Annotated in this window: 49 protein-coding genes (2 of these 49 cut by a window edge); 19 read left to right on the top strand and 30 right to left on the bottom strand. The window is 65.7% G+C overall.

The genetic code is table 11. From position 1 onward, the window contains the following. Nucleotides 1-1,152: the 3' portion of a M20 family metallopeptidase gene (locus tag CEY09_RS06915; RefSeq protein WP_088588032.1), read on the top strand. It extends 78 nt beyond the left edge of the window; only the last 1,152 of its 1,230 coding nucleotides appear in the window; the start codon falls outside the window, past its left edge; its stop codon occupies nt 1,150-1,152. A 66-nt stretch (nt 1,153-1,218) separates the two neighbouring features. Here the strand turns inward: CEY09_RS06915 and CEY09_RS06910 are convergent, their stop codons facing one another. Then, the gene (locus CEY09_RS06910) at nt 1,219-3,273 is read right to left on the bottom strand and encodes an OPT family oligopeptide transporter (protein WP_088588031.1); all 2,055 of its coding nucleotides are present in this window, start codon (nt 3,271-3,273) and stop codon (nt 1,219-1,221) included. Between the two features lie 220 nt (nt 3,274-3,493). Here CEY09_RS06910 and mdeB point away from each other — a divergent pair, with 220 nt between their 5' ends. Both mdeB and CEY09_RS06900 read left to right on the top strand, forming a co-directional pair. After that, entirely contained in the window at nt 3,494-6,181 is a 2,688-nt protein-coding gene (mdeB, locus tag CEY09_RS06905; RefSeq protein WP_088588030.1) for an alpha-ketoglutarate dehydrogenase, read from the top strand. Between the two features lie 152 nt (nt 6,182-6,333). After that, nucleotides 6,334-8,631, top strand: coding sequence for an NADP-dependent malic enzyme (locus CEY09_RS06900; RefSeq protein ID WP_088588029.1), 2,298 nt, complete (start codon nt 6,334-6,336; stop codon nt 8,629-8,631). Between the two features lie 156 nt (nt 8,632-8,787). On the opposite strand, the gene CEY09_RS06895 is transcribed toward CEY09_RS06900, so the two are convergent. From CEY09_RS06895 to CEY09_RS06865, 7 genes are all read right to left on the bottom strand, one after another. Further along, nucleotides 8,788-10,092: an NtaA/DmoA family FMN-dependent monooxygenase gene (locus CEY09_RS06895; protein WP_088588028.1), complete on the bottom strand. Its 1,305-nt coding sequence runs from the start codon at nt 10,090-10,092 to the stop codon at nt 8,788-8,790. Nucleotides 10,093-10,118: 26 nt separating this feature from the next. Then, on the bottom strand, nt 10,119-10,940 hold the full coding sequence (locus tag CEY09_RS06890) for an ABC transporter ATP-binding protein (RefSeq protein ID WP_088588027.1): 822 nt from the start codon (nt 10,938-10,940) through the stop codon (nt 10,119-10,121). Between the two features lie 25 nt (nt 10,941-10,965). Next, on the bottom strand, nt 10,966-11,991 hold the full coding sequence (locus CEY09_RS06885; RefSeq protein WP_088588026.1) for a FecCD family ABC transporter permease: 1,026 nt from the start codon (nt 11,989-11,991) through the stop codon (nt 10,966-10,968). 1 nt (nt 11,992) lies between these two features. Then, a complete protein-coding gene (locus CEY09_RS06880; RefSeq protein WP_088588025.1) occupies nt 11,993-13,015 on the bottom strand; it encodes a FecCD family ABC transporter permease in 1,023 nt (340 codons plus the stop codon). Next, nucleotides 13,012-13,950 (bottom strand): Fe2+-enterobactin ABC transporter substrate-binding protein, encoded by a 939-nt coding sequence (gene fepB, locus CEY09_RS06875; RefSeq protein ID WP_234818237.1) that lies wholly within the window; start codon nt 13,948-13,950, stop codon nt 13,012-13,014. Before fepB ends, CEY09_RS06880 begins: the two co-directional genes overlap by 4 nt. After that, the gene (locus tag CEY09_RS06870) at nt 13,947-16,166 is read right to left on the bottom strand and encodes a TonB-dependent siderophore receptor (RefSeq protein WP_234818236.1); all 2,220 of its coding nucleotides are present in this window, start codon (nt 16,164-16,166) and stop codon (nt 13,947-13,949) included. The genes fepB and CEY09_RS06870 overlap by 4 nt, the downstream gene beginning before the upstream one ends. 127 nt (nt 16,167-16,293) lie before the next feature. Next, nucleotides 16,294-17,181: a helix-turn-helix domain-containing protein gene (locus CEY09_RS06865; protein ID WP_158218656.1), complete on the bottom strand. Its 888-nt coding sequence runs from the start codon at nt 17,179-17,181 to the stop codon at nt 16,294-16,296. A gap of 248 nt (nt 17,182-17,429) precedes the next feature. Between CEY09_RS06865 and CEY09_RS06860 the strand changes: the two genes are divergently transcribed. Next, the gene (locus CEY09_RS06860) at nt 17,430-17,882 is read left to right on the top strand and encodes a DUF2214 family protein (RefSeq protein WP_006223910.1); all 453 of its coding nucleotides are present in this window, start codon (nt 17,430-17,432) and stop codon (nt 17,880-17,882) included. Here the strand turns inward: CEY09_RS06860 and CEY09_RS06855 are convergent. The 9 genes from CEY09_RS06855 to CEY09_RS06815 all read right to left on the bottom strand — a co-directional run bounded on the left by CEY09_RS06855 (nt 17,872) and on the right by CEY09_RS06815 (nt 25,931). Next, the gene (locus CEY09_RS06855; RefSeq protein ID WP_088588023.1) at nt 17,872-18,768 is read right to left on the bottom strand and encodes a LysR family transcriptional regulator; all 897 of its coding nucleotides are present in this window, start codon (nt 18,766-18,768) and stop codon (nt 17,872-17,874) included. The genes CEY09_RS06860 and CEY09_RS06855 overlap by 11 nt on opposite strands. Before the next feature lie 110 nt (nt 18,769-18,878). Further along, entirely contained in the window at nt 18,879-20,015 is a 1,137-nt protein-coding gene (locus CEY09_RS06850) for a hypothetical protein (protein ID WP_088588022.1), read from the bottom strand. A gap of 68 nt (nt 20,016-20,083) precedes the next feature. Next, nucleotides 20,084-21,394, bottom strand: a complete 1,311-nt coding sequence (locus CEY09_RS06845) for a citrate synthase (protein ID WP_006223907.1) — start codon at nt 21,392-21,394, stop codon at nt 20,084-20,086. Nucleotides 21,395-21,414: 20 nt separating this feature from the next. After that, on the bottom strand, nt 21,415-21,675 hold the full coding sequence (locus CEY09_RS06840) for a succinate dehydrogenase assembly factor 2 (protein WP_088588021.1): 261 nt from the start codon (nt 21,673-21,675) through the stop codon (nt 21,415-21,417). 37 nt (nt 21,676-21,712) lie between these two features. Beyond that, on the bottom strand, nt 21,713-22,429 hold the full coding sequence (locus tag CEY09_RS06835) for a succinate dehydrogenase iron-sulfur subunit (RefSeq protein WP_006218127.1): 717 nt from the start codon (nt 22,427-22,429) through the stop codon (nt 21,713-21,715). 18 nt (nt 22,430-22,447) lie between these two features. Continuing rightward, nucleotides 22,448-24,226, bottom strand: a complete 1,779-nt coding sequence (gene sdhA, locus CEY09_RS06830; protein ID WP_088588020.1) for a succinate dehydrogenase flavoprotein subunit — start codon at nt 24,224-24,226, stop codon at nt 22,448-22,450. A gap of 3 nt (nt 24,227-24,229) precedes the next feature. Further along, nucleotides 24,230-24,613: a succinate dehydrogenase, hydrophobic membrane anchor protein gene (gene sdhD / locus CEY09_RS06825; RefSeq protein WP_006223905.1), complete on the bottom strand. Its 384-nt coding sequence runs from the start codon at nt 24,611-24,613 to the stop codon at nt 24,230-24,232. Continuing rightward, nucleotides 24,614-25,030: a succinate dehydrogenase, cytochrome b556 subunit gene (gene sdhC, locus CEY09_RS06820; protein WP_006223904.1), complete on the bottom strand. Its 417-nt coding sequence runs from the start codon at nt 25,028-25,030 to the stop codon at nt 24,614-24,616. It abuts the gene before it with no gap. 121 nt (nt 25,031-25,151) lie between these two features. Next, entirely contained in the window at nt 25,152-25,931 is a 780-nt protein-coding gene (locus tag CEY09_RS06815; protein ID WP_006223903.1) for a GntR family transcriptional regulator, read from the bottom strand. Nucleotides 25,932-26,358: 427 nt separating this feature from the next. On the opposite strand from CEY09_RS06815, the gene CEY09_RS06810 reads away from it, so the two are divergent. The 14 genes from CEY09_RS06810 (at nt 26,359) to CEY09_RS06745 (ending at nt 41,653) form a co-directional block, all read left to right on the top strand. Then, nucleotides 26,359-27,348 carry a malate dehydrogenase gene (locus CEY09_RS06810; RefSeq protein ID WP_006223902.1) on the top strand — a complete coding sequence of 330 codons (990 nt, stop codon included), beginning with the start codon at nt 26,359-26,361 and terminating at the stop codon, nt 27,346-27,348. Between the two features lie 188 nt (nt 27,349-27,536). Beyond that, nucleotides 27,537-28,427: a methylisocitrate lyase gene (prpB, locus tag CEY09_RS06805; RefSeq protein ID WP_006218121.1), complete on the top strand. Its 891-nt coding sequence runs from the start codon at nt 27,537-27,539 to the stop codon at nt 28,425-28,427. 94 nt (nt 28,428-28,521) lie between these two features. Next, on the top strand, nt 28,522-29,715 hold the full coding sequence (gene prpC, locus CEY09_RS06800; RefSeq protein WP_006223901.1) for a bifunctional 2-methylcitrate synthase/citrate synthase: 1,194 nt from the start codon (nt 28,522-28,524) through the stop codon (nt 29,713-29,715). Nucleotides 29,716-29,787: 72 nt separating this feature from the next. Further along, complete coding sequence (locus CEY09_RS06795) at nt 29,788-31,239, top strand: bifunctional 2-methylcitrate dehydratase/aconitate hydratase (RefSeq protein WP_088588019.1); 1,452 nt, start codon at nt 29,788-29,790, stop codon at nt 31,237-31,239. Between the two features lie 390 nt (nt 31,240-31,629). Next, complete coding sequence (locus CEY09_RS06790; protein ID WP_175216749.1) at nt 31,630-32,058, top strand: CopD family protein; 429 nt, start codon at nt 31,630-31,632, stop codon at nt 32,056-32,058. A 490-nt stretch (nt 32,059-32,548) separates the two neighbouring features. Next, entirely contained in the window at nt 32,549-33,922 is a 1,374-nt protein-coding gene (locus CEY09_RS32265; protein WP_377785526.1) for a THUMP domain-containing class I SAM-dependent RNA methyltransferase, read from the top strand. 258 nt (nt 33,923-34,180) lie between these two features. Further along, complete coding sequence (locus tag CEY09_RS06780; RefSeq protein WP_035212795.1) at nt 34,181-34,369, top strand: hypothetical protein; 189 nt, start codon at nt 34,181-34,183, stop codon at nt 34,367-34,369. 496 nt (nt 34,370-34,865) lie between these two features. After that, nucleotides 34,866-35,384, top strand: coding sequence for an RDD family protein (locus CEY09_RS06775; RefSeq protein ID WP_035212794.1), 519 nt, complete (start codon nt 34,866-34,868; stop codon nt 35,382-35,384). A 130-nt stretch (nt 35,385-35,514) separates the two neighbouring features. Continuing rightward, on the top strand, nt 35,515-36,423 hold the full coding sequence (locus CEY09_RS06770) for a DUF2167 domain-containing protein (protein ID WP_088588018.1): 909 nt from the start codon (nt 35,515-35,517) through the stop codon (nt 36,421-36,423). Nucleotides 36,424-36,526: 103 nt separating this feature from the next. Beyond that, nucleotides 36,527-37,399 carry a UDP-2,3-diacylglucosamine diphosphatase gene (locus tag CEY09_RS06765; RefSeq protein WP_088588017.1) on the top strand — a complete coding sequence of 291 codons (873 nt, stop codon included), beginning with the start codon at nt 36,527-36,529 and terminating at the stop codon, nt 37,397-37,399. A gap of 129 nt (nt 37,400-37,528) precedes the next feature. Continuing rightward, complete coding sequence (locus CEY09_RS06760) at nt 37,529-39,295, top strand: acetate--CoA ligase (protein WP_088588016.1); 1,767 nt, start codon at nt 37,529-37,531, stop codon at nt 39,293-39,295. Nucleotides 39,296-39,299: 4 nt separating this feature from the next. Further along, the gene (locus tag CEY09_RS06755) at nt 39,300-39,821 is read left to right on the top strand and encodes a gamma carbonic anhydrase family protein (protein ID WP_006223892.1); all 522 of its coding nucleotides are present in this window, start codon (nt 39,300-39,302) and stop codon (nt 39,819-39,821) included. 73 nt (nt 39,822-39,894) lie between these two features. Continuing rightward, complete coding sequence (gene hslO, locus CEY09_RS06750) at nt 39,895-40,824, top strand: Hsp33 family molecular chaperone HslO (RefSeq protein WP_088588015.1); 930 nt, start codon at nt 39,895-39,897, stop codon at nt 40,822-40,824. A gap of 88 nt (nt 40,825-40,912) precedes the next feature. Beyond that, complete coding sequence (locus CEY09_RS06745; protein WP_088588014.1) at nt 40,913-41,653, top strand: TadE/TadG family type IV pilus assembly protein; 741 nt, start codon at nt 40,913-40,915, stop codon at nt 41,651-41,653. A gap of 9 nt (nt 41,654-41,662) precedes the next feature. On the opposite strand, the gene ftsB is transcribed toward CEY09_RS06745, so the two are convergent. From ftsB to CEY09_RS06720, 4 genes are all read right to left on the bottom strand, one after another. Continuing rightward, on the bottom strand, nt 41,663-42,115 hold the full coding sequence (gene ftsB / locus CEY09_RS06740) for a cell division protein FtsB (protein WP_088588013.1): 453 nt from the start codon (nt 42,113-42,115) through the stop codon (nt 41,663-41,665). A gap of 71 nt (nt 42,116-42,186) precedes the next feature. Beyond that, the gene (eno, locus tag CEY09_RS06735; RefSeq protein ID WP_006218107.1) at nt 42,187-43,473 is read right to left on the bottom strand and encodes a phosphopyruvate hydratase; all 1,287 of its coding nucleotides are present in this window, start codon (nt 43,471-43,473) and stop codon (nt 42,187-42,189) included. Between the two features lie 4 nt (nt 43,474-43,477). Further along, the gene (locus tag CEY09_RS06730; RefSeq protein ID WP_088588012.1) at nt 43,478-43,759 is read right to left on the bottom strand and encodes a DUF1330 domain-containing protein; all 282 of its coding nucleotides are present in this window, start codon (nt 43,757-43,759) and stop codon (nt 43,478-43,480) included. A gap of 216 nt (nt 43,760-43,975) precedes the next feature. Beyond that, nucleotides 43,976-45,628: a CTP synthase gene (locus CEY09_RS06720; RefSeq protein WP_088588010.1), complete on the bottom strand. Its 1,653-nt coding sequence runs from the start codon at nt 45,626-45,628 to the stop codon at nt 43,976-43,978. A gap of 222 nt (nt 45,629-45,850) precedes the next feature. Between CEY09_RS06720 and CEY09_RS06715 the strand changes: the two genes are divergently transcribed. Further along, nucleotides 45,851-46,849, top strand: coding sequence for a hypothetical protein (locus CEY09_RS06715; protein WP_088588009.1), 999 nt, complete (start codon nt 45,851-45,853; stop codon nt 46,847-46,849). An 84-nt stretch (nt 46,850-46,933) separates the two neighbouring features. Here the strand turns inward: CEY09_RS06715 and CEY09_RS06710 are convergent, their stop codons facing one another. From CEY09_RS06710 to CEY09_RS06670, 9 genes are all read right to left on the bottom strand, one after another. Then, nucleotides 46,934-48,724 carry an aminopeptidase P family protein gene (locus CEY09_RS06710; RefSeq protein ID WP_088588008.1) on the bottom strand — a complete coding sequence of 597 codons (1,791 nt, stop codon included), beginning with the start codon at nt 48,722-48,724 and terminating at the stop codon, nt 46,934-46,936. 14 nt (nt 48,725-48,738) lie between these two features. Beyond that, the gene (locus CEY09_RS06705; protein WP_006223883.1) at nt 48,739-49,563 is read right to left on the bottom strand and encodes a M55 family metallopeptidase; all 825 of its coding nucleotides are present in this window, start codon (nt 49,561-49,563) and stop codon (nt 48,739-48,741) included. Nucleotides 49,564-49,583: 20 nt separating this feature from the next. Then, complete coding sequence (locus CEY09_RS06700) at nt 49,584-50,678, bottom strand: DmpA family aminopeptidase (protein WP_088588007.1); 1,095 nt, start codon at nt 50,676-50,678, stop codon at nt 49,584-49,586. Nucleotides 50,679-50,861: 183 nt separating this feature from the next. Further along, complete coding sequence (gene gsiD, locus CEY09_RS06695) at nt 50,862-51,761, bottom strand: glutathione ABC transporter permease GsiD (protein WP_006223881.1); 900 nt, start codon at nt 51,759-51,761, stop codon at nt 50,862-50,864. 7 nt (nt 51,762-51,768) lie between these two features. Then, on the bottom strand, nt 51,769-52,689 hold the full coding sequence (gene gsiC, locus CEY09_RS06690; RefSeq protein ID WP_006223880.1) for a glutathione ABC transporter permease GsiC: 921 nt from the start codon (nt 52,687-52,689) through the stop codon (nt 51,769-51,771). 89 nt (nt 52,690-52,778) lie between these two features. Then, nucleotides 52,779-54,332: a glutathione ABC transporter substrate-binding protein GsiB gene (gsiB, locus tag CEY09_RS06685; protein ID WP_088588006.1), complete on the bottom strand. Its 1,554-nt coding sequence runs from the start codon at nt 54,330-54,332 to the stop codon at nt 52,779-52,781. Nucleotides 54,333-54,398: 66 nt separating this feature from the next. Continuing rightward, on the bottom strand, nt 54,399-56,285 hold the full coding sequence (locus CEY09_RS06680) for a dipeptide ABC transporter ATP-binding protein (protein WP_088588005.1): 1,887 nt from the start codon (nt 56,283-56,285) through the stop codon (nt 54,399-54,401). 44 nt (nt 56,286-56,329) lie between these two features. Continuing rightward, nucleotides 56,330-57,310: an isoaspartyl peptidase/L-asparaginase family protein gene (locus CEY09_RS06675; protein WP_088588004.1), complete on the bottom strand. Its 981-nt coding sequence runs from the start codon at nt 57,308-57,310 to the stop codon at nt 56,330-56,332. Beyond that, nucleotides 57,307-57,435: the 3' end of a MurR/RpiR family transcriptional regulator gene (locus tag CEY09_RS06670; RefSeq protein WP_006223876.1), read on the bottom strand. 747 nt of this gene lie beyond the right edge of the window; only the last 129 of its 876 coding nucleotides appear in the window; its start codon lies beyond the right edge, outside the window — the gene reads right to left on this strand; its stop codon occupies nt 57,307-57,309. The genes CEY09_RS06675 and CEY09_RS06670 overlap by 4 nt, the downstream gene beginning before the upstream one ends.

The following is a 57,435-nucleotide window of genomic DNA, read 5'->3' as shown; positions in this document are numbered from 1 at the left end:
CGCGTCCCCACCGACACGCCGCCCGGCAACAATGCGCCGCACGCGGCGCGCACCGCCGAACTGCTACAAGACTTTGGCTTTGACGCCGAAGCGCATCCGGTACCGGCGGACGCGGTGCAGGACTACGGCCTGGAATCCATCACCAACCTGATCGTGCGGCGCGAGTACGGCCCCGGCCGCCGCATCGCGCTCAATGCCCATGGCGACGTGGTGCCCCCGGGCGACGGCTGGCAGCACGACCCTTATGGCGGCGAAATCGAAGACGGCAGCCTCTACGGCCGCGCATCGGCCGTCAGCAAGAGCGACTTCGCCAGCTTCACGTTCGCGGTGCGCGCGCTGGAAGCCGTGGCCAAGCCCAGCCATGGCGCGGTCGAGCTGCACTTCACGTATGACGAAGAGTTCGGCGGGCTGCTCGGGCCGGGCTGGCTGCTGGCCCAGGGCCTCACCAAGCCCGACCTGCTGATCGCCGCGGGCTTCAGCTACGAAGTGGTGACGGCGCACAACGGCTGCCTGCAAATGGAAGTGACCGTGCACGGCAAGATGGCGCATGCCGCCATTCCGGCCAGCGGCGTGGACGCGCTGCAAGGCGCGGTCAAGATCCTGAACGCGTTGTATGCGCAGAACGCGCGGTACCAGCAAGTGACATCCGACGTTCCGGGCATCACGCACCCCTATCTGAATGTCGGACGCATCGAAGGCGGCACCAACACCAACGTGGTGCCCGGCAAGGTCAGCTTCAAGCTGGACCGCCGCATGATCCCGGAAGAAAACGCCGCCGAAGTCGAGGCAGACATCCGCCGGATCATCCAGGAAGCCGCGGCCTCATACCCAGGCATCACGGTCGAGATCAAGCGCTTGTTGCTGGCCAGCTCGATGCGCCCCCTGCCCGGCAATGAACCGCTGGTCAGCGCCATCCAGAAGCACGGGGAAGCCCTCTTCGGCGAACCCATCCCTGCCATGGGCACCCCGTTGTACACCGACGTGCGCCTGTATGCCGAAGCCGGCATTCCTGGCGTGATCTACGGCGCCGGCCCGCGCACGGTGCTGGAATCGCACGCCAAGCGCAATGATGAACGCGTGGTGCTGGAAGATCTGCGCCGCGCGACGAAAGTCATTGCGCGCACGCTGTCCGATCTGCTCAAGCCGGCCTGATCCGCCTGCACGCATCAGTCCGGGACGGCAGGCGGTCGATGACCGCCCGGCCGCCCCGGGCCAGCACTAAGCCAGGCGCATCACCCGGCGCCAGAACAGCACGGCCACCAGCACGAACGCGGCCAGCCCCAGGTAGGAGGCGATCTCCGCGAAGCCCGGGCCGGTAAGCGCCAACGGCGCGTCCGAACCGCTGGCGCCAATCACCGCGGCCATCAGCACGCCCACCAAGCTTTCGCCCACGATCAGGCCAGACGCAATCAGCACGCCGCGCCGATTGGGCGCATCCGCGAATTGCTCATAGGGCTTGCCGGCGGCTGCGGCGCGGCGCCGCAACGCCCGTTCCAGCAGCCATGCCAGCACGGCGCCGGCCACGATGGGCGCGGCCACCGTCGGCGGCAGATAGATGCCGATCCCCACCGCCAGCACCGGAATCCGGGCCACACGGCACGTGCGCTTGAAGATCTCGTCCACCACGATCAGGCCCACGCCCACGGCCATGCCGATCAGGATCATGGTCCAGTTCAACTGATGGGTGAAGATGCCACGTGCAATCGCCAGCATCAGCGTGGCCTGCGGGGCGGACAGCGCCTGGGCCGGGTCCATGCCGTCGCGCGGCATCGCATCCGCGAAACCGTAGGCGTTGTACAAGAGTTCCAGCACCGGCGAGATCACCGCCGCGCCTACCACGCAGCCGATCAATAGCGCCACCTGCTGGCGCCACGGCGTGGCACCCACCAGCCAGCCCGTCTTCAGATCCTGCAGGTTGTCGTTCGAGATCGACGCCACGGCCACCACCGCCGACGTGCTGAAGATCGACAGCGCGATCGCCATCTGCACGCCGTTCTGCACGCCCAGCAATTCCCCGCCCAAGGCCAGCATCAGCAGCGACACCAGCACGATGGCCACGATGCCCACGCCCGAGATCGGGCTGGTCGACGAGCCCACCAGGCCCGCCATGTAGCCGCAGGCCGCCGCCACCAGAAAGCCGAACACGAAGGCAAACAGCACGGCGTAGGCCACCAGTTTCCAGATGGCGCCGGCCGACAGCGGCGCGCCCGACAGGAACACCTGGAAGGTGATCACCAGGATCGCCACCAGCACCAGCGTCACGACCGAAATCCAGCCGGCCGACAGGTCGCGCTCGGTACGCGGCGCCTGGCCGGCCCGGGCGGCGCCCGCCTTCGTCAATGCCGAAAACGACGCCTTGACACCGCGCGCCATCGGCATGAACAGGGTCGCCAGCGTCCAGATTGCGCCCACGCCGATCACGCCGGCCCCGATGAAACGCACCTGCGACGACCACAGCCCGGTGGCGTATTGCGCCAGCGTCTGCCCGGCGGGCATGTCGCCCATGGCCGTCAGGACAGGAACCGCGATGCCCCACGAAATGATCAGGCCCGTCAACATGGCCAGGCCCGCGACGATGCCGATGAGGTAACCCGCACCCAGGAGCGCCAGCGAAAAGCCCATCGGCAGGCGGAACACCGCGCCGCCCAGGGCGAACCAGCCGCTCACGCCGTCGCCCAGCACGCGCAGGCCGCTGGCGGCAAAGCTGACCACTGCGGCCACGACGCCGCCGGTCACGATGTCGCCCATGCCGGTTGCAGCAGGCTTGGCATCGGACTTCCCCGACGACTCGTCGGCGGCGTCTTGCGCGCGTTCGGCGCTGCCCACCCGCAGGATCTCGGCCGCCGCCACGCCTTCGGGGTACGGCAGGTCGCTTTGCACCACCATCACGTGGCGCAGCGGGATGGTGAACATCACGCCCAGCATGCCGCCGGCCGCGCAGATGCCCAGCGTCTGCCAGAACGGGAAGCCTTGCCAATGCCCCATCATGACCAGCGCGGGCAGGATGAAGATGATGGAAGACAGCGTGCCGGCCGCCGAGGCCTGCGTCTGCACCATGTTGTTTTCAAGGATGTTGGCGTCCTTGAACAGGCGCAGCACCGACATCGAAATCACCGCGGCGGGAATGGCGGACGAGAACGTCAGGCCGACCTTCAGCCCCAGGAAGACGTTGGAGGCCGTGAAGATCACGGTGATCAGGGCGCCGAGCAAGACGCCGCGGAACGTCAGTTCCGGAAGGGTGACGTTTGCCGGGACGCTGACGGGTTGTGTCATTGAAGTCTCCCGATGGGAATTTCGCTAAACCGCGCATTCTAGCGCCTCGGCGTCCACCCAGTGGTCACCACGCGTAAACGCCGCCTGGCGGCAGATGCTGCCGGCAATACATACGCCCGCAAAAGATTATGCTGAAAGCTGGCACATTGGCCCTGGAATTTGATGACTCATGCCTGCCACACAGGTCTAGCATTGAGCGATAACAGGAGACATCACGACCATGCGCGACGCCAGCCACCCTATCGCCGGGCAAGACGACCGGCACGACGCCGACCCTTCGGAAACCGCCGAGTGGCGTGACGCCCTGCAGTCGCTGGTCGAGGCCGGCGGCGCAAGCCGCGCCGGCTACGTGCTGGACAGCCTGCTGGGGCACGCTGCGACGCTGGGCCTGCGCGCCAACAGCCAGACCCGCACCGCCTACCTGAACACCATTCCCGCCGACCAGGAGCCGCCCTTCCCCGGCAACCTGGCCGTTGAAGAACGCATCGCCCGCATCAACCGCTGGAACGCGCTGGCCATGGTGGTGCGCGCCAACCAGGCGCATGGCGAGCTGGGCGGCCATATCGCCAGCTATGCGTCGGCCGCCGACCTGTTCGAGGTCGGTTTCAACCACTTCTTCCGCGCGCAGTCCGCCGACGGCCCGGGCGACCTGGTCTACATGCAGCCCCATTCGGCGCCCGGCGTGTATGCCCGCGCCTACCTCGAGGGCTTCCTCGGCGAAGACGACCTGGCGCACTTCCGCCAGGAAATCACCGCCACGGCGAACGGCCTGCGCGGGCTGTCGTCCTATCCCCACCCGTGGCTGATGCCGGACTTCTGGCAGTTCCCCACCGGCTCCATGGGCATCGGCCCCATCAACGCCATCTACCAGGCGCGCTTCATGCGCTATCTGGAACACCGCTCGCTCGTGCCCGGCGGCGACCGCAAGGTCTGGGGCATCTTTGGCGACGGCGAAATGGACGAACCCGAATCCATCGCCGCGCTGACCTTGGCGGCGCGTGAAAAGCTCGACAACCTGGTCTTCGTCGTCAACTGCAACCTGCAGCGCCTGGACGGACCGGTGCGCGGCAATGGCCGCATCATCGACGAACTGGAAACGCTGTACGCGGGCGCGGGCTGGAACGTGATCAAGCTCGTCTGGGGCAGCGACTGGGACGCCCTGCTGCGCCGGGACACCAATGGGGCCCTGGCCCGCGCCTTCGCCAACACGGTGGACGGCCAGTTCCAGACCTTCGCCGCCAACGACGGCGCTTTCAACCGCGCCCACTTCTTCAACCAGAACCCGGAGCTGGCCGCACTGGTGGCCGACTGGACGGACGAGGCCATCGACCGCCTGCACCGTGGCGGCCACGACATGGTGAAGATCCATGCTGCCTACCACCGGGCGGCGCAACACCGCGGCCAACCCACCGTGATCCTGGCGCAGACCAAGAAAGGCTTTGGCATGGGTTCGGCCGGCCAGGGCAAGATGACGACGCACCAGCAGAAGAAACTGGACGACGAGGCCTTGCTGGCCTTCCGCGACCGCTTCGCGCTGCCGATCTCGGACGCCGACTGCCTGGCGCTCAAGTTCTACCGCCCGGCCGAAGACAGCGCCGAACTGCGCCACCTGCAAGCACGCCGGGCGGCGCTGGGCGGCCACATTCCCCGCCGCCGCACGCAGGCCCCGCGCCTGATGCCGCCCGATGCCGAACACTGGGCACGCTTTGCGCTGGCCGCCGACGGCAAGGAAATGTCGTCGACCATGGCCATCGTGCGCATGCTGACCGCGCTGCTCAAGGACGCCACCGTGGGCTCGCGCATCGTGCCGATCGTCGCGGACGAAGCGCGCACGTTCGGCATGGCCAACCTGTTCCGCCAGATCGGCATCTATTCGGCGCAAGGCCAGCTGTACGAGCCCGAAGACATAGGCTCGGTGCTGTACTACCGCGAAGCGCGCGACGGCCAGATCCTGGAGGAAGGCATCACCGAGGCGGGCGCGATCTCGTCCTGGACCGCGGCCGGCACCAGCTATTCGGTCAACGGCCTGCCGATGCTGCCGTTCTATATCTATTACTCGATGTTCGGCTTCCAGCGCATCGGCGACCTGATCTGGGCCGCCGCCGACCAGCGCACGCGCGGCTTCCTGATCGGCGCCACGTCCGGGCGCACCACGTTGGGCGGCGAAGGCCTGCAGCACCAGGACGGCTCCAGCCACATCATGGCCGCCGCCGTGCCCAACTGCCGCGCCTACGACCCGGCCTACGCGTTCGAAGTCGCCGTCCTTGTCGAATACGGCATGCGCCGCATGCTGGACGAGCAGCGCGATGAATTCTTCTACCTGACGGTCACGAACGAAAACCTGGCGCAGCCCGACATGCCGGCGCACGCCGGCGTGCGCGAGGGCATCCTGCGCGGGATGTACCGGCTGCGTCCGGCGCACGGGCAAGCCCAGGTGCGTCTGTTGGGCGCAGGCCCGATGCTGCGCGAAGCCGAAATGGCAGCCGACCGCCTGCGCGAACGCTATGGCGTGGACGCCGAGGTCTGGAGCGTCACCAGCTTTTCCGAGCTGGCCCGCGACGGCCGCGAGGCCGAGCGCGCCCGGGTGCTGGGGCTTGATGCCGGGGGCAGCGTGGACTGGGTCCGCCAGTGCCTGGGAACCAGCGACGCGCCCGTCATCGCGGCCACCGACTACGTGCGCGCCGTTCCCGAACAGATCCGCGCCTGGGTGCCCGCCCCCTACCGGACCTTGGGCACGGACGGCTTCGGCCGCAGCGACACCCGCGCCCAGTTGCGCGACTTCTTCGAAGTCAGCGCCGACTGGATCGTGCTTTATGCGCTGGACAGCCTGGGTCGCCAGGCCGACGCCGACATGCTGCGCCAGTCCTTGAACTCGCGCGCGCGGCAGACGCCGCCCTGGGAGCTGTAGCCGCTTCGCTGCACTGCAACAACCAAGCACCCGCGCTTTCTGGTGAAATACGGGTGTTCCCTAAGCATTTCGCAAAGAAACCGGCGGGCCGCGAGCCCGCCTTTTGTCATCCCGTTTTCTTTTTCAGTTAGTGCCTCAGAGGCCCCGATCCCATGGACGAAACTCTTACCAAAATGGCGTTGGATTACCACGCCTATCCCACCCCCGGCAAAATCTCGGTCGTCCCGACCAAGACGTTGGCCAACCAGGACGACTTGTCCCTGGCCTACTCCCCCGGCGTGGCCGCCGCTTGCATGGCCATCTTCGACCAGGGCGATGACGCCGCGTCGAAGTACACCTCGCGCGGCAACCTGGTGGGTGTGATCACCAACGGCACCGCCGTCTTGGGTCTGGGCAACATCGGCCCGCTGGCCGCCAAGCCGGTCATGGAAGGCAAGGGCTGCCTGTTCAAGAAATTCGCCGGCATCGACGTGTTCGACATCGAACTGGCCGAGAACGACCCCGACAAGCTGGTCGACATCATCGCGGCGCTGGAACCCACGCTGGGCGGCGTCAACCTGGAAGACATCAAGGCGCCCGAATGCTTCTACATCGAGAAGAAGCTGCGCGAGCGCATGAAGATCCCCGTCTTCCATGACGACCAGCATGGCACCGCCATCATCTCGTCGGCCGCCATCCTGAACGGCCTGAAGGTCGTGAACAAGGACATCGGCTCGGTCAAGCTCGCCTGCTCGGGCGCCGGCGCCGCCGCGATCGCCTGCCTGGACCTGCTGGTCCACCTGGGCGTCAAGCGCGAGAACATCTACGTGGTGGACTCCCGCGGCGTGATCTGGGATGGCCGCGATGAAAACATGGAAGCCAACAAGAAGCGCTACGCGCAGAAGACCGACGCGCGCACGCTGGCCGACGTGGTCAACGGCGCCGACGTGTTCCTGGGCTGCTCGACCGCTGGCGTTCTGACCGGCGACATGGTCAAGACCATGGCCGACCGCCCGCTGATCCTGGCGCTGGCCAACCCGGAACCGGAAATCCGCCCGGAAGTCGCCAAGGCCGCGCGCCCCGACTGCATCATCGCCACCGGCCGTTCGGATTACCCGAATCAGGTCAACAACGTGCTGTGCTTCCCCTTCATCTTCCGCGGCGCCATGGATGCCGGCGCTTCGCGCATCACGGAAGAAATGAAGCTGGCTTGCGTGAAGGCCATTGCCGAACTGGCGCAAGCCGAGCAGAACGATGAAGTGGCCCGCGCCTACGCCGGCCAGGAACTGTCGTTCGGCCCCGACTACATCATCCCGAAGCCGTTCGACCCGCGCCTGATCGTCCAGATCGCGCCGGCCGTGGCGCAAGCCGCTGCCGACTCCGGCGTGGCCGCCCGCCCGATCGAAGACATCGAAGCCTATCGCCAGAAGCTGATGGGCTTCGTGTACCACTCGGGCCAGCTGATGCGTCCGCTGTTCGCCCAGGCCAAGAAGGCGCCCAAGCGCGTCATCTACGCCGACGGCGAAGACGAACGCGTCCTGCGCGCGGTGCAGACCGTGGCCGACGAGAAGCTGGCATTCCCGATCCTGATCGGCCGACCGGCCGTCATCGAGATGCGCATCGAGAAGGCCGGCCTGCGCCTGAAGGCCGGCGAACACTTCGAGATCGTGGATCCGGAAGACGACAACCGCTTCAACGAAACCTGGAACGCGTACTACCAGCTGAAGGGCCGCGAAGGCGTGACGCCGGCCATCGCCAAGGCGATGATCCGCAAGCACAACACGCTGATCGGCGCCATGCTGCTGCGTCGCGGCGACGCCGACGCCCTGCTCTGCGGCGTGGCCAGCAAGTACGACAACCAGTTGAAGTACATCGACGAAATCATCGGCAAGAAGGAAGGCCAGACGTACGCTGCCCTGAACGTGCTGATGCTGCCGGACCAGACGCTGTTCGTCACCGACACCCACGTCAACGAAAACCCGACGTCGGAAGAAGTGGCCAACATCACCATCCAGGCCGCCGACGAAATGCTGCGCTTTGGCGTGGTGCCGAAGATCGCCCTGCTGTCGCACTCGAACTTCGGCAGCCGCGTGACGGAATCGTCGCGCAAGATGGCTGCTGCCAGCAAGCTGGTGCAAGAGCGCGCGCCCGACCTGGAAGTGGACGGCGAAATGCACGCCGACGCCGCTCTGTCGGAAAAGATCCGTGTGCTGGCCTACCCGGACAGCACGCTCAAGGGTCGCGCCAACCTGCTGGTCATGCCGAACCTGGACACCGGCAACATCACGTACAACATGCTGAAGATGACGGGCAGCAATGGCGTCGCGATGGGTCCGATCCTGCTGGGCGCCGCACGCCCCGTGCACATCCTGACGACCAGCGCCACCGTGCGCCGCATCGTCAACATGACGGCGCTCGCCGTCGTGGATGCGCAGCAGGAAGCCGCCGAGGCCGCCCGCAAGCGCCGTTGATCGCCAGCGGGCGGTAACGGAACGGGCGCCCTGCGCAGGACAGCCCCCCGAAAGTTGGACGCCAGTCCAACGCTCGGGGGGCTTTTTTGTGAGCCCCCTCGAGACCCGGCAAGGCCGCCGATTGGCATCCCGCGCGGGCGCGCAAGCCGCCAGCCTTTACACCAGCCCCAGATTGCCCGCGAACGTCGTGCTTGCGTATGCGCGCCGCGCCAGCCCCATCGCCGCCAGCCTCGGCATCACCTCCTCCACGAACAGGTCCAGGGATTGCATTGCGCCGCCCGGCAGCGCGATGAAGCCGTCCGCCGCCCCGGCCTCTGCGCGGTGCCGGATCGCTTCGGCCGCATCGTCGACTGTGCCGACCACAGTCCAATGCGCCGACGCGTTGGCTTCGGGCCGCGCCAACAACTCGTGCAGACAGGGCTGCTCGCGTTCGATCAAGCGGCGGAGCAACTGGACATGCGTGGGGCTGCGCAGCCCCGCCTGGGGCTGTCCCAGCATGTGCGCGGTAATGGGTTCCGCCGGGTCGAGCCGCTCGACGTCCACACCGAGCGCCTGCCCGATGTATTGGCGTTTGCGCGAGGCGTCCTGGCCCGCGTGCGTTGCGTCATGCAGCGCCTGGGCCTGCGGCCGGGTTGGAGCCAGGTACAGGCTCAGGCCAGGCAGCACCCGTATCGAGCCAGGCGCGCGGCCGTAAGCCGCTGCCCGCCGCCGCAAGTCCTGGCGTAAGGCCTGGCCGCAAGCGGCGTCCGGCGTGGCGGCGAACACCGCGTCGGCCACGCGAGCGGCGAAATCCCGTCCCCATTCCGAAGCACCTGCCTGGAACAGGGGAATGCGGCCGCCGGCACGAGCCGGCACGTTCAGCGCCCCCTGCACGCTGAAATGCTCGCCGCGATGCGCGATCGGGCGAATGCGGGACAAGTCGGCATACCGGCCCGATGCCCGGTCCGCCAGCACCGCCTCCTGCGGATAGCTGCGCCACAACGCATGCACCACCTCGGAGAACTCCAGCGCCTTGTGATAGCGCTGCGCCGACGGCGGCAGCGGGGCATCCCCAAAGTTCTGGCTGCCATCCAGTGCCGTGACGATGTTCCAGCCCGCTCGGCCTTCGCTGATCCAATCGAGCGACTGCAATTGCCGAGCCACCACATAGGGCGGATTGAACGACGTGGCCGCGGTCGTCACCAGGCCGATATGCCGCGTCTCGCGCGCCAGCGCGGCCAGCAACAGCGCAGGATCGAGGCTGCTGAATCCCGGTCCGTGCGCCAGAGCCGGCAGGTCCAGGAACAATGCATCGGGCCGGAACACGAAGTCCAGGCAGGCAGCCTCCGCGCGCTGCGCGACCCGGCAATAGAAATCCAGGTCGCACAACTGCTCGACCTGGCTGTCGGGCCGCCGCCATGCCGAGGCCGACAGCCAGGTGGCGGCCAGGGACAATCCGATGCACAAAGGGGATGACTGCATGACGCGGGACTCCTTGAAATACGCGCTCAATCGCTTGCAGCGCTGGAAACGGGCACGACCAGCGGCGTGCCGGACACGGGATCGGCCATCACCACGCAGCGGATGCCGAACAGGCGCCGCACCCGCTCGGGCGTAATGACTTCGGCAGGCGGGCCGCAAGCCTCGACCTTGCCATCACGCAGCGCGACGATGTGATCGGCGTAGCGCGACGCCTGGTTGAGGTCGTGCAACACCATCACCAGGGTCTTGCCCAACTGCCGGTTCAGCCGGCGGCACAGGTCGAGCACGTCGAGCTGGTGCGCGATGTCCAGGTAGGTGGTCGGTTCGTCCAACAGCATCACCGGCGTGCTCTGCGCTAGCGCGAATGCCAGCCAGACGCGCTGACGCTGGCCGCCCGACAAGGTGTGCACCGGTCGGGCGGCCAGCGCGGCCAGGCCGGTCTGCGCCAAGGCCTGCCGCACCGCATCGTCGTCGGCAGCGCACCAAGGCCGCCAGAACGTCTGATGCGGATAACGGGCCCGCGCGACCAGCTCTGCCACCCGGATGCCTTCCGGCGCTTGCGGCTCCTGCGGCAAGAGGCTCAGCCGGGACGCCAGTTCGCGCGCGCCATAATGATGCAGCGCCTTGCCGTCGAGCACGACATGCCCGGCTTGCGGCGCCAGCAGCCGGGCCAATCCACGCAGCAGCGTCGACTTGCCGCAGCCGTTCGGCCCAAGGATGACGGTGATACGCCCGGCGGGAATGTCCAGGTCCAGGTCTTGACACACGTTCGCCAGATCATGCGCCAGCGTGAGTCCGCGCGCGCGCAACGCGACATCGGAGGGTGGGGATGGGGGACAGTCGCGCATGAGGGCTCGTCGCAATAGAAAGATGTCAGCGGGCGCCGCGGCGAAGCAGCACCCAGATCAGGTAAAGGCCCCCCAGCAAACCGGTCAGCTTGCCGATGGGCAGGTTCAGTTGCCAAAGCTGCCGCTGGCCGAGCAGATCCGCACCAATCACCAGGCAGGCGCCCATCGCGGCCGATCCGATGATCGATGGTCCTGCGCCGCCCAGCAGACGCCGGGCCAGTTGCGGCGCCGCCAGGGCGACAAACGCGATCGGCCCGGCCGCGCCCGTGGCCAGCGAAGCCAGCATCACCGAGCAGAAAAACATCGTCAGGCGTACCCGCGCCACCGGCACGCCCAATTGGCTGGCCAGGTCATCCCCCATTTCCAGCAGGGCCAGGCGCCGCGCCGACGCGCACACGGGCGGCATGCACAGGGCGATGGCGCCGATCGCCAGCCAGGCATGCGTCCAGGTGCGCGCATTGAGCGAGCCGGACAGCCAGAGATTGGCCAGCAGCGCGTTGTCCAGATCGCCCTTGACCAGCAACAGGCCGTTCACGGCATGCAGCATGGCCCCCACGCCGATGCCGACGAGCACCAGCCGGCGTGCGCTCATCCCTCCCCGGCGATAAGCCAGCAGCCAGACCGTGACGGCGGTCAGCAGGCCGCCGATCACCGCGCCTGCTGCGGCCCCGACCACGGACGGGCCGTACAGGATGATGTGCAACAACGCGCCGGAAGCGGCGCCCGTTGTGAAGCCGACGAGATCGGGGGACCCCAGTGGATTGCGGGACAGCGACTGAAACACCGCGCCGGATACGCCGAGCGCCGCGCCCACGAAGAGGCCCGTCAATACACGCGGCAGGCGAAAGCCCAGGATCAATTGCTCGCCAGGTACTGCGGGCGGGCCGCCGGACACGATGTCGAACATGCGGCCCAGCGACAGGCCGCCGCTGCCCACGCCCAGCGCGGCAAGCGCCAGGGCCATGACCAGTGCTATCAGCGCCAGGCTGCCCAGCGCGACGCGAGCTGCGCCCGGTTGCCGCCACGAGGTCGAATACACAGCACCCTGCATGTCAGCCCATCCCGGCGCGGCGCGCCAACGCCACGAACAGCGGGCCGCCCAGCAATGCCGCCATGATCCCGGCGCTAATCTCGTCGGGCGCCGCGACCACCCGGCCCAGGGTATCGGCGGCCAGCAGCAGGCAGGCCCCCGTCAGCGCGGCGTACGGGACCACGCGCCGATGCCCGGGGCCGCAGGCATGGCGTGCCAGATGGGGCGCCGCCAGCCCGACGAAGGCGAGCGGACCGGCCGCCGCGGTGGCCGCGCCTGCCAGCAGCACGATGGCGACGGCGGTCCCTAGCCAGACCAGGCGTGGCCGCGCCCCCAGGGTCTTGCCAAGGTCCTGCCCCAGCGCGAGCACGTCCAGCGCGCGTCCCAAACCTATGGCCCCGACGGCGCCCAGCGCCGCGGCTGGCAGCACCGCCGCCAGCACCTGCCCGGAGCGTCCTTGCAACGAACCGACCACCCAGTGGCGGAACTGATCGAAAACGCGCTCTTCGCTGTTGAGGGTGATGATCTGCGTGACCGCCAGCAGAATCGCTGACATCGCCGCGCCCGCCAGCACCAGCCGCAGAGGATCGTGCCCGCGATGCAGCCCGCCAACCGCGTAGACCAGCGCACCCGCCACCGCCGCACCGGCAAAGCCCGCCATCACCTGTCCCGCCGGCCCGTCCGCGGCCCCCAGCGCCATTGCTGCGGCAATGGCCGCCGCCGCCCCCGCATTGACGCCCAGCAGGCCGGGATCGGCCAGCGGATTGCGCGTCAGGGTTTGCATGAGCGCCCCGGCGACGCCAAGCGCCCCGCCCGCGACGAGCGCCAGCAGCGTGCGGGGCAAGCGCAGGTGACGCAGCAGCAGGTGTTCATTGTCCTGCGGGTCGAAGGCGGCCAGCGCGTGCCCCACCGTCGCCAGCGAAAGCGGACGCGGGCCCAGCATCAGGCTCGCCAGCACCAGCAGGGGAATCGAAATCGCCACGGCCAGCAACAGGGCCCTTGCGAGACGGTGGCGTCCGGCAGATGGATAGGGAATGCAGGTCATGTGCCGAAGCGTTCGAGCAAGGTATCGATGATCTGGCCGGCGCTGTACGCGTCGATGCGGAACGCGTCACGGCCGAGGCCGTATACCTGGCCCGCCGCCACCGAAGGCAGGTTGGCCAGCACGGGATCGCGCAGCAAGGCACTGGCGCCGGATGCGTCGGCACGGAGCACGAAGGTAGTGCGCGCGGTCAGGCGCGTCAGCGCCTCGTAGGGCGCCCAGACGAAATCGCCCGGCGTGCCTAACGCGACGTGCCAGGCTGGATCGGGCGCTTCGATCCGGAAACCCAGCGAGGCCAGCAAACGCGCATGCGGACTCTCGGGCGTGGCGATCGGGTTGCTGGTCCCCGGCCCGTTGTAACTGACGATGTTGACCGTGCCCTCGGGGATGCGCAGGCGGGCGCGGGCTGCGACGATACGCGCGTCGAAGCCGTCGATGGCGCGCGCGGCCGCAGCCTCGATGCCCAGCGCCCGGCCCAGTTGCATGGCGAGTTCCTGCCAGGTCTGGTGGCTGTAATCCACCACGATGACCGGCGCGATGGCGCGCAGGGCATTGAGCTGTTCGTGCGCCGAATCCGCGCCGGAAGCCGAGATGATGATGAGATCGGGCCGCACCGCATAGGCCGCTTCCAGGTCGACCTGCCCGGCCGGCCACAGCGGCTTGAGGCCGCGTTCGCGCGCGACGGCAGCCCACTGATCGAAAAAGCGGCCGTTGGCTCCGCCGGCGCTGGCGACCAGGGGCGCGTCGATGGCCAGCAACGTCCCGGTCACGGTCACCGACGTCGACAGCACGCGCAGCGCTGGCACGGCCAGCGTGGTTTGCGTCCCGTCGGCGTTGTCGAAGCGGCGCGGCCAGTCCGACGCCGTTTCCGCTTGGACCGCCTCCGCCCCCAACGCGCAAACCATCAGCAGCGCGACCAGCCAACGGCGCGCATTCACCACGACAGCCTCGCGGTCGCCATGACCGTGCGTCCCGTGCCGTAGTAGCAAGAGGTGGCGGCCGAGCACGTCGCCACGAAGCGCTTGTCCGCCAAGTTGCTGCCGTTGAGCGCCAGTTGCAGGTTCATGCCGCCGATATTGCCCGCGTCATAGCGCAAGGCGGCGTCGAACAGCGTGTAGGCGGGGATATGCAGGTGATTGGCCAGGTCACCAACGGTCGAGTCGACGTAGCGCACGCCTGCCCCCATGCCCAGGCCGGCCAGCGGGCCGCCATGGAAGGTGTAGTCCACCCACATCGAGCCCATCCAGTCGGGCACCCGGATCATGCGGTTGCCGGCATAGCCGTCGTTGTTGCGTACTACCTTGGAATCCATGCGCGTGACGGCACCGATGACGCTCAGCCCCCGCAAAGGCGTGATGCGGCCCTCCAGTTCAACACCCCGCACGCGTACCTTGCCAGTCTGCACCTGATAGGCCTCGTCTGCCTCATTGAGCGGATCGGCCGTCAGCACGTTCTCTTGCGACAGTTCGTAGGCCGACAATGTGATCATGCCGTCGATGTCGCGGGGCTCGTATTTGACGCCCGCTTCCCACTGGGTGCCGGTGGTCGGCTTGAAGGCGCTGCCCGCGCGCGTCGTGCCGCCCGTGGGCTGGAACGATTCCGAATAGCTGAAGTAAGGCGCCAGGCCGTTGTCGAACAGGTAGGTAACGCCCGCGCGTCCGGTGAAGGCCTCGTCGCGGGTCACCTGGCGCACACCCGTCAGGCGGTTGAGCGAGTCCATGCGCGTCCAGTCCTGCCGGCCGCCGAGGGTGAAGCGCCAGCGGTCCAGCGCGATCTGGTCCTGCAGATACACGCCATACTGCGAGTCGGTCTCGCGAGTGGACATCTGCCTGGCCAGCGTCGGCTCGAAATCGTAGTAGGTGTAGACCGGGTCGTATACATCGATGGCGATGGCTGCCGGCGAGACCGTCGCGGCCTGCCGCAGGAAGGTCCAGTCGGTCTTCTGCCAATCGAAACCGGCGATCACCGTATGAGTCAGCGGCCCGGTGCCGAACTTGCCCTCGATGCGCGTGTCGATGGTCTGCGCGTCGGAGTCGCCTTCGCCCTGCACTGCACGGCGGTTCAGTATGCGGCCGCCGATGAGCGTGCTCAGGTTGGTGAGCGCGGCGCCGCGCACCCCGTTGCCCACCGTGGCGCGATAGAGCGAATCCACATGCGTGTAGCGCGCGTTCTGGCTGAAGGTCCAGGCGTCGTTGAATTGGTGTTCGAGTTGCCAGCCCGCGGTCCAGATGTCGCGGTTGTAGGTATTCCAGTCGGGTTCGCCCAGGAATGTGGTGTTCTTGATATAGCCCTCAGCGGCCGGCACCACCGTTGCCTCGTAGGGCAGGAACTGGAAAGTGCTGCCTCCCCGATCCTTCTGATACAGGCCATGCAGCGTCAGCCGCGTAGCGTGGTCGTTGAAATACATCGTGGCGCTGGGCGCAATGAACCACTGCTCGTGGTCGGTGTGCTTGATCTGCGTCGCCCCGTCGCCGTAAAGCCCTACCAGCCGCCACAACACGTTCTCGTCATCCTTGGCCCCACCCAGGTCGAACGCGGTCTGCCTGCGCCCGTGGCCGTCCACCTGCAGCTGCACCACCTGCTCCTGCTCCAGCGTGGGCAACTTGCTGACCTGGTTCACCATCCCGCCCGGTGCCAACTGGCCGTACAGCACGCTGGACGGGCCTTTCAGCACCTCGACGCGCTCCAGGCCCCAGGTGTTGAACGAGGTCCGGTTCCAGCTCAGGCTACTGTCCGACGGTGCGCGCAGGCCATCGAGCATGACGTTCGCACCGAAACTGCCAGCATCGAAGCCGCGGATGTAGAGGTCATCCACCCGGTTGTCGATACCCTGACTCTCAGGCAGCACGCCCGCCGTATACCGGGTCGCCTCATTCAGGTTGCGCACGCCGCGCAGATCCATCTCGCGCCGCTCGATCACCGACACCGACTGCGGTACCTCGCGCAGCGGCGTGTCGGTCTTGGTCGAACCGCCGATCGTTTCGGCCAGCCGGTAAGCGTTGACCGTCACCGCTTCCATGCTGACCGGCTCATCAGCGGCCAAGACGACGCCGGCGTGCGCAAGCCAGGCAAGCAGCAGCGGATACGCCGCGCAACGGCCGGCCGACGGGGTGGCACGGCGGGATGGGAGGCGCTTTGGCGCGATGACGGGCACGGGACTTCTCCTGTAAGCAAATAAGATTTATTCTCATTGGAGTAGACCATGGCGATTGGCGCGCGTCGTTGGTGAAAACGGCAGAATCGTTCGCGAAAACGGCGATCTGCCGCTATCGCTGGCGGCGCTACAGACGCGCCCGCACCTGGCGCGGCGACAGGCCGAAATGGCGGCGAAACGCCGTGGAGAAACTGCCGGGATTGGCGTACCCCGCCAACGCCGCCGCCTGCGTGACGCTCAGCCCTTCCGTTTCTAGCGCATGACGCGCCAGGCGCAGGCGCTCTTGCTGCAGGAAATCGAATACCGTGACGCCCAACGCCTGCCGAAAATGACGCTGCAAGGTGGTCGGCGTGGTATTCATGTGGCAAGCAATCTGTCCGATGCTCAAGGGCTCGGCGGCGTGACGCCGCAGCCAGTGCGTCAGGTCCAGCATGCGGCGACGCAGGACCGCGGGCTGTGGCGCCGGATCGGCCGCTTGACCAGCGGCCACGCCATCGGTCGACAACGCTTCGATGACCAACTCAATGGCGCGGCTTTCCAGATAGAGGCCGACGACCTGCCGAGGCAGCTGCGGGGGATTCAGAAGCTGCTCGGCCAATAGGCGGGCTCGGGTCGAGGCGCGCCAACTGCGCGTGGCCAGATGCGGTGCAAGCAACCGAGTCTCGCCGAACGATTGTTCCAGCCACTGCCGGTTCACCCCGATGCTGACCCGGCGCGACGATTCGCCGCCCAACACTACCCGCCGGCACTCCTCGGGTTCGCACAGCGTCACCACCCCGGCGTCTGCGCCTTGCTCCCCCACCAGCCGCAACGCGCTGCGCCCGTAACTGACATCGATACGGCCGTTGAGCACCAGCACAATCCGGAGATGGTCGTCGACCATCGCCAGCCCGGTCGACGCCTCGCTATCGGTCTCGCAAGCGAGTTGCAGGCTGAGGCCGGGCCGCAGGTGGTGGATCTTCCGCAGAGATGACGCACCGGCGGCACCGTGCGCGCCGGACAGGACGCTTGCCATGGGAGAAGACGGCCTGCGGACAGGTTCCGGGCCGAAGCTCATAAATGAAAACGATTCTTATTATATTTACTGCAATCTTGCGTGGCAAGCGCGGCGGGTTCGTGCCAAGAGATGTTGCTTTCAATATGCCTGGCAGCGGCGCCAACGCGCATCGGCCAAGGCTTGAGGAAAGGTCGATGGCGTCAACGATAGTCCGCCTCATGGCCCGGATGGTACAACCCAAGCTTGCCCCTTTTCCTGGAGACGACATGCTGGCCGATGCCCTGTACGCCTGGTTCCACTATCTGGCGATCTTTGTAATGGTGGTGGTCCTGACTGCCGAAGCCGTGCTGCTGCGCCCCGACCTGACGGCGGCCGGCGTCAAGCGGCTGGTCATCTATGACCGCCTGTATGGCGTCAGCGCCGTCCTCGTGCTGATCACCGGCCTGCTGCGGTTGACGCAGGGGATCAAAGGCGCCGCGTTCTATATGAGCAGCCCCTGGTTCCACGCCAAGATCACGCTTTTCGTCATCATCGCGCTCTGTTCGATCCCGCCCACGCTTGCCGTGCTGCGCTGGGCAAAGCAGTCGCGCCAGCAACCGGGCTTCGTACCCGCCTTGCCCGAGATCAAGCGGGTGCGGCGCTGGGTCATGATCGAATCGCACCTGTTCATTTTCCTGCCTTTGTTCGCGGTCCTGATGGCGCGGCACATCAGCGTGTAAACGCAGGTCCCGGCCAGCCCTTGGCCAGGCGCATCATCAGGTAATCGACGAATGCCCTGGCCCGGGCCGGCAACAGCCGCGACTCTGTCACCACATGGACCGGAAACGGTCCCAGGCTCCAATCCGGCAAGACCCGCGCAAGGCCGCCCGAACGCTCGAGTTCGGTCTGGTCGCCGCCCAGCGCGGCGATGCCCGCGCCCAGCATCGCCAGCCGGCGCGCCATGCCGGCTTCGTTGACCGAAAACCGGCCGCCCGGCATCACATTGACCTGTTCGTGCCCCCGCGCCAGCGGCCAGCGCGTAACGGCACCATTCGCGTCGGCCCGAAAGCCGATGCAATCGTGCGCAGCCAGTTCCGACGGATGGGCCGGCGCGCCGTGGGCGGCCAGATAGTCTTCCGACGCGTAAAGATGAACATTCAGGTAGCCCAGGCATCGGGCGATGCGCGTGGAATCCGGCATATCGCCGATCTTGATCGTCAGGTCGCTGGGCTCGGCAACCCGGTCGGCGTGTTCCAGGCTGGCCAGATTCAGGTGAAACGCGACCTCCGGGTGGCGGCGCGAAAAGCCCAGGAAGATCTCCGCCATCACGTCGGTCGCGAATGTTGCCGGCATGTTGACGCGCAGCAGGCCGGACGGCTTGGCGGTCAGCGCCTGCAGTTCCTCGTGCGCGACTTGCGCCTCTTCCACGATACGCAGGCAGCGCTCCAGATACACCTCGCCTGCCCCGGTCAGCTCCACCTTGCGGGTGCTGCGGTTAAGCAGGCTCAGGCCAACCGAACGCTCCAGCTCCGCCACGCGGCGCGACAGCGTCGATTTCGGCAGCCCCAGCACGATGGCGGCGCGGCTGAAGCTGCGCGCCTTGGCCACCTCTGCGAACAGCTCCATGCTGTGCAGGCGTCTCACGGACGTCTCATCCGGCATCACTCCCCGACGGTTGGGCCGGCGCGCAACGCCACCGGCAAGCCGCATTGTCGGAAGAGACTTTTAAGAATTTCTTAACGCGGCCCGGTGGCCGCAGGCGCCGGGCAACGGGCGCGCGTCGGAGCTTCCGGTTCCTCGTCGCCGACGACGAACGTCGCGAACTCGAACACGCCGACTTCCTCGTTTTTCACGATGCCGACAAACGACCCATCCAGGCCCTGCATCACCGACATGCCTTGGGACACGTCGTCATGGCCGTTGCGCTTGGCCGGCTGCCCGTCGCGTGGACTGAAGACGATGACACCTGGAAACGGTTCGCGGCCAGCGCCATGCACACGCCGCACCGTCTTGACCTGCGTGCCCGCGGCATGGCGGAAGTCTCCCCACTGCACGCCGCACGCCAGTTCGGTATCGCTGACCCGCAAAAGGCGGCGGTCCGCGTCCAGGTAGATCCTGGGGTTGCTCAGCATCAGCCCGAAGGCCTTCACCGCCACAGGGGCCTTCACTTCGATGCGCCAGCGGTCCGGGTCCTTGAAGCCGTCGACGTAGACCGTCCCTTCCGAGCCATACAGGATCGATCCCGGCGCGATTTCCAGATCGCCGACGCGGTTGCCGCGGCCCAGCTGACACTGGTTCAGCGCCTTCATGGCGCCGTCCCGCTCGGAATCGAATTCGATGTCCTGAGTGGCGTCGCATTGCCAGCCTTGCACGGCCTGGTCTCCCGCACCGCGCAGGATGACGGTGCGGGGATAACGGGCGATCAGCGCATAGGTGTCATCGTCGTAGTCGGTGCCAAGAAAGCGCCGCACCTGCGTTGCCTGAATGCCGTATACGAGTACCGGGTGGGGAAACTCGGCCTCCAGATAGGTTTCAAGCTGCCCTTCGTCCTGCAGCTTCAATCGCGTGCCGGCGGGCATTTCGGTGCCGCCCACAGTCGTTGCCTGCGCCAGCGTGACGTTGCGAGCCGCCTCCTGCCGTTCGCTCTCGCGTTCCACCTGCCAGACGATCGCCTGGAACCATGCGTAATAGCTGAACAGCACCGCCAGCAGCACGAACAGCACGGCGGATTTCTTCCAGTGCCTGCGCGCCACGCGGCGCATTGCCGCGCTGCACGCCAGCGTCAGCAGCCATCCGAAAAGGAGGACGCCCGCAAAAAAGGAAATGCTAAGCAGCAGGTAGAAACTGGCGGAGGGAAGCGCGATGGGAATCATGGCCCAGATGATATCCTCGACAACAAAAAACCGCCCGAAGGCGGTTTCTTGTCGAAGCGAAAAGCGGATTAACGCTTGTCCATCGGGGGCACGTCGCGGGTGACCGAACCCGTGAACAGCTGACGCGGACGGCCGATCTTGTAATCGGGATCCGACAGCATTTCGTTCCACTGGGCGATCCAGCCCACCGTGCGGGCCAGCGCGAAGATGGCCGTGAACAGCGAGGTCGGGATGCCGATGGCGCGCTGGACGATACCCGAGTAGAAGTCCACGTTCGGGTACAGCTTGCGCTGCACGAAGTACGGATCGGACAGCGCGATGCGTTCCAGTTCCATGGCCAGCTTGAACAGCGGGTCGTTTTCCAGGCCCAGGGCCGAGAGCACTTCCTTGCAGGTTTCCTGCATCAGCTTGGCGCGCGGGTCGTAGTTCTTGTAGACGCGGTGGCCAAAGCCCATCAGGCGCACGCCCGAGTTCTTGTCCTTGACCTTCTCCATGAACTCACCGACCTTGTCGATGCCGCCGTTGGCTTGCAGCTCTTCCAGCATCTGCAGGCAAGCTTCGTTGGCGCCGCCGTGAGCCGGGCCCCACAGGCAAGCCACGCCAGCCGAGATGGCGGCGAACGGATTGGTGCCCGACGAACCGCACAGGCGCACGGTCGAGGTCGACGCGTTTTGCTCGTGGTCGGCGTGCAGGATGAAGATGCGGTCCAGCGCGCGCTCGACGACTTCGTTGACCTTGTAGTCTTCGCACGGCGTGGCGAACATCATGCGCAGGAAGTTGCCCGTGTAGGACAGGTCGTTCTGCGGATAGATGAACGGTTGGCCTTGCGAGTACTTGTACGCCATCGCAACCAGCGTCGGCATCTTGGCGATCAGGCGGATGGCCGAGATGTGGCGATGCTGCGGGTTCGTGATGTCGGTGGAGTCGTGGTAGAACGCGGACAGCGCGCCGACCAGGCCCGTCAGGACGGCCATCGGGTGGGCGTCGCGGCGGAAACCACGCAGGAAGAAATGCAGTTGCTCGTTGACCATCGTGTGATGGGTCACTTGCGAGTCGAAGTCAGCCTTCTGAGCCTCGTTCGGCAGTTCGCCGTTCAGGATCAGGTAGCAGATATCCATGAAGTCGCAATTGACGGCCAATTGCTCGATGGGGAAGCCGCGGTACAGCAGTTCGCCCTTGTCGCCGTCGATGTACGTGATGCCCGATTCGCAAGCCGCGGTGGACATGAAGCCCGGGTCAAACGTAAACATGCCCGTCTGGCCATACAGCTTGCGGATGTCGATCACATCCGGACCGACCGTGCCCTTGTAGACAGGGAACTCAATGGGTGCGCTGCCATCCGAGAAGGATAGAGTGGCTTTTTTGTCAGACAGGTTCATGTTATTTCCTCTCACATTAATCAGAGTGCGCGCATCTGGCCAATAATCCCCCGAAGCCTGGGCGTATCCAGGTCGCCTTCGAGGTCCTTGCGGGCCAGCAGCAGGTCGAGAAGGTCGTTGTCTCCCATCTCGAATAGCTGGGTCAATGCGGCCACATCATCATCGGTAAGTTCGGCCTCGTAAGCGTCAAGATACCGGGTGATGATCAAGTCGTTTTCGAGCAGGCCGCGGCGCGCCCGCCAACGCAGACGCGCCCGCTCCAGTTCAGTTAGCCTGCTCATCGTTACACCATAAATACAAAAGTCTTCACACTAAAAACTAGACCGTGCGGCGGACCATCAGTTCCTTGATCTTGCCGATTGCCTTGGTCGGGTTCAGTCCCTTGGGACAGACGTCGACGCAATTCATGATGGTGTGGCAACGGAACAGGCGGTACGGATCTTCCAGGTTATCCAGACGCTCGCCCGTGGCTTCGTCGCGGCTGTCGGCGATGAAGCGGTAGGCTTGCAGCAGGCCGGCCGGGCCGACGAACTTGTCCGGATTCCACCAGAACGACGGGCAGGAAGTGGAACAGCACGCGCACAGAATGCACTCGTACAGGCCGTCGAGCTCTTCGCGCGCCTCGGGCGACTGCAGGCGCTCTTTTTCAGGCGGCGGCGCGTCGTTGATGAGGTACGGGCGGATCGAGTGGTACTGGTTGAAGAAGTGCGTCATGTCCACGATCAGGTCGCGGATGACGGGCAGGCCCGGCAGCGGACGCAGAACGATGGGTTCCTTCAGTTCGCGCAGGTTCGTCGTGCAGGCCAGGCCGTTCTTGCCGTTGATGTTCATGGCGTCCGAACCGCACACGCCTTCACGGCACGAGCGGCGCAGGGCCAGGCTGTCATCGACGTCGTTCTTGATGCGCACCAGCGCATCAAGCAGCATCTTGTCGGTCGGCTGGAGTTCGACGTCCAGCTTCTGCATGTACGGGCGCTCGTCCTTGTCCGGATCGTAGCGGTAGATTTCGAACTTGACGATTCTCTTGGTGCTCATAATGGGCTCTATCCGGACTTAGAAGGTACGCGCCTTGGGCGGGAAGGACTCAACCGTCAAAGGCTTCATCTGCACGGGCTTGTAATCCAGGCGGCTGCCTTCGGAGTACCACAGCGTGTGCTTCAGCCAGTTCTCGTCGTCGCGGGTCGGATGGTCGTCCAACGCATGCGCGCCGCGGCTTTCGGTGCGGGCAGCGGCCGACTTGATCGTGGCGCGAGCCACTTCGGTCATGTTGGCCAGTTCCAGCGCTTCGACGCGCGCGGTGTTGAACACCTTGGACTTGTCCTTGAAGTAGATATTGTCGGCTTGCTTGGCCAGATCTTCGATCTGCGTCACGCCTTCGTTCAGCAGTTCCAGCGTGCGGAACACGCCGCAGTGGCGCTGCATCGAGAAGCGGATGGCGTTGCCGATGTCTTGCGTCTTTTCGCCCGAGGTGCGCGTTTCCAGCTTGTTCACGCGGTCCAGCGAGAAGTCGACGGCTTCCTTCGGCAGCTCCTGGTGGGCGCGTTGGCGCTCCGGGTGCGAATTCACGATGTGGTTGCCGGTGGCGCGGCCGAACACGATCAGGTCCAGCAGCGAGTTCGTGCCCAGGCGGTTGGCGCCGTGCACCGACACCGCGGCACATTCGCCGATGGCGTACAGGCCGTTGACGACCTTGTTCTCGCCGTTTTCGCGCGTGAGCACCTGGCCGTGGTAGTTGGCCGGAATGCCGCCCATCTGATAGTGGATGGTCGGAACGACCGGGATCGGTTCCTTGATCGGGTCGACGTTGCCGAACTTGATGGCGATTTCGCGGATCGAGGGCAGACGCTTGTTGATGACGTCAGCGCCCAGGTGGTCAAGCTTCAGGACGACGTAGCTGCCGTCCGGACCGCAACCGCGGCCTTCCTTGATTTCCTGGTCCATCGAGCGGGACACGAAGTCGCGCGGGGCCAGATCCTTCAGCGTGGGCGCATAGCGCTCCATGAAGCGTTCGCCATCCTTGTTCAGGAGGATGCCGCCTTCGCCACGCACGCCTTCGGTAATCAGCACGCCCGCGCCGGCCACGCCGGTCGGGTGGAATTGCCAGAATTCCATGTCTTGCAGCGGGATGCCTGCGCGCGCAGCCATGCCCAGGCCGTCACCGGTGTTGATGAAGGCGTTGGTGGAAGCGGCCCAGATGCGGCCGGCGCCACCGGTGGCCAGCACCGTGGTCTTGGCTTCCAGGATGTAGATCTCGCCCGTTTCCATTTCCAGGGCGGTCACGCCGACGACGTCGCCGGCCTCGTTGCGCAGCAGGTCCAGCGCCATCCATTCGACGAAGAACTGGGTGCGCGCAGCGACGTTGCGCTGGTAGAGGGTGTGCAGCAGCGCGTGGCCGGTGCGATCGGCGGCGGCACAGGCGCGCTGCACCGGCTTTTCACCGAAGTTGGCGGTGTGGCCGCCGAACGGACGCTGGTAGATCGTGCCGTCGGGGTTGCGGTCGAACGGCATGCCGAAGTGCTCGAGCTCGTACACGGCGTTCGGCGCTTCACGGCACATGAATTCGATGGCGTCCTGGTCGCCCAGCCAATCCGACCCCTTGACGGTGTCGTACATGTGCCAGTACCAGTTGTCTTCGCTCATGTTGCCCAGGGAGGCGCTCACGCCGCCTTGCGCGGCAACGGTGTGCGAACGCGTGGGGAACACTTTGGACAGCACCGCAACCGACAGGCCCGCTTGGGACAGTTGCAGCGAACAACGCATGCCGGCTCCACCGGCGCCAACGACCACCACATCAAACTGGCGGCGCGGCAAGGATTTCATGACAGAGACCACGGCTTAAATGCTCCAGAGGATTTGCGCGAAGTAAACGACCGTACCGATCAACCAGAGGATCGTCAGCACTTGCAGCAGCAGGCGCAGGCCCACCGGCTTGACGTAATCCATCCAGATGTCGCGCACGCCAATCCAGGCATGCCAGGCCAACGCAATGAATGCAAGGGAGGCCAGGATCTGGCCAACCGGAATGAAGCCCACGTAGAAATTGAACAGCTTGACCCAGTGTTCATACGTGAAGGCAGGCATCGTCAGGATGCCGACGAGCAGTACCAGCGTATACACGGCCATGATGACGGCGGTGATGCGCTGGATGATGAAATCCATGACGCCATAGTGAGCGCCGACGACCAGGCGCTTGGGTCCGTAGTTTTTAGCGGCGGCCATTTACAGCACTCCGAACAGTTTGAGACCGAACACCAGCGTCAGCGCCAGGCTGACACCGAAGACCACGCCGGCGCTTTTCTTGGCCGACAGCTTGTCGATACCGATGTGCAGGTCCAGCAGCAGGTAGCGGATGCCGGCACAGAAGTGGTGCAGGTAGCCCCAGATCAGGACCAGGAAGACAAGCTTGACGATCGGGTTGGCCGCGATGGAGGCGATCCAGGCGAACGACTGCGGTGCGGCCACGCTCGCCGCGAACAGCGGAACGATGACCAAGGGCAAACAGAGGAACAGCAAAATGCCGCTGATGCGGTGCAGGATGGACAGCTTGCCGGCCAGGGGCAGGCGATAAGAGAACGCAACTTGGGCAAGCCCAATATTGCGAAACTGCGGACGTGGCTTGGCAGCGGTGTCGGACATGACGGCCTCGGTGTTTCTGAACTAGGGAATCGTGACGGCGGGAATGCCGTGGCCCTTTCGGGCAAACACGGTATTTTCGCCCAGAGATTGGGTTGGTATCAAATCGTAGTGTAAAAGCTCATCAATTCAGACTATTGCGGTAGTGGTATCGATCGGTCAAGTACAAACCCCGGCGAATTTCCATGGGGCGGTCACCATAGGTGTACGACACCCGATCCACCTGCAACAACGGCGTGCCGGCGGGAACATTAAGCAGCGGACAGACTTCGGCCGGCGCGATCACCGCGCGCAGCTTTTCATCCGCGCGCACCATGCTGACGCCGAACTCGGATTCGAACAGGCCATAGAGCGGCGCCTTATTGGCGGTCAGCAGCTCCAGGGTCAGTCCACGGAAAATGGTGCCGGGCAGCCAGATGTCGTCCACGACGGTGGGTGTCTGCCCCATGGACAGCAGGCGGCGGATCATGACGACCGTCTCGCCTGCGCGCAGGTCGAGGGCGCGCGCGATCTCGGCGGGCGCCCTCAGGCGCCGGCATTCCAGGATGCGGCTTTCGGCACGGCCGGGCTCGCCTTCTTCGTCGGCGGCCAGGCGCAGGAAACGGTAGCGCACGCGGGCTTCGTGGTGGGTGGCGACAAAGGTGCCCTTGCCCTGGCGGCGCAGCAGCATGTGCTCGGCTGCCAACTCATCGACCGCCTTGCGCACCGTGCCCTGGCTCACCTGAAAACGGGCGGCCAGATCGATTTCGCTGGGGATGAGTTCACCGGGCTTCCATTCGCCGCGCTCAAGGCTTTGAACGAGCAGATCCTTGATCTGGCGGTAGAGCGGACTGAAAGCGGCCCCCTCGCCCGTTGAACGGGCGGCGCGAGTGCGTAAGGAGGTTTCGGGCCGAGGCTCTGCCATGGATCTTCTTGAAAGTGTCATGTTCATCCGGATGATGGGAGGGCAGCGCAAAACAGGATGCAAACCCACATCCGCAATGCGCTGTCAGGGGCACAACCGACCGGGCTGCAACGCATTCGAATAAACGCTCTATTGTGGCATATCGGGGGAGATACTGTCCAACGTCTTATGTCTTATATAAGATAGAAGAGCGTTTGACGCACCCGTAAAATCGATCTAGGATTCACGGCTGTCAGGCCCCTGCCCCCGCTTGGGTTTTTGGTGCGCGAATTTGTTTTTTGCCGCAGGTCCGCCCCAAGGCAAAAATGCCCCCGCAAGGGGCAGCAAGTCCGCGTCAGCGGGTGCGGCGTGGGGGCCCTTGATTCCTGCCCTAACGATTACACTGATTGGTGAGATTTTTCTCGCCAAACCATTACGGAGAACGTCCATGTCCAAGCCTGCCTTGCGTGTCGCCGTCACCGGCGCCGCCGGCCAAATCGGTTACGCACTGCTATTCCGCATCGCCTCCGGCGAAATGCTGGGTAAAGATCAACCCGTCATCCTGCAATTGCTGGAAATCCCCGACGAGAAAGCGCAAAAGGCCCTGAAGGGCGTCATCATGGAATTGGATGACTGCGCCTTCCCGCTGCTGCAGGAAGTGACCGCCCACAGCGACCCGCGCACCGCCTTCAAGGATGCCGACGTGGCCCTGCTGGTCGGCGCCCGTCCGCGCGGCCCCGGCATGGAGCGCAAGGACCTGCTGTCGGTCAACGCCCAGATCTTCACGGCGCAGGGCAAGGCCCTGAACGACGTGGCCAGCCGCAACGTCAAGGTCCTGGTCGTCGGCAACCCCGCCAACACCAACGCCTACATCGCCATGAAGTCGGCGCCGGACCTGCCGGCCAAGAACTTCACCGCCATGCTGCGCCTGGATCACAACCGCGCCCTGTCGCAACTGTCCGCCAAGTCGGGCAAGCCGGTCGCCGCGATCGAGAAGCTGGTCGTGTGGGGCAACCACTCGCCCACGATGTACCCCGACTTCCGCTTCGCCACCGTCGGCGGCGAGTCGCTGTCCAAGCTGATCAACGACGACGCCTGGAACCGCGACACGTTCATCCCGACCGTGGGCAAGCGCGGCGCCGCCATCATCGAAGCCCGTGGCCTGTCCTCGGCCGCTTCGGCTGCCAACGCCGCCATCGACCACGTCCGTGACTGGGTCCTGGGCAGCAACGGCAAGTGGGTCACGATGGGCATCCCGTCGGACGGCTCCTACGGCATCCCGGAAGGCATCATCTACGGCGTGCCGGTCACGACCGAAAACGGCGAATACAAGCGTGTCGAAGGCCTGGAAATCGACGCCTTCTCGCGCGAGCGCCTGGACTTCACGCTGAAAGAGCTCCTCGAAGAGCGCGACGGCGTCAAGGACCTGCTGAAGTAAGCAGCGGTTGAGTGAAGAATTGGGCCCGTTCATGCGGGCCCAATTCCTAAGCAAGGCCGCCACATCATTGCCGAAGCATGAACCTGTCCCTTCACCCGGCCTGCGGCGATTGTCGCGGAGGGGACAGATTCATGTTCCGGACCCGCGATAAGGTCGTGGGCTAGCCATAAGAAAGAACGGAGACCTCCATGTCCAGACCCGAATCGCCCGGCGCCCTCTTTCGCCGCGCCCTCGCCGAAGAAAGCCCCCTGCAGATCATCGGCGCCATCAACGCCAACCACGCCCTGCTGGCCAAGCGTGCCGGCTACCGCGCCATCTACCTGTCTGGCGGCGGCGTCGCGGCCGGTTCGCTGGGCCTGCCCGACCTGGGCATCAACACCATGGACGACGTGCTGACCGACGTGCGCCGCATCACCGACGTGTGCGACGTGCCGCTGGTGGTGGACATCGACACCGGCTTCGGCCCGTCGGCCTTCAACATCGCCCGCACCGTCAAGAGCCTGATCAAGTTCGGCGCGGCCGCCTGCCACATTGAAGACCAGGTCGGCGCCAAGCGCTGCGGCCACCGTCCCGGCAAGGAAATCGTCACCACCGAAGAAATGGCCGACCGCGTCAAGGCCGCTGCCGACGCGCGCACCGACAGCGATTTCTATCTGATCGCCCGCACCGACGCCATCGCCTCGCACGGCGTGGACGCCGCCATCGAGCGCGCCCTGGCCTGCGTGGAAGCCGGCGCCGACGCGATCTTCGCCGAAGCCGCCTACGACCTCCCCACCTACGACCGCTTCGTCAAGGCCGTCAAGGTGCCGGTCCTGGCCAACATCACCGAATTCGGCAAGACGCCGCTGTTCACGGTCGAAGAGTTAAAGAGCGTGGGCGTGGGCATGGTGCTCTACCCGCTGTCGGCCTTCCGCGCCATGAACAAGGCCGCCGAAGCCGTCTACACCGCCATCCGCCGCGACGGCCACCAGAAAAACGTGGTGGACCTGATGCAGACGCGCGAAGAACTGTACGACCGCATCGGCTATCACGAATTCGAATCCAGATTGGATGCGCTCTTCCAAAAGGGCAAAGCGTAAGTCCGCAACGCCTTTGGTATCCGGCGCCGCGGCCATCCCGGGGCGCCCAGCTTTCCCCCCATATCGTCAATCGCGAAAGGAAAGGAGTAGAGACATGAGCACGGCTCCCAAGAAGCAAGAAGCCAAATCGGACGCCAAGCCGGAAGAGAAAGCCGGTTTCAAACCCAAGAAGTCCGTTGCCCTGTCGGGCGTGGTCGCAGGCAATACCGCGCTGTGCACGGTCGGCCGCAGCGGCAACGACCTGCACTACCGCGGCTACGACATCCTGGACATCGCGCACACGAGCGAGTTCGAGGAAATCGCCCACTTGCTCGTCCATGGCAAATTGCCCAACAAGTCCGAACTCGCCGCCTACAAGCAAAAGCTGAAGAGCTTGCGCGGCCTGCCGGCCCAGCTGCAAGTCGCGCTGGAAGCCCTGCCCGCCTCGAGCCACCCGATGGACGTCATGCGCACCGCCGTGTCGGTGCTGGGCTGCGTGCTGCCCGAGAAAGACGATCACAACACCCCGGGCGCGCGCGACATCGCCGACCGCCTGATGGCCAACCTGGGCTCGGCCCTGCTGTACTGGTACCACTACAGCCACAACGGCCGCATCATCGACGTGCAGACGGACGACGACAGCATCGGCGGCCACTTCCTGCACCTGCTGCATGGCGAAAAGCCCAGCGACGAATGGGTCAAGGCGATGCACATCTCCCTGAACCTGTACGCCGAGCACGAATTCAACGCGTCCACGTTCACGGCCCGCGTCATCGCCGGCACGGGGTCGGACATGTTCTCGTCGATTGCCGGCGCCATCGGCGCGCTGCGCGGCCCGAAGCACGGCGGCGCCAACGAAGTGGCGTTCGATGTGCAGAAGCGCTATGAAACGCCGGACGAGGCCGAAGCCGACATCCGCCGCCGCGTCGAAGCCCGCGAAGTTATCATCGGCTTTGGCCACCCCGTCTACACCGTGTCCGACCCGCGCAACAAGGTCATCAAGGACGTGGCCAAGAAGCTGTCCAAGAAGGCCGGCACCACCAAGATGTTCGACATCGCCGAACGCCTTGAGACGGTCATGTGGGACATCAAGAAGATGTTCCCCAACCTGGACTGGTTCTCGGCCGTCAGCTACCACATGATGGGCGTGCCCACCGCCATGTTCACCCCGTTGTTCGTCATTGCGCGTACCGCAGGCTGGTCGGCTCACATCATCGAGCAGCGCATCGACAACAAGATCATCCGCCCCACCGCCAATTACGTGGGTCCGGAAGACCAGAAGTTCGTGCCGCTGGACAAGCGCAAGTAAGCCCCGCGCAAGCCAGACGAGAGCGAGGGCGCAGCATGGCCACCTGTATTCATTCTATGGAGAGGTACCGCTATGTCTGCCCCGATCTCCAACGTGCGTCCCGATCCCGACCAGGTGCTGGTCGATATCGCGGACTACGTTCTGAACTATGAAATCCAGAGCGGTCTGGCGTATGACACCGCCCGCAACTGCCTGATCGACACGCTGGGCTGCGGCCTGGAAGCGCTGGAATATCCCGCGTGCAGGAAATTGCTGGGTCCGGTCGTGCCCGGCACCGTGGTGCCCAACGGCGCCAAGGTGCCGGGCACGTCGTTCCAGCTGGACCCGGTGCAAGCCGCGTTCAACATCGGCACGGCCATCCGCTGGCTGGACTTCAACGACACGTGGCTGGCCGCCGAATGGGGCCACCCGTCGGACAACCTGGGCGGCATCCTGGCCACCGCCGACTGGCTATCACGCACCGCGGTCGCCGCCGGCAAACCGCCCCTGACCATGCGCGACGTGCTGACCGGCATGATCAAGGCGCACGAGATCCAGGGCTGCATCGCGCTGGAGAACTCCTTCAACAAAGTCGGGCTGGACCACGTCGTGCTGGTCAAGGTGGCGTCCACCGCCGTCGTGGCGCAGATGCTGGGACTGGACCGCGATGAAGTGATCAACGCGGTATCGCTGGCCTGGGTTGACGGCCAAAGCCTGCGCACCTATCGCCATGCCCCCAATACCGGCAGCCGCAAGAGCTGGGCCGCCGGCGACGCCACCAGCCGCGCCGTGCGCCTGGCGCTGATCGCCAAGACCGGCGAAATGGGCTATCCGTCGGTACTGACGGCCAAGACCTGGGGCTTTTACGACGTGCTCTTCAAGGGCCAGCCGTTCAAGTTCCAGCGTCCCTATGGCAGCTACGTGATGGAGAACGTGCTGTTCAAGATCTCGTTCCCTGCCGAGTTCCATTCCCAGACCGCGGTGGAATGCGCCATGCAGATCCATGACCTTCTGCGTGCCCAGGGCAAGAGCGCGGATGACATCAAGGCCATCACGATCCGCACGCACGAGGCGTGCATCCGCATCATCGACAAGAAGGGGCCGCTGAACAACCCGGCCGATCGCGACCACTGCATCCAGTACATGGTGGCCGTGCCCGTGCTGTTCGGCCGCCTGACGGCCGGCGACTACGAAGACGAGATCGCCCGCGACCCGCGCATCGACGCGCTGCGCGACAAGATCGTCTGCGTGGAAGACCCGGCGTACACCCGCGACTACCACGACCCGGACAAGCGCTCGATCGCGAACGCGCTGACCGTGGAGTTCAACGACGGCTCCCGCCTGGACGAGATCGTCTGCGAATACCCCATCGGCCACAAGCGCCGCCGCCAGGACGGCATCCCGCTGCTGGAAGCCAAGTTCCGGACCAACCTGGCCCGCGTGTTCCCGGCCAAGCAGCAGCGCCGGATCCTGGAGGTATCGCTGGACCAGAAGGCGCTGGAAGCCATGCCGGTGCACGAGTACGTGGACTTGTATGTGATCTGATTCCAGGGCCGGACGTCGGAAGCTGGGAATCGGGAATCGGGAACCGGGATTCGTGACTCGGGGTTCGGGGTTCGGGGTTCGGGGTTCGGGGTTCGGGGCTCGGGGTTCGGGATTCTGGATTCGTAGGATGGGTGAAGCGCGGGATGCCGGCGTTTGGGTCCCCGGTCTCCAGCGCGCGCAACCCATCAAGCGGCGCTGGCGTTGTGGCTGACTCCGCAAAGACGCCTGCGCTGCGTGATGGGTTCCGCGCGCTCATTGGCAGCGTTCTTCTTCAAGGGCTCTCGCGCTTCACCCATCCTACGAATCGCTCGGCGACTTCGCGCGATATCCAGGGCCGGATGAAGGCGGGCACCGGCCTTACAATGCGGCTTTCCTCGATCGGATCGCGCCATGGCCATGCTCTGGGTCAAGACCTTCCATATTGTCTTTATCGCTTCCTGGTTTGCCGGCTTGTTCTACCTGCCGCGCATTTTCGTGAACCTGGCCCAGCAGACGGACGCCTCTGTCCAGGCCACGCTGCTGGGCATGGCCCGCCGCCTGTACCGCTTCACCACCATCCTGGCCGTGGTCGCCATCGTGTTCGGCATGTGGCTGTACCTGGGCTATCGCATCGGCGTAGGCCCGGGCAACGGCTGGATGCACGCCAAACTCTTTTTCGTCCTGCTCGTCATCGGCTACCATCACGCCTGTGGCTTGATGCTGCGTAAATTCGAACAGGGCAAAAACACCCGTTCGCACAAGTTCTATCGCTGGTTCAACGAAGTTCCCGTCTTGCTGCTCTTGGTGGTGGTGGCGCTGGTCGTCGTCAAACCCTTCTGATTCCCCCTACCTTTGCACATTCGCCAGGATTCGTATGTCCTCTGATGAACACGACCGTCCGCGCAAGACGCTGACGATCAAGAAAACGGCGCGCGACGCCCACGCCGAAGAAGCGCCCAAGCGCACCCGCACGGGCGCCCGCGCCCGCCTGGTCGCGCAAATTGAGCGCACCCGCGAAAACGTCGAACGCCAGAAAGACCCCGAAGGCTATCAACGCCGCCAGGAAGAAGAAGCACGCTACGCCCGCAAGCCGGCCGCCGGCGGCCGCGGCGCAGCCCCCCGTGGGCAGGCGCCACGTGGCGGGCAGTCTTCCGAACGCGGCCAGTACGATCGCGGCGCGCCCGGCCGGGGCGCATCCGAACGCAGCGCGCCCAGCCGTGGCTCGTCTGATCGCGCCCCCGCGGCACGCAGCCGTTCCGACGATACGCGCCGCGATGCGGGCGCCGGCGCCAGCTCGCGCCCCCCGCGTCCGCAGCAGCGCGCGCCGCGCCTGCGCGACGACCAGTACATCGCCCCCGCCACGCCGGCGGGACGCTTCTACGACCCGTTCGAGGATGACGGCCCCGCGCCCGAATTCGCCGCCGAACCTGATCACGACGACGTGCCGGATCACGGCCAGGATGCCCAGCCGGAATTCGTCGATGCGCGCGACGATACCCGCCAGCGTGCCCCGACCATCGAGACCCGCAGCCGCGCCCCGCGCCAACCGCGCCAGGCCGAAGTGTTCACGGTGTTCGCGCCCTGCCCGCAAGGCCTGGAAGAGGCCCTGACGGCAGAGATGCAGGCGCTGGGCTATGAAGATGCCAAGGCCGGCCGCGCCGGCTGCTCGTTCACGGCCGATTGGGCCGGCGTGCAGCGCGCCAACCTGTATTCACGTCTGGCCACCCGTATCCTGGTGCAGGTGGCACACGCCGAAATCTCGCACGAAGACGACATCCTGGACCTGGCCCGCGATACCCCGTGGGAACGCTGGTTCGGCGCCGAACAGACGCTGCGCGTGGACACCTCGGCCATCAAGAGCCCGGTGCAAAGCCTGCAGTACTGCAATCTGCGCGCCAAGGATGGCATTTGCGACCGCCTGCGCGAACTGGAAGGCGAACGCCCCAGCATCGACACGGTGCGCCCGGACGCCCGCGTCCACCTGTTCCTGACGGGCCACACGGCCACCCTGTACCTGGATACCTCCGGCGAATCCCTGTTCAAGCGCGGCTGGCGCCTGGACAAGGGCGAAGCCCCGCTGCGCGAAAACCTGGCGGCCGGCATGCTGGCCCTGGCAGGCTGGGACCCGGCGGCGCCGTTGCTGGACCCGTTCTGCGGGTCGGGGACGATCCTGATCGAGGCGGCCTGGATCGCCCTGGGCGTGCCCCCGGGCATCTCGCGCCCCTTCGGTTTCGAACGCCTGCGCGATCATGACGCCTACCGCTGGCGCGACCTGAAGGACGACGCCCGCTCACGCATCCTGCCGCAGCTGGACGCGCCGCTGGTTGGCTACGACCTGGACCCGCAAGCCATTGAATTCGCCCAGAACAACGCCGAGCGCGCCTGGCTGACAGCCGATTCCATCCGGTTCGAAGTCGGCGACGCCCGCGAGATCACCGCGCCCGCCGACCACGGCTGGATCGTCACCAACCCGCCCTACGGCGAGCGCATGTTGACCGAGCAGGACGCGGACCTGTGGCGCGATTGGGCCAGTTGCCTGAAGCGCAATTTCGCGGGCTGGCAGTTGCACGTCATCACCAGCGACCTGACCCTGCCCAACCAGATGCGCTTGAAGCCCAAGCGCCGCGTGCCGCTGCATAACGGCGCGCTGGACTGCCGCCTGTTCGGTTTCGAACTGGTCGCCGCCGGCTACCGCGACGCCTGATCGCGCAGCGCCCGGGGCGGCTTCCCGGCCGGGCGCCACCCGCTTTCCCGCCAGATCCCGCGCGTTGTAAAAGCGCCGCAACATGGTGCGCGTATCTTTGCTTATGGTGCCCCGCCGCTCGGTTTTGGGGCATTATCAGCACCAAGGTGTTGCCAAGTTGCACATGCTTGCACCTCCCTCTTGCACAGTTTCAGGGTAAACCCTATAATTCGGGTTATCCCTAGTAGCAAACAACTGTGCAAGCCCGTGGAGGCTAACGTGATCAACCCGAACAACACCATCCGCCTGACCGACGAACTCGAGCGCCAACTGATGCTCCAGGCTATTGAAGAACAATTCCGTCCGCACCCGATGCGGGCGTTGGCCGCAGGCCTGCGTAAGCTGGCCCACGGCGTGAAGGCCCTGGCTGGCAAGACGAGCGCCAAGAACGCGCACTCCGCAGCCTAAAGACAGGCCTGGGCCTTAAGCGCTAAGGCCCGAAAGATTTTCCCCTTGGGGGCTGCATAGCCCCTTTTATAGACCCGCCCTTACCGGCGGGTTTTTTTTCGTCCTTCCCTTGCGCGAAGCGTGGGGGCCCACCTTCCTCCCGCCGGGCCGCCCCAAGGGAGGAAAGCCCCCTCGGGGGGCAGAGAGCGCACGAAGGGCGCGAAGCGTGGGGGCCACCTTCCTCCCGCCGGGCCGCCCCCAAGGGAGGAAAGCCCCCTCGGGGGGCAGAGAGCGCACGAAGGGCGCGAAGCGTGGGGGCCACCTTCCTCCCGCCGGGCCGCCCCCAAGGGAGGAAAGCCCCCTCGGGGGGCAGAGAGCGCACGAAGGGCGCGAAGCGTGGGGGCCACCTTCCTCCCGCCGGGCCGCCCCAAGGGAGGAAAGCCCCCTCGGGGGGCAGAGAGCGCACGAAGTGCGCGAAGCGTGGGGGCCCACATCCCTTCTTCTATAATGCCGGTCCATGACAACCGACGCCCTCCTTGACCAGACTCCCAATCGGCTGCGCCGATTCGCCTGCATGATGTACGAAGCCGTGCTGTTGTTTGGCGTGGTGTTCCTGGCGGGCTACCTGCTGGATACGTTGACGCAGAGCAAGAACGCGCTGGAGCTTCGCGGGGCGCGGCAGGCCTGGCTGTTCACCGCCATCGGCGCCTACTTCGTGCTGTGCTGGCGCCGCCGCGGCCAGACGCTGCCCATGAAGACCTGGAACATCCGGCTCGTCGATCGGGACGGCAACACGCCCAGCACGGGCCGCCTGATCTTGCGCTATGTGCTGGTCTGGCCACTGGTGCTGGCGGGCGCCGCTGTCGTCTGGGGTGCCGCCAATCTCACGGGCTGGGCCTCGGTTGACATGTTCATCGTGGCCGCGCCCTTCACGATCTTCATCTGGTCCTGGCTTGATCCCGACGGGCAGTTCCTGCACGACCGCATCCTGGGCACGCGCCTGCGCAACGCGCCGCAGCGCCAGAAAAGCCGGTAAGCCGACCTCGCCCACACAAACTATTACAAACGGCAAAATCATGCGGCCATTTGGCCGCCTGCTTTCAGAAAGTTGAAAGTCGCCCGCAAAGACAATGAGGCCCCTTTTAAACAGACGCCTCAAGACTCCCATGCGCGCTTTCATTTCCCGCCTGTCGCTGGCCGCCGCCAGCGCGATGCTCTTCCTGCCGTCCGGCGCCTCGGCCCAGAACGCGTCGGCCCAGCAGGAAATCGAATCCGCCACGAAAGCCGCCTTCGCCGCCGCCCAGCAGGGGCCGACGGACGTGAAGCTGGGCGATCAGGCGGTGGTGCACCTGCCGCAGAACATGTTCTTCGTGCCGCGGTTCCAGGCCGAACGCTTGATGCAGGCCTACGGCAACGGCAAGGATCCGTCGCTGTTGGGCGTGGTGATGCCCAAGAGCGACGATGACGACTGGGTCATCACCGTCAATTTCGACAAGGCCGGCTACATCAAGGACGACGACGCGCGCAACTGGAACGTCAGCGAGCTGCTGGACAGCCTGCGGGAAGGCACCGAACAGTCCAATGACGAGCGCAAGAAGCGCGGCTTCCCCGAGCTGACGGTGGACGGCTGGGTTGAAGCGCCCAAGTACGACAGCAACACGCAGCGGCTGGTCTGGTCGGTGGCGGCCAAGCACAAGGGCGCCGAAGCCGGAGAAGACCCGACGGTGAATTACAACACCTACGCGCTGGGCCGCGACGGCTACATCACGCTGGATCTCATTACCCAGCAAAGCCTGGTGCCCAAGGACAAGACCGCCGTGCTGGCGCTGCTGGACAACCTGAACTATGTGGACGGCAAGCGCTACGCCGACTTCGATTCCTCGACCGACAAGGTCGCGGAATACGGCCTGGCCGCGCTGGTGGCCGGCGTGGCCGCCAAGAAGCTGGGCCTGTTCGCCGTGATCGCCGCCTTCCTGGCCAAGTTCGCCAAGGTCGGCATCCTGGCCGCGGCCGCACTCGGCGGCGGACTGTGGAAGCGTCTGCGCGGCAAGAAGGCCGACACGCAGCAGCCCTGAGCATTGCGGGTGACGGTGGCGGCGCCCGGCGCCGCGCCGCCGTCACAACAGCGTCACGGTTTCTTCATACGCCCGTCATCGCCGGATGATTTCATCCTGAGGCATGACCACAGCCCACATGGAAGCGACCGTGAACGAAATCCGACCCGCGCACTGGCGTGCTCTCTGGATTTCCGATATTCACCTGGGCACTGCCGGGTGCAAGGCGGAATTCCTGCTCGATTTCCTGGACCACAACGATTCCGACACCCTTTACCTGGTGGGCGATATCGTGGACGGCTGGCAGCTGCGCAAGCATTGGCACTGGCCACGGGCGCACAACGACGTCATCCAGCGCATCCTGCGCAAGGCGCGCAACGGCACGCGCGTGGTGTTCATCCCCGGCAACCATGACGAATTCGCGCGCGAATTCGCCGGCTACGCGTTCGGTGACATCGAGATCCTGGACGAAGACGTCCACGTGACCGCCAAGGGCCTGCGCCTGCTGGTGCTGCACGGCGACCAGTTCGACGGCGTGATCCAGCACAGCCGCTGGCTTGCCCACCTGGGCGACGGCCTCTACCAGCTGGCGCTGTGGATCAACCACCATTTCAACCGGCTGCGCCACCGCCTGGGGCTGCACTACTGGTCCCTGTCGCAATATCTCAAGCACAAGGTCAAGAACGCCGTCTCCTTCATCACGGATTTCGAGGAAGCGCTGGCCGGCGAGGCGCGCCGCCGCGGCCTGGACGGCGTGGTCTGCGGGCACATCCACAAGGCCGAACTGCGCGACGTGGGCGGCATCCTGTACTGCAATGACGGCGATTGGGTAGAAAGCCTGTCGGCCCTGGCCGAAACCCACGACGGCCAGCTGCAGCTGCTGGACTGGGCCGCCATCCAGGCCGAACGGCAGGCGGAACCGGCCGCCCGCCCGCCCCGTTCGCTGTCCCTGCCCGCCCTGCCCTCCGCACTACGCCGCCAAAGCAAACACCCGTGATAACCCGTATGCGTCCCCATTACGCAACGGGGATATTGCAGTTCACGGCCCTCTAGGTCATGCTTGCATCTGAGGCAACGGGCGAGTTGGCCCGTTCACGCAGCTGCAACATGCTTACAACATAGGGCCATGAACGACCAATATCAGGCGCTCTACCAATCATTCCGCTGGCTGGTACCCACCCAGTTCAACATTGCGGATGCGTGCTGCCACCGCTGGGCATCCAGTAGTCCGGATGCGCGGCGCATTGCCATCTATTACGAAGATGAGTCCGGCAACCGCGAGGTCTGGACCTATGCCCGGCTGGCCGAGGCCGTCAACCAATTGGCCAATGGCCTGGTGAAAATGGGCGTGGGCCGCGGGGATCGGGTCGGTGTCGTTTTGGGGCAACGCCCTGAAACCGTCGTTGCCCACATGGCCATCTACACGGTGGGCGGCGTCGTGCTGCCGCTATCGACCCTGTTCGGCCCCGAGGCCCTGGAAACCCGCCTGCGCGACTCCGAAACCCGAGTCGCCATCGTGGACCACGCCTCCAGCGCGAATCTGCTGGCCGTCAGCGACAACTGCCCCAACCTGCAGCAGATCATCGGCATCGGCTTCGCCGACGAGCGCGTGCTGCCCTGGCGCAGCCTGCTGGCCCGCCAGCCCAGCGAATTCAAGGCTATCCCGACGCGGTCGTCGGACCCCGCCATCCTGCTCTATACCTCGGGCACCACGGGTGCGCCCAAGGGCGCCCTGCTGCCGCACAGCGTGCTGATCGGCAACCTGCCGGGCTTCGTGGCCTCGCAGGACTGGTTCCCCAAGCCGGCCGACGTGTTCTGGTCGCCAGCCGACTGGGCGTGGACGGGCGGCATGATGGACGCGCTGCTGCCCACCCTGTATTTCGGGCACCCCATCGTGGGCACGCGCGGGCGCTTTTCCGTCGAGCGCGCATTCGAGCTGCTGGAACGCTATCAAGTTACCAACACCTTCCTCTTCCCCACCGCCCTGAAGATGATGATGAAGGCGGTGCCGGAACCCCGCAACCGCTACCAGCTGGCCCTGCGCTCCATCATGAGCGCGGGTGAAAGCGTGGGCGAAACCGTCTTTGAATGGTGCCAGTCGGCGCTGGGCGTGACGCCCAACGAAATGTTCGGCCAGACCGAGATGAACTACGTGGTGGGCAACAGCCAGAAGCGCTGGCCCGCCCGGCCCGGCAGCATGGGCCGGCCCTACCCCGGCCATCAGGTCGCGGTCTTAAACGATGACGGCCAGCCCGTGGCTGCCGGTGAAACCGGCGAAATCGCCGTCAACCGGCTGGACATCCACGGCTACCCCGACCCGGTGATGTTCCTGGGCTACTGGCGCAACGAAGCGGCCACGCAGGCCAAATTCAAGGGTGATTGGTGCCTGACGGGCGACCTCGCCACCGTGGATGCCGACGGCTACCTCTGGTATGCCGGCCGCGCCGACGACGTGTTCAAGTCGTCCGGCTACCGGATCGGCCCGGGTGAAATCGAAAGCTGCCTGATCGGGCATCCCGCCGTGGCCAACGCCGCCGTCGTGCCCAAGCCGGACGCCGAGCGCGGCGCCCTGGTCAAGGCCTATGTCGTGCTGACGCCGGAGTTCGTCCACCGTGACCGCGCCGACGTCATCGAAAACCTGCAGGAACATGTGCGCGAGCGGCTGGCGCCCTACGAATACCCGAAAGAGATCGAATTCGTCGACGAATTGCCGATGACCACCACCGGTAAGATCCAGCGCCGTGTCTTGCGCCTGCGCGAAGAAGAGCGCGCCCGCGCCGCCGCCCCGGCGCCCGTCGCCGCGGCAGGCCCCGTCGCGGCGGCACCTGTCGCGACCGCGACCGTCACCGTCGACACGGCCCACGGCGGCCCCGAGAAGCAACCGGAGACCTGAGGCAATGCCCATTTACCAGCTTGACGACCTGATCCCCCGCATCGACCCCGCCGCCTACGTGGCCGACAGTGCCGACATCATCGGCAACGTCACGCTGGAAGCGGGCGTCAGCATCTGGTCGAACGTATCGATCCGCGGCGACAACGACGCCATCCTGATCCGCCACGGCACCAATATCCAGGAATCCAGCGTCCTGCACGTGGACAGCGGCTGTCCCATGACGATCGGCCCCAACGTGACGGTGGGCCACCAGGCCATGCTGCACGGCTGTACCATCCACGAGGGCGCCCTGGTGGGCATGCAGGCCATCGTCTTGAACAATGCGGTCATCGGCCGCAACTGCCTGATCGGCGCCGGCGCGATCATCCCGGAAGACCGGATCATCCCCGACAATTCGCTGGTGATCGGCATCGGCAAGATCGTCCGCGAGCTCTCGGACGAGGAAATCGCCAATCTGCACAAAAACACCGCCCATTACGTGGCGCGGGGCCAACACTACAAGACAGCCCTGAAACGGCTGGCCTGAACGCCCCAGGGCGCCGTTGAACCCCCTGCTGCCAGCAGGGGGAATCGCGCCCCTGATCGGCTAACATTCCGCTATGACCGATCAGCTCAAAAAATACCTTACCGAAGACCGCAGCGTCCGCGTCCAGGCCGTGCGCCTTGAGGCGACCTGGAAGGCCGTCCAGGCCAACCACGACTACCCGCCCGCCATCACCCACCTGCTGGGCGAACTGGTCGCCGCGTCCACCCTGCTTGCCGCCAACATCAAGTTTGAGGGCTCGCTGGTGCTCCAGATCCAGGGCGACGGACCCATCGCCCTGCTGGTGGTGGAATGCCGCTCCGACCTGAGCCTGCGCGCCACCGTCAAAGTGCGCGAAGGCCATGACGTGCCCGTCGACGGCACGATGCAAAGCCTGCTGAACCCCGGCGGCGCCGGCCGCTTCATCGTGGTGCTGGACCCGCAGCGCAAGCTGCCGGGCCAGCAGGCCTACCAGGGCATCGTGCCGCTGGAAGGCGAGACCGTGGCCGAGGCCCTGCAACACTACATGAAGGCGTCCGAACAGCTGGACACGCGCCTGTGGCTGGCGGCGGATGCCGACCATGCCGCCGGCATGCTGATCCAGCGCCTGCCCTTCCATGGCGGCACGGATGCGCCGCTGTTGACCGAGCAGGCCGCGGCGGAAACCTGGGACCGCACCAATGCGCTGGCCAGCACCCTCAAGCGCGACGAACTGCTGGAAGCCGAGATCGACACGCTGATCCACCGCCTGTTCTGGGAAGACACCCTGCTGGCCTTCGATCCGGTGACGGTAAGCTGGCATTGCCCCTGCACCCGCGAGCGGGTGGCAAGCATGCTGCGTTCGCTGGGCGAAGAGGAAGTCAACAGCGTCCTGGCCGAGCGCGGCCAGGTGGACGTGTCGTGCGACTTCTGCGGCAAGCCCTACAAGTTCGACGCGGTCGACTGCGCCACCCTGTTTGCGCCGAACCAGCCCCCGGCCGACGACGCGCCCCCGACCGTGCACTGATGCCCCGCGTCCCGCCTGGCGGGACGTTTTCACCCCTTCGGATTGTCCGTATCGACGGGCGGTCATGCCCGCGCCACACTGCGCAGCCATGACCGCCTTTTTCTTTGCCTGTTCGCGGCAGCGGGGCGCCGCCGCCATCGAATTCGCCGTGGCTGGCGCCGTGGTGCTGCTGCTGGGCCTGCTGGCGATCGAAGCCGCCCGCTGGCAGGCCGTACGCCAGATGGCGCACCTGGCGCTGATCGAAGCCGCCCGCGCAGGCGCCACCGCCCATGGCGAACCCGCCCGCATGCGGCACGCTTTTCAACAAGCGTTGCTGCCGCTGCATGCCGGCGGGGAAGGCACGGCGGGCAAGGCCGACGCGCGGCGCCGGCTGGAACGCGCCCAGGCAGGTATTGCGGCACTGACCGGCCTGACCCCGTGGCGCATTGAAATCCTGCAGCCAGACACCCGCGCCTTCCGCCAGCACGGCCGCGCCGGGCTCACGGTGGCGGCGGCGCCGGGCTTGCGCGCTATCGACAACGACTACCAGGACCTGCAGCACGCGCGCCGGCCTCCCCCGCCCGGAGGCTTGAGCATCTTCGATGCGAACACGCTGAAACTGCGCCTGACCTATCTGCACCGGCCCTTGCTGCCGCCCGTGCGCATGCTGCTGGCGGCCTTGGGACGCGACGACGCCAGCTATGCAGGCGTGGCGCGTGCGCACGGCCTGCTGCCGATTCGGGTAGAACTGGAGATGGAGATGCACTCGCATCCGGTTGATTGGTCAGGCAAGATGCCTCAACCGGAAGGAATGGTGGCCGGCGCCTGCCGCGACGTCCGCTGCCCCTGAGGAAAAACCTCAGTGGCGGGTCGTGGCGTTGCTTGCCGGCGTGGCCGGTTTGGGCGCCGCCGGGTTGGCGGCAGGGCTGGCCGCCCGATTGGCGGGCGGCTTGGCAGCCGGCGCGCTGGCGCGCGTGGCGGTGGGCGGTTTGGCTGCGGGGTCTGTCGCCAGCGACGCGCCGGCGGCGGGAGGCTGCGTGTTCTGCGGCAGAATGTGCACGAACACTTCACCATCACGCATCATGCCGAGCTCGCCACGGGCGCGCTCTTCGATGGCGCCAGAGCCGCCTTCAAGATCCCGCACTTCGGCTTCCAGCGCGGCATTGCGCGCGCGCAGGCCTTCATTGGTCTCGCGCTGCTCCGCCACTTGGCGTTGCAGATCCCAGACCTTGAACCAGCCGCCCTTACCCAGCCACAGCGGGTATTGGATCAAGCCTACCAGCACGAACAGCACCAGGAACAACAGGCGCATACGCGAGAACCCTCAGAGCAGTCGTGGCGCGGATGCGGCGGCGGCGCCAGGCGCCGCTGCCGCGCTTCCCATCAACGCAGGTTGTAGAAAGCTTCCAGGCCAGGATACGACGCCACTTCAGCCAGCTCTTCCTCGATACGCAAGAGCTGGTTGTACTTGGCCATGCGATCCGAACGGGACAGCGAACCCGTCTTGATCTGCATCGCGTTGGTTGCCACGGCGATATCGGCGATGGTCGAGTCTTCGGTTTCGCCCGAACGGTGCGACACGACGGCGGTGTAGCCGGCGCGCTTGGCCATTTCGATGGCGGCGAAGGTTTCGGTCAGCGTGCCGATCTGGTTGATCTTGATCAGGATCGAGTTGGCGACGCCCTTCTGGATGCCTTCGCGCAGGATCTTGGTGTTGGTGACGAACAGGTCGTCGCCCACCAGTTGCACCTTCTTGCCCAACTGGTCGGTCAGGAGCTTCCAGCCGTCCCAATCGTTTTCGGCCATGCCGTCTTCGATGGAGATGATCGGGTACTTGTCGCACCAGGTGGCCAGCAGGTTGGTGAATTCCTGCGAGGACAGCGAGATGCCGCCTTCGCCGGCCAGCGTGTACTTGCCGTCGCGGTAGAACTCCGAGCTGGCGCAATCCAGACCCAGGGCGATCTGCGTGCCCGGCTCGTAGCCGGCTTCGGTGATGGCCTTCAGGATCAGCTGGATGGCGGCTTCATGGCTGGGCACGTTGGGCGCAAAACCGCCCTCGTCGCCGACGGCCGTGGACATGCCCTGGCCGTGGATCAGCTTTTTCAGCATGTGGAAGACTTCGGCGCCCCAGCGCAGGGCTTCGCGGAAGCTGCCTGCGCCCACCGGCAGGATCATCAGTTCTTGCAGATCCAGCGTGTTGTTGGCGTGCGCGCCGCCGTTGATGACGTTCATCATCGGCACGGGCATGCTCATGGGGCCGCTGCCGCCGAAATAGCGGTACAGGGACAGACCCGATTCGTCGGCGGCGGCGCGGGCCACTGCCATGCTGGCGGCCAGAATCGCGTTGGCGCCCAGGCGTTCCTTGGACTCGGTGCCATCCAGCTCGATCAGCGTGCGATCGACGAAGGTCTGTTCCTGGGCGTCCAGGCCCATCAGGGCTTCGGAGATTTCCGTATTCAGGTTTTCAACGGCGCGCAGCACGCCCTTGCCCAGATAACGGCTCTTGTCGCCATCGCGCAGCTCGATGGCTTCGCGGGCGCCCGTGGAGGCGCCGGACGGCACGGCCGCGCGGCCCATGGCGCCGGATTCCAGCAGCACATCACATTCCACGGTGGGGTTGCCGCGCGAATCCAGAATCTCGCGGCCGATGATATCGACGATTGCACTCATGACTTTACATTCCCTGAACGATAAACATATTCATGACGGCCGCGCCCTCACGGGCGTTGCGGGCACGGTACTGCCAGGAGTCGTAGAAGGCCTGGGCGGCGGCCATGGACGGGAATTCCATGACGACGGTGCGGCCAGGCTCACGGCCCTCAAGGTGCTTGGACTCTCCGCCGCGCACCAGGATCTTCGCATCGTACGCGCGCATGGCGAGCGTGGACAGACGCTTGTAATCCTCGTACTGCGCGGGCTTGGTCACCGTGACGTCGGCGATGAGGTAAGCACTCATGGGGTTCCTTCAGGACAGTTGCGTTGGTGGGTATCTACAGCGGATAGCTGACGCCAGATACGGCAACGCCGCCAGTGTCGCTGAAAGCGGCACGGCGACGCATATCCGTTGCTAATTGGTTGTATCCGAAAGCAGCGCCGCCGTACAGGCCGACGCTGGGGGACGGGCCCGCGGCCCCGAGGATCCGCATGCGGAACTCGAGACCGCGGACGCGCATCAGGCCCCCTGGCCGCGTCGAGCCTTCTGCTCGATGGCGGCGCGGATATAGCTGGAGAACAGCGGGTGGCCGTCACGCGGCGTGGAGGTGAACTCCGGGTGGAACTGCACGCCCACGAACCACGGGTGGTCGGGCAATTCCATCATTTCCGGCAGGTTTTCCGACGGCGTGCGGGCGCTGATCACCATGCCGGCCTCTTCCAGGCGCGGCACGTAGACGTTGTTGACCTCGTAGCGGTGACGGTGACGCTCGTTCACTTCGTCGCCATAGATGGTCTGCGCGCGGGTGCCGGGCTTGATCGGCACGCGTTGCGCGCCCTTGCGCATGGTGCCACCCAGGTCGGACGTGTTGTCGCGCTTTTCGACCTTGCCTTCGCGGTCCATCCATTCGGTGATGAGGGCCACCACGGGATGAGGCGCCGACGGATCGAATTCCGTGCTGTTGGCGCCGCCCAGGCCGGCGACGTGGCGCGCGAACTCGATGACGGCCAGCTGCATCCCTAAGCAGATGCCCAGGTACGGCACGCCGTTTTCACGGGCGTAGCGGATGGCGGCGATCTTGCCTTCGGTGCCGCGCTTGCCAAAGCCGCCCGGAACCAGAATGGCGTCCAGGTGCTTGAGTTGGTCGGTGCCGCGGGTTTCGATGTCTTCCGAGTCGATGTACTCGATGTTGATCTTCGAGCGCGTGTGGATGCCGGCGTGGACCAGCGCTTCCGTCAGCGACTTGTACGACTCGGTCAGGTCGACGTACTTGCCGACCATGCCGATCGTCAACTGGTGCTGCGGATGCTCCAGCGCTTCGACCAGATTGTCCCACATGGACAGATCGGCCGGCGGCGGGGTCAGGCCCAGCGCTTCGCAGACGATGTTGTCCACGCCTTGCTTATGCAGCATGGCCGGGATCTTGTAGATGGAATCGGCGTCCCAGACGGAAATCACCGCGTCCAGGGGCACGTTCGAGAACATCGAGATCTTGGCGCGCTCGTCGTCCGGGATGGGACGGTCGGCGCGGCACAGCAGCGCGTTCGGGTAGATGCCGATTTCGCGCAGCTTCTGCACCGAGTGCTGCGTGGGCTTGGTCTTCAGTTCGCCGGCGGAGGCGATGAAGGGCACCAGCGTCAGATGCACGAAGGCGGCATTGTTGCGGCCCATGCGCAGGCTCATCTGGCGAGCGGCTTCCAGGAAAGGCAGGGACTCGATGTCGCCCACCGTGCCGCCGATCTCGACGATGGCGACGTCCGTGTTGCCGTTCCAGCCGGCTTCGGCGCCACGGGCGATGAAGTCCTGGATTTCGTTGGTGATATGCGGAATCACCTGGACAGTCTTGCCCAGGTAGTCGCCACGGCGCTCTTTGCGCAACACCGATTCGTAGATCTGGCCCGTGGTGAAGTTGTTCACCTTGTGCATGCGGGCGGAGATGAAGCGCTCGTAGTGGCCCAGGTCCAGATCGGTTTCGGCGCCGTCTTCCGTGACGAACACTTCACCGTGCTGGAAGGGGCTCATCGTGCCCGGATCGACGTTGATGTACGGGTCGAGCTTCAGCATGGTGACCTGCAGACCACGCGACTCGAGGATGGCGGCGAGCGACGCAGCGGCGATGCCCTTGCCCAGGGAAGACACCACTCCGCCGGTGACAAATACGTATTTGGTCATCGTAATGAGCACCCGGGACGAGCGGGCGCGTGCGGGAAATTTGGATTATAGCCGGGAGGCGAAGGTTATTTGGGTTTTCCCCTAGCGATGACGCGTAACATTTGGCAGCACTCGAAACGCGTCGCCGGCCAACGCGTTGCATGGCGCGGGATAGCGTCGTGCTATGTTCGATCCCTAATTTTTCGACTGCTGTTTTTTCTCAACAATTCCCGCCCTTTCCCGATGACCGATCCCGCCCGATCCCCTACCTCGCTCGCGTGGCGACTGGCGCTGACCGCCGTCTTCCTGCGCCTGGCGTATGCCGCCGTGGTCCAGACCTACACGATGTTCGGCCTGCCGCAGTCCCTGCAAATGCGGGAGATGCACACCGAGCCCCAGTTCCTGGCCCCGCTCCTGGCGCATATCGCCGCGGCAGCGGCGATCGCCGGGCTGACCACCTGGGGCGCCATGCGCCGTTGGCTCGAGCGCAACAACACGACGGCCGTGGACGAGCCCCGCAAGCTATTCGGCACCTTCATCGCCCTGATGCTGGTCTACACGCTGGCCGTGGCCGCCGGCATGGCATTCCTGCATAGCGCGCTCATGGGCTTCGTCATGAACAACCGAGACATGCTGGAAGCCCGGTTCGGCGTCGGCATCGTCGGCCAGTTCCTGGCGCTGGGCATCATCGTGCGGGTCGTGACCATCGTGCTGGAGATGATCGGCATCTGCGTCGTCGTGCGCATTGCCGCCTGGACCGTGCAGCCTGCCGGCCCGGCCGGCGGCCCCGCGTACGAGCGGCGCCAGGCGGCCTGGATCGCCGGGCTGACCGTGCTGATCTGGCAACTGAGCGTCTCGATCTCGCTGGGCGGCTTCTTGCAGATGCACTCCCTGAGCGCGGGCTGGACGGAATACTTGCTGGGCTACCTGGCGCTGCCGGTGATCCTGCTGGCGCTGTGCGCGTTGCTCTGCCGGAACCTCCTGCCGCGCGCCATCGGCGCGGCGCGGCTGGGCCGGGCGGTGGCCCACGGCACGCTCGCGTTCTGGCTGGCCCAGGCACTGGGCGTCGGCGTGGGATTCCTGATGGTCCGAGCGATGACCTGGGACCAATTGATCCGCGCGGCGCTATCGCCTATGTCGCCTGTGGTGGCGTTCGTGGCCTACGCCGTGCTGCTGGCCTTGGGCTGCCTGATCGGCAGGCTCCTTTTCTACCCGCGCGCAAGGGCCGCGTCGGAAGCCTGACGCCCGTCCGCGCCAAAGGGCCGCACAAGGAAAAAGGCCGCGGGCGCTACGCCCACGGCCTTTTTCACGGACTCGCCCCGAAGGTCAGATCGCTGCGGTACGGCGCGTCAGCCAGGCCAGCGCCTCGCCTTCGACCAGCGGCGACAGGCGCTCGAACACCGTCTTGTGATAGTCGTTCAGCCAGGCGGTCTCGTCGGCGCGCATCAGCGACGCCTCGATGCAGCGGGTGTCGATCGGGCACAGCGTCAGCGTTTCGAAGCACAGGAATTCGCCCAGTTCGGACGTAAGCCAACTGCGGTTGGCCACCAGGTTCTCGATGCGCACGCCCCAACGGCCCGGGCGATAGATGCCCGGTTCGTTCGACGTGATCATGCCCGGCTCCATCGCCGTGTGCGGGCCCGGCATGGCGCGGTACGAAATGACCTGCGGGCCTTCATGCACGTTCAGGAAGTAACCCACGCCGTGGCCGGTGCCATGGCCGTACTCCGCACCGCCTTCCCAGATGGGCGCGCGCGCGATGGCATCCAGCATGGGCGACGGGGTGCCGCGCGGGAAAGAAGCGCGCGACAGCGCGATCATGCCCTTGAGCACCAGCGTGAAGTCCACCTTCTGGTCGGCGCTGGGCGTGCCCACCGCGACCACGCGGGTGATGTCGGTGGTGCCGCCCAGGTACTGCCCGCCCGAATCGATCAGCAACAGGCCGTCGCCCTCAATGGTGGCGTGCGATTCCGGCGTAGCGCGGTAATGCGGCATGGCGCCGTTGGCGTTGAAGCCGGCGATGGTGGCGAAGCTGGGGCAGACATAGGCCGGCCGGCGCGCGCGGGCGGCGGTGATCTGCTCGTCGATCGTCAGTTCGGTGATGGTTTCCTTGCCCAGCGCGCCTTCGAACCAGGCGAAGAATTCGCAGAGCGCCGCGCCGTCCTGCGCCATCGCCTGGCGCACATGGGCCAGCTCGGCGTCGGTCTTGCGGGACTTCAACAATGTGGACGGGTTGATCGCCTCGATGCGCGGCACGGCCGGGTCCATGGCGTGGAACACGCCGCACGTCACGCGCGCCGGGTCGATCAGCAACTTCTGGTCCAGTTCCAGCGAGGCCAAGGCGTCGGCAGCCTGGGCATAGCCCGCCACTTCAACGCCGTCGGCGGCCAGCGTGGCGCGCAACGCGTCGTCGACCTTGCCGTCGGCCACGAACAGCGTGGCGTGGTCCAGACCGATCAGCGCATGGCCGACGAAAACGGGGTTGTAGTCCACATCGGCGCCGCGCAGATTCAGCAGCCAGGCGATGTCGTCCACGGTACAGATGAAATGCACGTCGGCGCCATGCGCGCGCATGCCCTCGCGCACCTGCGCCAGTTTGTCGGCACGGCTTACGCAGGCCTCGGGCGCCACGTGCTCATAGATCTTGGCGTCCGGCAGGCCGGCGCGGTCCGTCCAGACCTCGTCCAACAGGTCCGCACGGATCTCCAGCGTGGCGCCGGAGGTGGCCGCGGCCACCGACAGCGCGCGGAAGGCGCCCAGGCCCAGCACCTGGCCGTCCACGCCGATGACGTCTCCCGCCCGCGTGTTGGCGGCCAGCCAGTCCACGTGCCCGGGGGTCGAGGCCAGGGCGATCTTCATCAGCTGCACGCCCGTGCCGGCCAGTTGCGCCTCGGCCTGCACCCAGTAGCGGCTGTCCACCCACAGACCGGCGAAATCCGCCGTGACGACGAGGGTGCCCACCGACCCTGTAAAGCCCGAGAGCCAGCGCCGCCCTTGCCAGCGCGCCGGCAGGTACTCGGACAGGTGCGGGTCCGAAGACGGGACGATATAGGCGGACAGGCCGCGGCGGCTCATGGCCTGCCGCAATTGGGCGATACGGGCGTCGGTGCTAGACATGGGGGATGGGATCCTTAGCGCAACATGAAAGACATGGCGGCCAGGCTGTTCAGCGTACGGACGGCGGCCTGCATGCTATCCGTGGTGAATCGCAAGGTGACGCCGTCCACGCGTTCCAGCGTGGGCCACATGCAGAACAGGTCGGCGAGCGCCGCGCTCTGCGTCTGCAACCGGCATTCTATAGGGGCGGGAATGCGGAAAGGAACGGGAGCCTGCTTCTTCAGGTTGCGCACGGCAGTTTCGGCCGCAGCGGCGATGGCGCGGCGGGAAGCGGCGGGGGACAGGGTGATGCCGCTGCCCTGCCCATGCGCCACTTTGGTCTGCACCCATTCGGCGCCGGGGAAGGTGTCGCGGGTTTCTGAAATGAAGACGTCGTCGCCCGTGCCCAGGATGACGGGCACGCCCATCTCGCCGGCCAGCGCGCCGTACAGGCCGGCTTCGCCCAGTTCCATCCCGTTGATGAACACGCGCGAGAACGCGAAGCTGTTGATCGTGTGGGCCAGGATGCCGCGACCTTGCGAGCGCGAGTGGTAGCCGATCATGAAGACGGCATCGCAGCCTTCTTCAAGCCCGCCCATCATGCCCAGGTAGCGCGGCTTGCCCAGCACCAGGCGGGCGCGTTCGTCCAGGCCGTCGGGCAGCAGGTTGCGAAAGCCCCCGTGCGAATCGTTGACCAGGATCTCTTCGGCGCCGCCGGCGATCGCGCCTTGCACGGCCGCATTGGCCTCGGCGGTCATCCAGGCGCGGGCGCGCTCGTATTCGCCATTGCCGGCGCGGACTTGTTCAGCATGGAAGACGCCGGCGACGCCTTCGATATCGGTGGAAATCAGGATCTTCATGGGATCAGCCCTCAGGGGATTCAGAATGCGGTGTCGGACAGCCACTGGCGCCACTGGGGCGCCGCGTCGCGGATGGCGGCGCGGTGATGGCCGTCGCGCCCGGTCACGCCGTCGGCATGCCAGAGCGCGGAAATGATGGCTTGTTCGCAGGCCTCGGCGGCCGCTTCGAACAAGGGGTCGATGCGGGTTTCATGCAGCATGGCGACGGCCGGCATCGGCTGCTCGGCCAGTTGCGGGATCGTATAGGCGGTGGAAAACGCCAGCGCGATGTCGCCGCTGCCATGGCCGAACACCGAGCCGGTGCGCGCCAGGCCGGCGCCGGCGCGTAAGGACAGCCGGCGCAGTTGGCGCGCATCCAGCGGCGCGTCGGTGGCCAGCAGCAAGATGATGGAGCCCTTCTCCGGCACGATCACCGCGTTCTCGCCTTGCTGCGCCAGACCACGATCCAGCTGGTCCGCCAGCCGGCGGCCGAACGGCCTGCCCGCCACGGTCAGGTTGGGCAAGCGACCGAAGTTGGAAAGCACAAGCGCCCCTACGGTGTAGCGCAGGCCGGGCCGGATGGCGGCCACGCGGGACGCCGAGCCGATGCCGCCCTTGAAGGAAAAGCACGACATGCCACGCCCCGCGCCGACGGCGCCTTGCGCGAACGGCTTGGCAGCGTTGGCGCAAGCCTCGGCATAGTGCGATTCCTGCACCGCCAGCGCCTGGATGTCATTCAAATAGCCGTCATTGCATTCAAAGACGAGCGGGTTCACGGTCGCCATGCCACGGCCAATGCCGGGGTTGGCCGCCACCGCCTGGCGGATCTGCGCGTTGGCGACGGTGCCCACGCCAAAGGTGTTGGTCAACGCGATGGGCGTTTCCAGCACGCCTAGTTCCTGCACCTGGACCAGGCCTGTACTTTTGCCGAAGCCGTTCAGGATGGTCGCGGCGGCGGGCACCTTGTCCAGATAGGGGTCGCCGCCGTGCGGCCGCACCACGGTCACGCCGGTCTGCAGGGGGCCATCGGCCAGCGTGCAGTGCCCGACCGTGACATCGCCCACGTCGCAGATCGTATCCAGCGGGCCCGACGGCAGCACGCCGATGCGGGGAAATTCGTGCGCTTGTTTATCCATGGTTGCCGCGTGTCGCCACGCTCCTTAATGCAAAACGCCGCCGCCCTTCGTTCGACTCATGCGCACCCAACGGGGCGCATGATCCAAACGAGGACGGCGGCGAGAAGAGCCTGCCGCCTGACGCCGCCCCCTTTCGGGATAGCTGCCCCCGAAAGGGGCGGCGCGGCGCGGCGAGGCACTCATTTACTTGCGGTCGATCTTGGGGTCGAGCGCGTCGCGCAGGCCGTCGCCCAGCAGGTTGAAGGCCAGCACCGTCAGGAAAATCGCCAGCGCCGGGAAGATCGCCACATGCGGGGCGATCACCATGTCGGCGCGCGCCTCGTTCAGCATCGCGCCCCACTCCGGCGTGGGAGGCGATGCGCCCATGCCCAGGAAGGACAGGCTGGCCGCGGTGATGATCGACGTGCCGATACGCATCGTGCCGTACACCACGATCGGCGAGATCGTGCCGGGCAGGATGTGGCGCATGATGATGGTCCAGTCGGACGCGCCCACGCTCTTGACCGCTTCGACATACGTCATCTGCTTGATCGACAGCGTATTGCCGCGCACCAGGCGGGCGAACGCCGGCACGCTGAACACGGCCACGGCCACGATCACGTTGACCATGCTGGAGCCCAGGATGGCGACCACGCCGATGGCCAGCAGCATGCCGGGGAAGGCCAGCAGCACGTCCGAGATGCGCATCGTGATGCGTTCCCACCAGCCTTCGTAGTAGCCGGCCATCAGGCCCATGAAGGTGCCGACGATGGCGCCCATGGCGACCGACAAAAAGCCCGCCGCCAGCGAGATCCGCGCGCCCATGACGATGCGGCTGAAGATGTCGCGGCCCAGCGAATCCACGCCCAGCCAGTGGGTCAGCGACGGGCCGGCGTTCAGCGCGTCGTAGTCGAAGAAGTTCTCGGCGTCGAACGGCACGATCCACGGCGCGAAGACCGCGACCACGACCAGCAGCAGGACGAAGATGCCGGCGCCCACGCCCAGCTTCTGTTTCTTGAATTTGCGCCAAAACTCGGTGGCGGGCGTGCGCACGTCGTTCTTGGGAACAGCGGCGATGGTCGTGGCGGGTGTCGTATTGCTCATGGCCGCCTCACTTGTAACGGATGCTGGGATTGATGACGCCATAGAGCACGTCGACAATCAGGTTGATCAGGATGAATTCCAGCGAGAACAGCAGCACCAGGCCCTGGATCACCGGATAGTCGCGCTGGGTCACGGCGTCGACCAGCAGACGGCCAAGGCCGGGCCAGTTGAACACCGTCTCGACCACGATCGAGCCGCCCAGCAGGAAGCCGAACTGCAAGCCCATCATGGTCACGACGGGAATCAGCGCGTTGCGCAGCGCGTGCTTGATCACGACGCGGCGTTCGGTCAGGCCCTTGGCGCGGGCGGTCCGCACGAAGTCTTCCTGGATGACTTCCACGAACGAGGCTCGCGTGAAGCGCGCCATCACGGCGGCCACCGCGGCGCCCAGCGTGAGGGACGGAAGGATGTAGTGTTTCCAGCTTGAGGCGCCGACGGTCGGCAACCAGCCCAGGTTCACGGAGAACACCTGCATCAGCATCATGCCCAGCGCGAACGCGGGGAAAGAGATGCCTGACACCGCCAGCGTCATGCCAAGGCGGTCGGGCCAACGGTTGCGCCAGACGGCCGACACGATCCCGATGATCATGCCGAAGGTCACTGACCACGCCATGCTGGCCATCGTCAGCCACAGGGTGGGCATGAAGCGGTCGGAAATCTCGGTCGAGACGGGGCGCTTGGTACGCAGCGAGGTACCCAGGTCGCCTTGCAGCATATGGCTGAAATAGCGCACGAACTGCTGCGGCAGGGGCAGATCCAGCCCAAGTTCCTTGCGCACCAGCTCAACCGTTTGCTGGTCGGCCTCCTGGCCCGCAGCCAGTCGCGCCGGGTCGCCCGGAAGCATGTGCACAAACAGGAACACGACCACGGCTACCAGCAGCAGCGTGGGGATCATGCCCAAAAGACGTTTGACGATGTAGGTCAGCATTGAAATTCCTGCAACATCGGCGGGGACACCGCGTCCCCGCCGTATGTGGCCTTACAAGGGCCCGAAGGCCCCGAGAGTGACTGCTAGGTTTACTGCTTCAGTTCGATGTCGCCGAACCAGAACGAGGTGTCCGGTTCCACGTACACACCCGACAGGTTCTTCGACTTCACGTACAGGTTGTTCTGGGTCACCAGGAAGGCCCACGGGGCGTCCTTCCAGATGGTTTCCTGAACGTTCTTGTAGATTTCCGTCTTCTTGGCGCGATCGGTCGTGGCCAGGGCTTCCTGGATGCCGTCGTCCACCGACTTGTTCGAGTAGTACGACACGTTGTTCAGCACCGGCGGGAACGCGGCGGTGGTCAGGAGCGGACGCAGGCCCCAGTCGGCTTCACCGGTCGAGGACGACCAGCCGGCGTAGTACATGCGGACCTTGGCGTCTTCAGGCTTCTGCACCTGTTGGACGCGCTGCACGCGCTGACCCGATTCCAGCACTTCCACCGACACCTTGATGCCAACTTGCGCCAGTTGCTGCTGCAGGAACTGCACCACCTTCACCGAGGTGCCGTCGTTATAGGCGGACCACAGCTGGCTTTCGAAGCCGTTGGGGTAGCCGGCTTCAGCCAGCAGGGCCTTGGCCTTCTTGATGTCGTACGGCCACGGGCCGGTCTTGTGCGCGAAGTCCACGCCGGTCGGCACGACGCCGTCGACGATGGTGGCGTAGCCCGAGAAAGCGACCTTGGCCAGGGCTTCCTTGTTGATGGCGTAGTTGATCGCCTCACGCACCTTGACGTTGTCGAACGGCTTTTGCTGCGTGTTCATCGACAGATAGCGGGCCATGATCGAGTTCTTGTGATCGACCACGTCCAGCTTGTCGTTCTTCGAGAGCACGGCGGCCTGTTCGAACGGCACCGGGAATGCGAACTGCGCTTCGCCCGTCTGCACCACGGCGGCGCGGGTGTTGTTGTCCGTCACGGTACGGAAGGTCAGCGTATCGACCTTCGGATAGCCCTTCTTCCAGTAGCCGTCGAACTTCTTGACCTTCAGGTATTCAGCCGGCTTCCATTCGACGAATTCGAACGGGCCGGTGCCCACCGGGTGGAAACCGATTTCCTTGCCGTACTTGGCCAGGGCGGCCGGCGAGATCATCATGGCGGCCGGGTGGGCCAGCGCGTTGATGAAGGCCGAGAACGGCTTCTTCAGCGTGATCTTGACGGTCAGCGGATCCACCACGTCGATCTTTTCGATGACGCTGAACTGGATGTAGCGCGACAGGCGGTTTTCCGGGTTGGCCGGGCGATCGAAGTTGATCTTGACCGCTTCGGCGTTGAAGTCAGTGCCGTCGTGGAACTTCACGCCGGGGCGCAGCTTGAACGTGTAGACCAGGCCGTCTTCGCTGACGGTGTAGTCGGTCGCCAGGACCTTCTGGACCTTCAGGTCCTTGTCGAATTCGAACAGGCCTTCGTAGTAGGCCTTGCCGGCCGCCTGGTTCAGGGTGCTGTTGGTGTTGTACGGGTCAAGCGTTTCCAGTGCGATGGAGACGGCAAACGTCACGTCCTTGGCGGCAAACGCCAACGGCGAAGTGAGCACACCGAAGGCCACCGCAGCGGCGGCCATCAGCTTGGTGGGGCGCATAACTTTCATCATTGCAACTCCTGGTTCCAAAATGGAATTAGGGGGTTTGGTGGAAGAAAAACAAGTACGACAACGGAATCAATACGCGCCGCCGACCGGATGGCGGGCAACGAAGTGATCGGTTCCAACCTGCACCAGCGGCTGCACCACCGGCTCGTCGCCGAGCTTGCGGATCGGGCTGGGGATTTCATCGGACAGCAAGGTGCGCTTCAGATGGCGGCGCGCCGGATCGGCGATCGGCACGGCCGACATCAGCTTCTTGGTGTACGGGTGCTGCGGATTCTCGAAAATGGCGCGGCGCGGGCCGATCTCGACGATCTGGCCCAGGTACATCACGGCCACGCGATGGCTGACACGCTCCACCACGGCCATGTCGTGCGAGATGAACAGGAACGAAATGCCCATGTCGCGCTGCAGGTCGATCAGCAGGTTCACGATCTGGGCCTGGATCGACACGTCCAGCGCCGACACCGATTCGTCCGCGATCACGACCTTCGGGTTCAGGGCAAGCGCGCGCGCGATGCAGATGCGCTGGCGCTGGCCGCCCGAGAATTCATGCGGGTAGCGCTGCGCCATTTCCGGCGGCATGCCCACGCGTTCCAGCAATTCCGCCACGCGGCGCTCCGCATCGCGGCCCTTGGCCACGCCGTGCACCAACAGCGGCTCCATGATAGAGAAACCGACCGTGACGCGCGGATCCAGCGATGCGAACGGGTCCTGGAACACGAACTGGATGTCACGGCGCAGGGATTGCAGCTCGCTGTTCTTCAGACGCACGATGTCGCGCCCGCCGAACTTGATCTCGCCGCCCTGGCTGTCCACCAGGCGCAACAGCGAACGGCCGGTCGTGGACTTGCCGCAACCGGATTCGCCGACCAGCGACAGCGTTTCGCCCGGATACAGGTCGAAGCTGACCTGTTCCACGGCGTGCACGCGGCGCTGCACGCGGCTCAGGATGCCGCCGCGCAGATCGAAGCGGGTCACCAGGTTGCGCACGCTCAGGATCGGCTCGCGCTTGGCGGCCGGCACTTCCTGCGTGCTGGTGACACCAGGTTCAGCCACGGGCTGCGCCTGGCCTTCCACCTGCAACAGCGGGAAGCGCGCGGGCAGATCGGTGCCTTCCATGGCGCCCAGCTTCGGCACCGCCGACAGCAGCGCCTTGGTGTAGGAATGCTTGGGTGCGGAGAAGACCTGTTCCGACGGGCCTTCCTCGACCTTGTCGCCGCGATACATGACCAGCACGCGGTCGGCCACTTCCGCGACCACGCCCATGTCGTGGGTGATGAACACCACGCCCATGTGCATCTCTTCCTGCAGCTGACGGATCAGTTGCAGGATCTGCGCCTGGATGGTGACGTCCAGCGCGGTGGTGGGTTCGTCGGCGATCAGCAGCGCCGGCTTGCAGGCCAGCGCCATCGCGATCATCACGCGCTGGCGCATGCCGCCCGACAACTGGTGCGGATAGCGGTCCAGCACCGATTTGGCTTCCGGAATGCGCACCTGCTCCAGCATACGCAGCGCCTCGGCGCGCGCGGCCGCAGCGTCCTTGCCCTGGTGCTGGCGGATCGATTCGGCGATCTGGTCGCCGGCCGTGAACACCGGATTCAAGGAGGTCATCGGCTCCTGGAAGATCATGGCCATGTCCGCGCCGCGCACATTGCGCATCACGCGTTGGCTGGAACCGACCAGGTCGATCACGGAGCCGTTGCGCCGGCGCAGGGCCATGCTGCCCTGGGCGATGCGGCCGCCGCCATGTTCCACCAGACGCATGAGTGCCAGGGACGTCACCGACTTGCCCGAACCCGATTCGCCCACGATGGCCAGGGTTTCACCCCGGTCCACATGGAACGACAGGTTGCGCACGGCTTCGACCGTGCGCTCCGAACCTACGAAGCGCACCGTCAGGTCGTCGACCTGGACCACGCGGTTTTCCGGCAGCGCCAGGCTGTTTGCGCGATCAACCATCTCTTTAATATCCCCAAATACTGAAAAAACGAACCCGTTGCCGCTTAACGATAGATCGCGGTAACCGGCTTTTCGCCCACGCGGGCGTAACCCCGATACATGCCTTCCGTGTTGAAAGGCAACGCCACATTGCCCTGGGCGTCGACGGCCACCAGACCGCCCTTGCCGCCGATGGTGGGCAGTTTTTCCATCACGACGCGATCCGCCGCCGCTTCCAGCGACGCACCGCAATATTCCATCTGTGCCGCCACGTCGTAAGCCGAGACCATGCGGATGAACATCTCGCCGGTGCCCGTCGTGGAGACGGCGCAGGTCTTGTTGCTGGCGTAGGTGCCGGCGCCGATCAGCGGCGCATCGCCGACGCGGCCGACCTGCTTGTTGGTGATGCCGCCGGTGGAGGTGGCAGCCGCCAGGTTGCCCTGAGCATCCACGGCCACCGCGCCGACCGTGCCGAACTTCTTGTCGGCATCCAGCGGATCGGCCGGTGCGGGCTGGCCGCGCGCGACCATCGCCTGGCCGTCGTGATCCAGCACGGCGGCTTCCGGCGTTTCGCGCTGCACGCGCAGCAGTTGTTCGCGGCGGGCTTCGGTCGAGAAATACGACGGATCGACGATTTCCAGGCCCGCGTCGCGTGCGAAGGTTTCAGCGCCCTCGCCCACGAAAAACACGTGCTTGCTGGTTTCCATGACGCGGCGCGCCGCAAAGATAGGGTTGCGCACGCAGTTCACGTTGGCGATGGCGCCTGAACGCAGCGTGGCGCCATCCATGATGGCGGCGTCCAGTTCGTGGGTGCCGGCGCTGGTGAACACCGCGCCATGGCCGGCGTTGAACAGCGGGCAATCTTCAAGCAGGCGTACGGCTTCGGTGACGGCGTCCAGGGCGCTGCCGCCACGGGCCAGCACGGCTTGGCCGGCGGTCAGGATGGACTCCAGGGCGGCCAGGTATTCCTGTTCTTTCTCGGGCGACATGGCCGCGCGGGACATCGCGCCGGCGCCACCGTGAATGGCAATCACGGGTTGAATCATCGTTTACCTACTCCATGGATAAGCCACGGCATCACGGACTGGGTCACCCCAGCAGCGGCCGCGACGGAATTCTTGGCCCGATAGGCCACCGCGGCGGACAGGGCTTCGATCAGCCCCAGCGCAGC

Origin of the sequence: Achromobacter marplatensis, assembly GCF_002209535.1 — a bacterium.
In the GTDB taxonomy this organism is placed as follows: Bacteria; Pseudomonadota; Gammaproteobacteria; order Burkholderiales; family Burkholderiaceae_B; genus Achromobacter; species Achromobacter marplatensis.
Note: the sequence above shows the minus strand (reverse complement) of the source record. Positions and strands in the feature narration are given on the sequence as shown.

What these genes read in the sequence shown, in the direction of transcription:
- CEY09_RS06910 (WP_088588031.1), bottom strand. Translation starts at nt 3,273, where the DNA reads ATGACACAACCCGTCAGCGTCCCGGCAAACGTCACCCTTCCGGAACTG.
- mdeB (WP_088588030.1), top strand. Translation starts at nt 3,494, where the DNA reads ATGCGCGACGCCAGCCACCCTATCGCCGGGCAAGACGACCGGCACGAC.
- CEY09_RS06900 (WP_088588029.1), top strand. Translation starts at nt 6,334, where the DNA reads ATGGACGAAACTCTTACCAAAATGGCGTTGGATTACCACGCCTATCCC.
- CEY09_RS06895 (WP_088588028.1), bottom strand. Translation starts at nt 10,092, where the DNA reads ATGCAGTCATCCCCTTTGTGCATCGGATTGTCCCTGGCCGCCACCTGG.
- CEY09_RS06890 (WP_088588027.1), bottom strand. Translation starts at nt 10,940, where the DNA reads ATGCGCGACTGTCCCCCATCCCCACCCTCCGATGTCGCGTTGCGCGCG.
- CEY09_RS06885 (WP_088588026.1), bottom strand. Translation starts at nt 11,991, where the DNA reads ATGCAGGGTGCTGTGTATTCGACCTCGTGGCGGCAACCGGGCGCAGCT.
- CEY09_RS06880 (WP_088588025.1), bottom strand. Translation starts at nt 13,015, where the DNA reads ATGACCTGCATTCCCTATCCATCTGCCGGACGCCACCGTCTCGCAAGG.
- CEY09_RS06865 (WP_158218656.1), bottom strand. Translation starts at nt 17,181, where the DNA reads ATGGCAAGCGTCCTGTCCGGCGCGCACGGTGCCGCCGGTGCGTCATCT.
- CEY09_RS06860 (WP_006223910.1), top strand. Translation starts at nt 17,430, where the DNA reads ATGCTGGCCGATGCCCTGTACGCCTGGTTCCACTATCTGGCGATCTTT.
- CEY09_RS06855 (WP_088588023.1), bottom strand. Translation starts at nt 18,768, where the DNA reads ATGGAGCTGTTCGCAGAGGTGGCCAAGGCGCGCAGCTTCAGCCGCGCC.
- CEY09_RS06850 (WP_088588022.1), bottom strand. Translation starts at nt 20,015, where the DNA reads ATGATTCCCATCGCGCTTCCCTCCGCCAGTTTCTACCTGCTGCTTAGC.
- CEY09_RS06845 (WP_006223907.1), bottom strand. Translation starts at nt 21,394, where the DNA reads ATGAACCTGTCTGACAAAAAAGCCACTCTATCCTTCTCGGATGGCAGC.
- CEY09_RS06840 (WP_088588021.1), bottom strand. Translation starts at nt 21,675, where the DNA reads ATGAGCAGGCTAACTGAACTGGAGCGGGCGCGTCTGCGTTGGCGGGCG.
- CEY09_RS06835 (WP_006218127.1), bottom strand. Translation starts at nt 22,429, where the DNA reads ATGAGCACCAAGAGAATCGTCAAGTTCGAAATCTACCGCTACGATCCG.
- sdhD (WP_006223905.1), bottom strand. Translation starts at nt 24,613, where the DNA reads ATGGCCGCCGCTAAAAACTACGGACCCAAGCGCCTGGTCGTCGGCGCT.
- sdhC (WP_006223904.1), bottom strand. Translation starts at nt 25,030, where the DNA reads ATGTCCGACACCGCTGCCAAGCCACGTCCGCAGTTTCGCAATATTGGG.
- CEY09_RS06815 (WP_006223903.1), bottom strand. Translation starts at nt 25,931, where the DNA reads ATGGCAGAGCCTCGGCCCGAAACCTCCTTACGCACTCGCGCCGCCCGT.
- CEY09_RS06810 (WP_006223902.1), top strand. Translation starts at nt 26,359, where the DNA reads ATGTCCAAGCCTGCCTTGCGTGTCGCCGTCACCGGCGCCGCCGGCCAA.
- prpB (WP_006218121.1), top strand. Translation starts at nt 27,537, where the DNA reads ATGTCCAGACCCGAATCGCCCGGCGCCCTCTTTCGCCGCGCCCTCGCC.
- prpC (WP_006223901.1), top strand. Translation starts at nt 28,522, where the DNA reads ATGAGCACGGCTCCCAAGAAGCAAGAAGCCAAATCGGACGCCAAGCCG.
- CEY09_RS06795 (WP_088588019.1), top strand. Translation starts at nt 29,788, where the DNA reads ATGTCTGCCCCGATCTCCAACGTGCGTCCCGATCCCGACCAGGTGCTG.
- CEY09_RS06790 (WP_175216749.1), top strand. Translation starts at nt 31,630, where the DNA reads ATGGCCATGCTCTGGGTCAAGACCTTCCATATTGTCTTTATCGCTTCC.
- CEY09_RS06775 (WP_035212794.1), top strand. Translation starts at nt 34,866, where the DNA reads ATGACAACCGACGCCCTCCTTGACCAGACTCCCAATCGGCTGCGCCGA.
- CEY09_RS06770 (WP_088588018.1), top strand. Translation starts at nt 35,515, where the DNA reads ATGCGCGCTTTCATTTCCCGCCTGTCGCTGGCCGCCGCCAGCGCGATG.
- CEY09_RS06765 (WP_088588017.1), top strand. Translation starts at nt 36,527, where the DNA reads ATGACCACAGCCCACATGGAAGCGACCGTGAACGAAATCCGACCCGCG.
- CEY09_RS06760 (WP_088588016.1), top strand. Translation starts at nt 37,529, where the DNA reads ATGAACGACCAATATCAGGCGCTCTACCAATCATTCCGCTGGCTGGTA.
- CEY09_RS06755 (WP_006223892.1), top strand. Translation starts at nt 39,300, where the DNA reads ATGCCCATTTACCAGCTTGACGACCTGATCCCCCGCATCGACCCCGCC.
- hslO (WP_088588015.1), top strand. Translation starts at nt 39,895, where the DNA reads ATGACCGATCAGCTCAAAAAATACCTTACCGAAGACCGCAGCGTCCGC.
- CEY09_RS06745 (WP_088588014.1), top strand. Translation starts at nt 40,913, where the DNA reads ATGACCGCCTTTTTCTTTGCCTGTTCGCGGCAGCGGGGCGCCGCCGCC.
- ftsB (WP_088588013.1), bottom strand. Translation starts at nt 42,115, where the DNA reads ATGCGCCTGTTGTTCCTGGTGCTGTTCGTGCTGGTAGGCTTGATCCAA.
- eno (WP_006218107.1), bottom strand. Translation starts at nt 43,473, where the DNA reads ATGAGTGCAATCGTCGATATCATCGGCCGCGAGATTCTGGATTCGCGC.
- CEY09_RS06730 (WP_088588012.1), bottom strand. Translation starts at nt 43,759, where the DNA reads ATGAGTGCTTACCTCATCGCCGACGTCACGGTGACCAAGCCCGCGCAG.
- CEY09_RS06720 (WP_088588010.1), bottom strand. Translation starts at nt 45,628, where the DNA reads ATGACCAAATACGTATTTGTCACCGGCGGAGTGGTGTCTTCCCTGGGC.
- CEY09_RS06715 (WP_088588009.1), top strand. Translation starts at nt 45,851, where the DNA reads ATGACCGATCCCGCCCGATCCCCTACCTCGCTCGCGTGGCGACTGGCG.
- CEY09_RS06710 (WP_088588008.1), bottom strand. Translation starts at nt 48,724, where the DNA reads ATGTCTAGCACCGACGCCCGTATCGCCCAATTGCGGCAGGCCATGAGC.
- CEY09_RS06705 (WP_006223883.1), bottom strand. Translation starts at nt 49,563, where the DNA reads ATGAAGATCCTGATTTCCACCGATATCGAAGGCGTCGCCGGCGTCTTC.
- CEY09_RS06700 (WP_088588007.1), bottom strand. Translation starts at nt 50,678, where the DNA reads ATGGATAAACAAGCGCACGAATTTCCCCGCATCGGCGTGCTGCCGTCG.
- gsiD (WP_006223881.1), bottom strand. Translation starts at nt 51,761, where the DNA reads ATGAGCAATACGACACCCGCCACGACCATCGCCGCTGTTCCCAAGAAC.
- gsiC (WP_006223880.1), bottom strand. Translation starts at nt 52,689, where the DNA reads ATGCTGACCTACATCGTCAAACGTCTTTTGGGCATGATCCCCACGCTG.
- gsiB (WP_088588006.1), bottom strand. Translation starts at nt 54,332, where the DNA reads ATGATGAAAGTTATGCGCCCCACCAAGCTGATGGCCGCCGCTGCGGTG.
- CEY09_RS06680 (WP_088588005.1), bottom strand. Translation starts at nt 56,285, where the DNA reads ATGGTTGATCGCGCAAACAGCCTGGCGCTGCCGGAAAACCGCGTGGTC.
- CEY09_RS06675 (WP_088588004.1), bottom strand. Translation starts at nt 57,310, where the DNA reads ATGATTCAACCCGTGATTGCCATTCACGGTGGCGCCGGCGCGATGTCC.